General features: G+C 61.6%; 50 protein-coding genes and 2 pseudogenes (1 of these 52 cut by a window edge). 27 read left to right on the forward strand and 25 right to left on the reverse strand.

The window, feature by feature from the left end:
• The 3 genes and pseudogenes from U862_RS0123075 to U862_RS0123085 all read left to right on the forward strand — a co-directional run.
• Positions 1–483: pseudogene (locus tag U862_RS0123075) on the forward strand (urocanate hydratase); the annotation flags it as partial.
• Between the two features lie 2 nt (positions 484–485).
• Positions 486–2018 carry a histidine ammonia-lyase gene (gene hutH / locus U862_RS0123080; protein ID WP_025112578.1) on the forward strand — a complete coding sequence of 511 codons (1533 nt, stop codon included), beginning with the start codon at positions 486–488 and terminating at the stop codon, positions 2016–2018.
• Positions 2019–2128: 110 nt separating this feature from the next.
• Positions 2129–3535 (forward strand): amino acid permease, encoded by a 1407-nt coding sequence (locus tag U862_RS0123085; RefSeq protein ID WP_025112579.1) that lies wholly within the window; start codon positions 2129–2131, stop codon positions 3533–3535.
• A gap of 45 nt (positions 3536–3580) precedes the next feature.
• Here U862_RS0123085 and U862_RS0123090 read toward each other — a convergent pair whose 3' ends face one another.
• From U862_RS0123090 to U862_RS0123115, 6 genes are all read right to left on the reverse strand, one after another.
• Positions 3581–4489, reverse strand: a complete 909-nt coding sequence (locus U862_RS0123090) for a MurR/RpiR family transcriptional regulator (RefSeq protein ID WP_025112580.1) — start codon at positions 4487–4489, stop codon at positions 3581–3583.
• A 109-nt stretch (positions 4490–4598) separates the two neighbouring features.
• Positions 4599–5363 (reverse strand): ABC transporter ATP-binding protein, encoded by a 765-nt coding sequence (locus tag U862_RS0123095; RefSeq protein WP_025112581.1) that lies wholly within the window; start codon positions 5361–5363, stop codon positions 4599–4601.
• A gap of 18 nt (positions 5364–5381) precedes the next feature.
• Positions 5382–6494 carry a succinylglutamate desuccinylase/aspartoacylase family protein gene (locus U862_RS0123100; protein ID WP_025112582.1) on the reverse strand — a complete coding sequence of 371 codons (1113 nt, stop codon included), beginning with the start codon at positions 6492–6494 and terminating at the stop codon, positions 5382–5384.
• A gap of 9 nt (positions 6495–6503) precedes the next feature.
• Positions 6504–7202 carry an ABC transporter permease gene (locus tag U862_RS0123105; RefSeq protein WP_025112583.1) on the reverse strand — a complete coding sequence of 233 codons (699 nt, stop codon included), beginning with the start codon at positions 7200–7202 and terminating at the stop codon, positions 6504–6506.
• 13 nt (positions 7203–7215) lie between these two features.
• Entirely contained in the window at positions 7216–7905 is a 690-nt protein-coding gene (locus tag U862_RS0123110; RefSeq protein ID WP_025112584.1) for an ABC transporter permease, read from the reverse strand.
• 88 nt (positions 7906–7993) lie between these two features.
• The gene (locus tag U862_RS0123115; protein ID WP_025112585.1) at positions 7994–8770 is read right to left on the reverse strand and encodes an ABC transporter substrate-binding protein; all 777 of its coding nucleotides are present in this window, start codon (positions 8768–8770) and stop codon (positions 7994–7996) included.
• Positions 8771–9244: 474 nt separating this feature from the next.
• On the opposite strand from U862_RS0123115, the gene U862_RS0123120 reads away from it, so the two are divergent.
• The 3 genes from U862_RS0123120 (at position 9245) to U862_RS0123130 (ending at position 12991) form a co-directional block, all read left to right on the forward strand.
• Positions 9245–10171: a LysR family transcriptional regulator gene (locus tag U862_RS0123120; RefSeq protein WP_025112586.1), complete on the forward strand. Its 927-nt coding sequence runs from the start codon at positions 9245–9247 to the stop codon at positions 10169–10171.
• A 103-nt stretch (positions 10172–10274) separates the two neighbouring features.
• On the forward strand, positions 10275–10901 hold the full coding sequence (locus tag U862_RS0123125) for a glutathione S-transferase family protein (RefSeq protein ID WP_025112587.1): 627 nt from the start codon (positions 10275–10277) through the stop codon (positions 10899–10901).
• A gap of 59 nt (positions 10902–10960) precedes the next feature.
• Positions 10961–12991, forward strand: a complete 2031-nt coding sequence (locus U862_RS0123130; protein WP_025112588.1) for a pyridoxamine 5'-phosphate oxidase family protein — start codon at positions 10961–10963, stop codon at positions 12989–12991.
• Positions 12992–13065: 74 nt separating this feature from the next.
• Here the strand turns inward: U862_RS0123130 and U862_RS0123135 are convergent, their stop codons facing one another.
• The 8 genes from U862_RS0123135 to U862_RS0123170 are packed head-to-tail and all read right to left on the reverse strand — an operon-like array spanning position 13066 to position 22071.
• Positions 13066–14196, reverse strand: a complete 1131-nt coding sequence (locus tag U862_RS0123135) for a glycosyltransferase family 4 protein (protein WP_025112589.1) — start codon at positions 14194–14196, stop codon at positions 13066–13068.
• Complete coding sequence (locus U862_RS0123140) at positions 14197–15327, reverse strand: glycosyltransferase family 1 protein (RefSeq protein WP_025112590.1); 1131 nt, start codon at positions 15325–15327, stop codon at positions 14197–14199.
• The gene (locus tag U862_RS0123145; protein ID WP_025112591.1) at positions 15311–16687 is read right to left on the reverse strand and encodes a glycosyltransferase family 1 protein; all 1377 of its coding nucleotides are present in this window, start codon (positions 16685–16687) and stop codon (positions 15311–15313) included. The genes U862_RS0123140 and U862_RS0123145 overlap by 17 nt, the downstream gene beginning before the upstream one ends.
• Positions 16684–17949, reverse strand: coding sequence for an ABC transporter ATP-binding protein (locus U862_RS0123150; RefSeq protein WP_025112592.1), 1266 nt, complete (start codon positions 17947–17949; stop codon positions 16684–16686). The genes U862_RS0123145 and U862_RS0123150 overlap by 4 nt, the downstream gene beginning before the upstream one ends.
• Entirely contained in the window at positions 17949–18746 is a 798-nt protein-coding gene (locus U862_RS0123155; protein ID WP_025112593.1) for an ABC transporter permease, read from the reverse strand. The genes U862_RS0123150 and U862_RS0123155 overlap by 1 nt, the downstream gene beginning before the upstream one ends.
• A complete protein-coding gene (locus tag U862_RS0123160) occupies positions 18746–20188 on the reverse strand; it encodes a mannose-1-phosphate guanylyltransferase/mannose-6-phosphate isomerase (protein WP_025112594.1) in 1443 nt (480 codons plus the stop codon). Before U862_RS0123160 ends, U862_RS0123155 begins: the two co-directional genes overlap by 1 nt.
• Before the next feature lie 3 nt (positions 20189–20191).
• The gene (gene gmd, locus U862_RS0123165) at positions 20192–21160 is read right to left on the reverse strand and encodes a GDP-mannose 4,6-dehydratase (protein ID WP_025112595.1); all 969 of its coding nucleotides are present in this window, start codon (positions 21158–21160) and stop codon (positions 20192–20194) included.
• Positions 21157–22071 (reverse strand): GDP-mannose 4,6-dehydratase, encoded by a 915-nt coding sequence (locus tag U862_RS0123170; RefSeq protein ID WP_025112596.1) that lies wholly within the window; start codon positions 22069–22071, stop codon positions 21157–21159. The genes gmd and U862_RS0123170 overlap by 4 nt, the downstream gene beginning before the upstream one ends.
• Before the next feature lie 429 nt (positions 22072–22500).
• Between U862_RS0123170 and U862_RS0123175 the strand changes: the two genes are divergently transcribed.
• The 7 genes from U862_RS0123175 to U862_RS0123205 all read left to right on the forward strand — a co-directional run bounded on the left by U862_RS0123175 (position 22501) and on the right by U862_RS0123205 (position 31775).
• Positions 22501–24135 carry a glycosyltransferase gene (locus U862_RS0123175; RefSeq protein WP_025112597.1) on the forward strand — a complete coding sequence of 545 codons (1635 nt, stop codon included), beginning with the start codon at positions 22501–22503 and terminating at the stop codon, positions 24133–24135.
• Positions 24129–25433, forward strand: a complete 1305-nt coding sequence (locus U862_RS0123180; protein ID WP_025112598.1) for a glycosyltransferase — start codon at positions 24129–24131, stop codon at positions 25431–25433. Before U862_RS0123175 ends, U862_RS0123180 begins: the two co-directional genes overlap by 7 nt.
• A complete protein-coding gene (locus tag U862_RS0123185; RefSeq protein WP_025112599.1) occupies positions 25430–26344 on the forward strand; it encodes a class I SAM-dependent methyltransferase in 915 nt (304 codons plus the stop codon). Before U862_RS0123180 ends, U862_RS0123185 begins: the two co-directional genes overlap by 4 nt.
• Positions 26341–27495, forward strand: coding sequence for an acyltransferase (locus U862_RS0123190; RefSeq protein WP_025112600.1), 1155 nt, complete (start codon positions 26341–26343; stop codon positions 27493–27495). Before U862_RS0123185 ends, U862_RS0123190 begins: the two co-directional genes overlap by 4 nt.
• A complete protein-coding gene (locus U862_RS0123195; protein ID WP_025112601.1) occupies positions 27489–28316 on the forward strand; it encodes a class I SAM-dependent methyltransferase in 828 nt (275 codons plus the stop codon). Before U862_RS0123190 ends, U862_RS0123195 begins: the two co-directional genes overlap by 7 nt.
• A gap of 149 nt (positions 28317–28465) precedes the next feature.
• On the forward strand, positions 28466–29656 hold the full coding sequence (locus U862_RS0123200) for a DUF3142 domain-containing protein (protein ID WP_025112602.1): 1191 nt from the start codon (positions 28466–28468) through the stop codon (positions 29654–29656).
• Positions 29643–31775 (forward strand): hypothetical protein, encoded by a 2133-nt coding sequence (locus U862_RS0123205; RefSeq protein WP_025112603.1) that lies wholly within the window; start codon positions 29643–29645, stop codon positions 31773–31775. The genes U862_RS0123200 and U862_RS0123205 overlap by 14 nt, the downstream gene beginning before the upstream one ends.
• Here the strand turns inward: U862_RS0123205 and U862_RS0123210 are convergent.
• A complete protein-coding gene (locus U862_RS0123210; protein WP_025112604.1) occupies positions 31772–32401 on the reverse strand; it encodes a LysE family translocator in 630 nt (209 codons plus the stop codon). The two genes, U862_RS0123205 and U862_RS0123210, sit on opposite strands and share 4 nt — an antisense overlap.
• A 144-nt stretch (positions 32402–32545) precedes the next feature.
• Between U862_RS0123210 and U862_RS0123215 the strand changes: the two genes are divergently transcribed.
• Entirely contained in the window at positions 32546–33019 is a 474-nt protein-coding gene (locus U862_RS0123215; RefSeq protein WP_025112605.1) for an Lrp/AsnC family transcriptional regulator, read from the forward strand.
• 103 nt (positions 33020–33122) lie between these two features.
• Here the strand turns inward: U862_RS0123215 and lpdA are convergent, their stop codons facing one another.
• Positions 33123–34523, reverse strand: a complete 1401-nt coding sequence (gene lpdA, locus U862_RS0123220) for a dihydrolipoyl dehydrogenase (protein ID WP_025112606.1) — start codon at positions 34521–34523, stop codon at positions 33123–33125.
• A 211-nt stretch (positions 34524–34734) separates the two neighbouring features.
• On the opposite strand from lpdA, the gene hflK (U862_RS0123225) reads away from it, so the two are divergent.
• The 8 genes and pseudogenes from hflK (U862_RS0123225) (at position 34735) to cfaB (ending at position 44037) form a co-directional block, all read left to right on the forward strand.
• Positions 34735–36708 (forward strand): protease modulator HflK, encoded by a 1974-nt coding sequence (gene hflK / locus U862_RS0123225; RefSeq protein ID WP_025112607.1) that lies wholly within the window; start codon positions 34735–34737, stop codon positions 36706–36708.
• Positions 36705–37751 carry a protease modulator HflC gene (gene hflC / locus U862_RS0123230; protein ID WP_025112608.1) on the forward strand — a complete coding sequence of 349 codons (1047 nt, stop codon included), beginning with the start codon at positions 36705–36707 and terminating at the stop codon, positions 37749–37751. Before hflK (U862_RS0123225) ends, hflC begins: the two co-directional genes overlap by 4 nt.
• Positions 37748–38809 (forward strand): protease modulator HflK, encoded by a 1062-nt coding sequence (hflK, locus tag U862_RS0123235; protein ID WP_025112609.1) that lies wholly within the window; start codon positions 37748–37750, stop codon positions 38807–38809. The genes hflC and hflK (U862_RS0123235) overlap by 4 nt, the downstream gene beginning before the upstream one ends.
• Positions 38806–40713, forward strand: a complete 1908-nt coding sequence (locus tag U862_RS0123240; protein ID WP_025112610.1) for a heavy metal translocating P-type ATPase — start codon at positions 38806–38808, stop codon at positions 40711–40713. The genes hflK (U862_RS0123235) and U862_RS0123240 overlap by 4 nt, the downstream gene beginning before the upstream one ends.
• Positions 40714–40823: 110 nt before the next feature.
• Positions 40824–41075, forward strand: coding sequence for a membrane protein (locus U862_RS0123245; RefSeq protein ID WP_025112611.1), 252 nt, complete (start codon positions 40824–40826; stop codon positions 41073–41075).
• 64 nt (positions 41076–41139) lie between these two features.
• Positions 41140–41985 (forward strand): DUF692 domain-containing protein, encoded by an 846-nt coding sequence (locus tag U862_RS0123250; protein ID WP_025112612.1) that lies wholly within the window; start codon positions 41140–41142, stop codon positions 41983–41985.
• Positions 41976–42764 (forward strand): DNA-binding domain-containing protein, encoded by a 789-nt coding sequence (locus U862_RS0123255; RefSeq protein WP_025112613.1) that lies wholly within the window; start codon positions 41976–41978, stop codon positions 42762–42764. The genes U862_RS0123250 and U862_RS0123255 overlap by 10 nt, the downstream gene beginning before the upstream one ends.
• A gap of 84 nt (positions 42765–42848) precedes the next feature.
• Positions 42849–44037, forward strand: a pseudogene (cfaB, locus tag U862_RS0123260) (C17 cyclopropane fatty acid synthase CfaB).
• A gap of 43 nt (positions 44038–44080) precedes the next feature.
• On the opposite strand, the gene cls reads toward cfaB, so the two are convergent.
• The gene (gene cls, locus U862_RS0123265) at positions 44081–45520 is read right to left on the reverse strand and encodes a cardiolipin synthase (RefSeq protein WP_025112614.1); all 1440 of its coding nucleotides are present in this window, start codon (positions 45518–45520) and stop codon (positions 44081–44083) included.
• 131 nt (positions 45521–45651) lie between these two features.
• Here cls and U862_RS0123270 point away from each other — a divergent pair, with 131 nt between their 5' ends.
• A complete protein-coding gene (locus U862_RS0123270) occupies positions 45652–46170 on the forward strand; it encodes a DUF3617 domain-containing protein (protein WP_025112615.1) in 519 nt (172 codons plus the stop codon).
• 81 nt (positions 46171–46251) lie between these two features.
• On the opposite strand, the gene U862_RS0123275 is transcribed toward U862_RS0123270, so the two are convergent.
• The 6 genes from U862_RS0123275 to folE2 are packed head-to-tail and all read right to left on the reverse strand — an operon-like array spanning position 46252 to position 51458.
• A complete protein-coding gene (locus U862_RS0123275) occupies positions 46252–47583 on the reverse strand; it encodes a dihydroorotase (RefSeq protein WP_025112616.1) in 1332 nt (443 codons plus the stop codon).
• A gap of 3 nt (positions 47584–47586) precedes the next feature.
• Positions 47587–48147 carry a DapH/DapD/GlmU-related protein gene (locus U862_RS0123280; protein WP_025112617.1) on the reverse strand — a complete coding sequence of 187 codons (561 nt, stop codon included), beginning with the start codon at positions 48145–48147 and terminating at the stop codon, positions 47587–47589.
• Positions 48144–49019, reverse strand: coding sequence for a metal ABC transporter substrate-binding protein (locus U862_RS0123285; RefSeq protein WP_025112618.1), 876 nt, complete (start codon positions 49017–49019; stop codon positions 48144–48146). The genes U862_RS0123280 and U862_RS0123285 overlap by 4 nt, the downstream gene beginning before the upstream one ends.
• 11 nt (positions 49020–49030) lie before the next feature.
• Positions 49031–49897, reverse strand: coding sequence for a metal ABC transporter permease (locus tag U862_RS0123290; RefSeq protein ID WP_025112619.1), 867 nt, complete (start codon positions 49895–49897; stop codon positions 49031–49033).
• A complete protein-coding gene (locus tag U862_RS0123295; RefSeq protein WP_025112620.1) occupies positions 49897–50565 on the reverse strand; it encodes a metal ABC transporter ATP-binding protein in 669 nt (222 codons plus the stop codon). Before U862_RS0123295 ends, U862_RS0123290 begins: the two co-directional genes overlap by 1 nt.
• Positions 50562–51458: a GTP cyclohydrolase FolE2 gene (folE2, locus tag U862_RS0123300; RefSeq protein ID WP_025112621.1), complete on the reverse strand. Its 897-nt coding sequence runs from the start codon at positions 51456–51458 to the stop codon at positions 50562–50564. Before folE2 ends, U862_RS0123295 begins: the two co-directional genes overlap by 4 nt.
• An 84-nt stretch (positions 51459–51542) precedes the next feature.
• Between folE2 and U862_RS0123305 the strand changes: the two genes are divergently transcribed.
• Positions 51543–52745: an N-acetylmuramoyl-L-alanine amidase gene (locus U862_RS0123305; protein WP_025112622.1), complete on the forward strand. Its 1203-nt coding sequence runs from the start codon at positions 51543–51545 to the stop codon at positions 52743–52745.
• Here U862_RS0123305 and U862_RS0123310 read toward each other — a convergent pair.
• Positions 52742–53119, reverse strand: coding sequence for a hypothetical protein (locus U862_RS0123310; protein ID WP_025112623.1), 378 nt, complete (start codon positions 53117–53119; stop codon positions 52742–52744). The two genes, U862_RS0123305 and U862_RS0123310, sit on opposite strands and share 4 nt — an antisense overlap.
• A 236-nt stretch (positions 53120–53355) precedes the next feature.
• Between U862_RS0123310 and zigA the strand changes: the two genes are divergently transcribed.
• Positions 53356–54561, forward strand: coding sequence for a zinc metallochaperone GTPase ZigA (gene zigA, locus U862_RS0123315; protein ID WP_025112624.1), 1206 nt, complete (start codon positions 53356–53358; stop codon positions 54559–54561).
• The gene (locus U862_RS0123320; RefSeq protein WP_025112625.1) at positions 54561–55211 is read left to right on the forward strand and encodes a DUF1826 domain-containing protein; all 651 of its coding nucleotides are present in this window, start codon (positions 54561–54563) and stop codon (positions 55209–55211) included. The genes zigA and U862_RS0123320 overlap by 1 nt, the downstream gene beginning before the upstream one ends.
• Positions 55212–55215: 4 nt before the next feature.
• On the opposite strand, the gene U862_RS0123325 is transcribed toward U862_RS0123320, so the two are convergent.
• A complete protein-coding gene (locus U862_RS0123325; protein WP_025112626.1) occupies positions 55216–55572 on the reverse strand; it encodes a hypothetical protein in 357 nt (118 codons plus the stop codon).
• Positions 55573–55600: 28 nt separating this feature from the next.
• On the opposite strand from U862_RS0123325, the gene U862_RS0123330 reads away from it, so the two are divergent.
• On the forward strand, positions 55601–56317 hold the 5' portion of the coding sequence (locus U862_RS0123330; protein WP_025112627.1) for a GTP-binding protein. The gene runs 255 nt beyond the window's last position; only the first 717 of its 972 coding nucleotides appear in the window; it begins with the start codon at positions 55601–55603; its stop codon lies beyond the right edge, outside the window.

Consider the following 56317-nt stretch of genomic DNA (forward strand, 5'->3'; position numbering starts at 1 on the left):
AGCTTCCAGGGTCTGCCGGCACGTATCTGCTGGGTCGGCCTGGGCCTGCGCGCCAAGCTCGGTCTGGCGTTCAACGAAATGGTCCGCAGCGGCGAGCTGTCGGCACCGATCGTGATCGGTCGTGACCACCTCGACTCCGGCTCGGTCTCCAGCCCGAACCGCGAAACCGAATCGATGCAGGACGGCTCCGATGCCGTCTCCGACTGGCCACTGCTCAACGCCCTGCTGAACACCGCGAGCGGCGCGACCTGGGTCTCGCTGCACCACGGCGGTGGCGTGGGCATGGGTTTCTCCCAGCACTCGGGCATGGTGATTGTCTGCGACGGTACTGACGAAGCGGCCGAGCGCATTGCGCGCGTGCTGCACAACGACCCGGCCACCGGCGTCATGCGCCACGCCGATGCCGGTTACCAGATCGCCATCGACTGTGCCAAGGAGCAGGGCCTGAACCTGCCAATGATTACTTCGGTTAAAGGAGCCTGAACATGACTGCATTGAACCTGATTCCCGGCCAACTGAGCCTGGCGCAACTGCGTGACGTCTACCAGCACCCGGTCAAGTTGACCCTCGACAACAGCGCCGCCGCGCAGATCGAAGCCAGCGTCGCCTGCGTCGAGCAGATCCTCGCCGAGAACCGCACCGCCTACGGCATCAACACCGGTTTCGGCCTGCTGGCCTCGACCCGCATCGCCAGCGAAGACCTGGAAAACCTCCAGCGTTCGCTGGTGCTGTCCCATGCTGCCGGCGTCGGCCAGCCGATCAGCGATGAGCTGGTGCGTTTGATCATGGTGCTCAAGGTCAACAGCCTGAGCCGTGGTTTTTCCGGCATCCGTCGTGTGGTGATCGACGCGCTGATCGCCTTGATCAATGCCGAGGTTTACCCGCACATTCCGTTGAAAGGTTCGGTCGGCGCATCCGGTGACCTGGCACCGCTGGCGCACATGTCGCTGGTGCTGCTGGGCGAAGGCAAGGCGCGTTACAAGGGCGAGTGGATGGAAGCCACCGAAGCGCTGAAAGTCGCCGGTCTGACCCCGCTGACACTGGCTGCGAAGGAAGGTCTGGCGCTGCTCAACGGTACTCAGGTGTCCACCGCATTTGCCCTGCGCGGTCTGTTTGAAGGTGAAGACCTGTTTGCCGGCGCGCTGGCGCTGGGCGGCCTGACTGTTGAAGCCGTTTTGGGCTCGCGCTCGCCGTTCGATGCGCGCATCCACGCTGCCCGTGGTCAGAAAGGCCAGATCGACACCGCTGCTGCCTATCGCGATCTGCTGGGTGAGCGCAGCGAAGTCTCCGATTCGCACCAGAACTGCGAAAAGGTCCAGGACCCGTACTCGCTGCGCTGCCAGCCGCAAGTCATGGGCGCCTGCCTGACCCAGTTCCGTCAGGCCGCTGAAGTGCTGGTGGTCGAAGCCAACGCCGTGTCCGATAACCCGCTGGTGTTCGCCGCTGAAGGCGATGTGATTTCCGGCGGCAACTTCCACGCCGAACCGGTGGCCATGGCCGCTGACAACATGGCGCTGGCCATCGCCGAAATCGGCTCGCTGAGCGAACGTCGCATCTCGCTGATGATGGACAAGCACATGTCGCAACTGCCGCCGTTCCTGGTGGCCAATGGCGGCGTGAACTCCGGTTTCATGATCGCCCAGGTGACGGCGGCGGCCCTCGCCAGCGAGAACAAGGCACTGTCCCATCCGCATTCGGTGGACAGCCTGCCGACCTCGGCCAACCAGGAAGACCACGTGTCGATGGCCCCGGCGGCCGGCAAGCGGCTGTGGGAAATGGCCGAAAACACCCGCGGGATTCTCGCGGTGGAATGGCTGGCGGCGGTGCAGGGCCTGGACCTGCGCAACGGTCTGAAGACATCGACCAAACTGGAACAGGCCCGGGCGATTTTGCGTCGCGAAGTGCCGTTCTACGAGAAGGATCGCTTCTTTGCCCCGGACATCAATGCAGCGACTGAGTTGTTGGCTTCGCGGTGTCTGAACGAGCTGGTTCCAGGCAAGCTTTTGCCTAGCCTGTAAGGGCCTCTTCGCGGGCAAGCCCGCTCCCACAGTAGGAATGTGTACCTCTGTGGGAGCGGGCTTGCCCGCGAATCGATTTTGCGTCGAATAAAAATAAATAAGGACGAAAAATGCAGCAGCCAGCAAAAGGTTTGAAACGCGGGCTTTCGGCCCGACATATTCGCTTCATGGCCCTGGGGTCGGCGATCGGTACCGGGCTGTTCTATGGTTCTGCCTCGGCCATCCAGATGGCCGGCCCTGCCGTTCTGCTCGCCTACCTGATCGGTGGCGCGGCGGTGTTCATGGTCATGCGCGCCCTTGGCGAGATGGCGGTGCACAACCCGGTCGCCGGTTCGTTCGGGCATTACGCAAGCACCTATCTCGGCCCCATGGCGGGCTTCATTCTCGGTTGGACCTACGCGTTCGAAATGGTCATCGTCGGCATGGCCGATGTGACGGCGTTCGGCATCTACATGGGCTTCTGGTTTCCGGAAGTCTCGCGCTGGATCTGGGTGCTGGGCATTGTTTCGGTGGTCGGCGGCCTGAACCTGTGCAACGTCAAAGTCTTCGGTGAAATGGAGTTCTGGCTGTCGTTGCTCAAGGTCGCGGCCATCGTCGCGATGATCCTCGGCGGCTTCGGCATCATGTTGTTCGGTATCAGCACCGCTCCCGGTCAGGCTACCGATATCAGCAACCTGTGGACCCAGGGCGGTTTCATGCCCAACGGCGTGGGCGGCCTGATCGCCTCGTTTGCGGTGGTGATGTTTGCCTTCGGCGGCATTGAAATCATCGGTGTGACTGCCGGTGAAGCCAAGGACCCGCACCGTGTGCTGCCCAAGGCGATCAACGCCGTGCCGCTGCGCATCCTGCTGTTCTATGTGCTGACGATGCTGGTGCTGATGTCGATCTTCCCGTGGCAGCAGATCGGCAGCCAGGGCAGCCCGTTCGTGCAGATTTTTGACCACTTGGGCATCAGTTCGGCGGCCACCATTCTGAACATTGTGGTGATCTCGGCGGCGGTCTCGGCGATCAACAGCGACATCTTCGGTGCGGGGCGCATGATGTACGGCCTGGCTCAACAAGGGCATGCGCCCAAAGGCTTTGCTCAGCTGTCGCGCAATGGCGTGCCGTGGCTGACGGTGATTGTGATGAGCTGCGCGCTGCTGCTGGGTGTGTTGCTGAACTATCTGATCCCGGAAAACGTATTCCTGCTGATCGCTTCCATCGCGACCTTCGCCACGGTGTGGGTCTGGCTGATGATTCTGTTCACCCAGGTGGCCATGCGGCGTTCGATGACGGCCGAGCAGGTGGCGCAATTGAAATTCCCGGTACCGTTCTGGCCGTATGCACCGATGGCGGCGATTGCCTTCATGCTGTTCGTGTTCGGCGTGCTGGGTTATTTCCCGGACACCCAGGCCGCGTTGATTGTCGGCGTGGTCTGGATCGTGTTGCTGGTGCTGGCTTATCTGACGTGGGTCAAACCGGCGGCCGCACAGGCTGCGCGGGTGACCAGTGATCAGCCGGTTTCTCAGCCTTGATCTGATCGGGGGACGCCCGCTTTCTGCGAGCGTCCTCCACACGCATCACTTCTTCGGCGTCTTGCTGCCGTTGGGGATGTGCAGGTAAGACATCACGCTTTCAGTCAGCTCGGTCGCCAGTTTGACCGCTTCCTTGTTACGCGCCATCACCCCTGCGACCAGTCCTTCGATCAACGCCAGCATGGCCACGTTGGAGCTGGTCAGCACCGGATGATCGCAAGGCGCAAACAGCACATGCTCGGCAATGCTGGTGAGCGGCGAGGCCGGTGAGTCGGTGATCGCCAGCACCGACGCGCCGCGTTCGTTGGCGAATCGGGCGAGTTGCAGGGTGTCGAGGGAATAGCGCGGCAGGGAAATCGCCAGCAACACATCCTGATCGGTGATCGCGGCCAGTCGATACGCAGCGTTTTCGTTGCCGCCCTCCATGCTGATGGCGGTGGCATCGGCGCAGAACGGCATCAGGGTCGAAGCGGCGAGGCCGGCGAAGTAGACACTGTTGCCGAAGCCGAGGATGTAGATCTTGCGCGCAGTGGTCAGCCGGGTGACGAACGCTTCGAACGCGGCAGCGTCGTTACTGGTCGCCGCGGTGGACAGGTTGCTGCTGGCGCTTTCGATCTGCTCATGCAAGCCGAAGGCTCCGCCCGGACGGTGCGCCAGTTCATTGCGCAGCTTGTCGACCGGCGACACCATCTGCTGCAGCGTTGCCATCAACTCAGCCTTCATGCCCATGTAGCCACCGAGGTCCATCGCCTTTGCCAGACGGTTGACGGCGGCCGGCGAGGTCGATGTTTCGTGGGCCATTTCTTCGATCGTCAGCGTCGCGGCCTTGAGCGGATGACGCAGGATGAAGTCAGCCACCTTGCGCAGCGACGGCGGCAGCTCGGCAACGATTTCCGCCAGTTTGCGCATGACCGGCGCGGCATAGACCGTGGTGTCTTTCGATGGGCTGGGCATATCCGGATCAACAGTTCCTGAAAGTGAGAGAAGGGCTGCGCCTGACAAGGTTGGCTGGAGTGTATCCGAAGCCAACCGTTGCAGGACAACGCCGAGCGAGCCACCGGACTTACTTCAGGCTCCCGGCCAGAAACTGCTGCAGGCGTTCGGACTGCGGATTGACCAGCACTTCACGCGGGTCGCCGCGCTCCTCGACCTGCCCTTTATGCAAGAACACCAATTGGTTGGACACCTCGCGGGCAAAGCCCATTTCGTGGGTCACGACCACCATGGTGCGGCCTTCTTGAGCGAGGTCCTGCATGACCTTGAGCACTTCGCCCACCAGTTCGGGGTCGAGTGCCGAGGTCGGCTCGTCGAACAGCATCACCTCCGGTTCCATCGCCAGTGCGCGGGCAATTGCCACCCGCTGCTGCTCGCCCCCTGACATGTGCGCCGGCCAGGCATCCTTGCGATGTGCCACGCCGACTTTGTTCAAATAGTGCTCGGCCTTTTCCCGGGCCTCTTTCTTGCCAACGCCCAGCACATGCACCGGGGCTTCCATGACGTTTTCCAGGGCGCTCATGTGCGACCACAGATTGAAGTGCTGAAACACCATCGACAACCGTGAGCGCATGCGTTGCAACTGTCGCGGTTCGGCTGCCTTGAGGCCGCCCAGTTTGTTGGTCACCAGTTTCAGCGGCTCGCCATTGAGCACAATGTTGCCGGCGTTGGGCTGCTCCAGCAGGTTGATGCAACGCAGGAAGGTGCTTTTGCCCGAGCCACTGGAGCCAATGATGCTGATCACGTCGCCGGCCCGGGCCTGCAGGGACACGCCCTTGAGTACCTGGTGGGCGCCGTAGCTTTTGTGCAGGTCCTGAATTTCAAGTTTGTACATGGTGTGAACTCTCTGGCATCAGTCGCTGAGCAAGCGGCCTTGGCGAATAGGGGTGAAGCCGGCGACCTTGGCCAGCCACAGACCGGGCTGGGCAAAGCGCAGGCGTTCGCGGGCATAGAGCACGCCGTCGGTGCTGGCGCGCACGATGCTGTGGCGGTCGTTCAGCGGATCGAGGACTTCGAACAGCGGGTCGCCGACCTTGACCCGTGCGCCCAGCGGTTGCAGGAAACTGACCACACCCGGATGCGGCGCGTAAGCATATTGCGCACCCGCAAACGGCATCGCCTCACAGTGACTGGGCGGCGCTGGCGGCCATTCACCGCGGATCAATCCCTGCTCCGCGAGGTAGCCAAGAATCGCCTGCGCGCTGTTAGCGCAGGGTTCGCGTTCGGTGTCGGCCATGCCGCGCAATTCGATGGTGGTGGCTGCACACGCCAGCGGAATGTTGGCCTCCGGGAACAGCTCGGTCAGGCGCAGCCACGGAATCGCGCAAGCCTCGTCGAACGCACTGCCGCCGGCATCTTCGGCCAGCAGCGTGACCTCGGCACCGAGGCGTGCGGCCAATGAATGCAGGCGCGGCCAGTGCTGCGGCATGGTGTAGAGCAACATCACCGACTCGAAATCGCAGTGCAGATCGAGCACCACTTCGGCGTCGCAGGCATGTTGCAGCAACAGGCGACGCAGGCCATCGAGTTCCGAGGTCGGTGGCGGCATGTCGGCGAGGGTGTCAATCAACGCACGGCGGATCAGCGCGACGTTGGTGTCGGCGTCATCGCCCAACCGCCCCTTGAGCAACGGCGCCACGGCTTCAGCCAGCTCCGGAAAGTCGCGATTGAAATTCTTGCCGCTGGCGAATTCGAAGCGACCTTGATGCGTGGCCTGGAACATCTGGGCGATGCCAATCGGGTTGGCCATCGGCACCAGTTCGATCACACCGTTCAGGCGGCCTTGTGCTTCCAGTTCCAGCAGGCGGCGCTTGAGCTCGACGGCCACGCGCATGCCCGGCAGCTCGTCGGCATGCAACGACGCCTGGATATAAGCCTTGCGTGGGCCGGCGCCAAAACGGAACACCGAAAGTGTCCGTTCAGTGCCCGAAGCGCTCCACGGCAACGGGTATTGAATTTTTTCCATGTCAGCTCCTTAGTGCTTGCGCGGTGCCAGGTAGGCCAGCCAGTGGCGCTCGGCCAGCTTGAACAGGCGCACCAGAATGAAAGTCAGGGCGAGGTAGACAAGGCCCGCGGTGATGAACGCTTCGAACGGCATATAGAACCGCGAGCTGACGGTGCGCGCCGCGCCGGTGATATCCACCAGCGTGACGATCGAGGCCAGGCTGGTGGTTTGCAGCATCATCAATACTTCGTTGCTGTACTGCGGCAACGCCCGGCGCAACGCCGACGGCAGCAGAATGCGCCGGTACAGGGTCAGGCGGGACATGCCCATCGCCCTGGCGGCTTCGATCTCGCCGTGGGCCGTGGACTTCAGGCTGCCCGCCAGCAGTTCTGCACTGTAGGCGCTGGTATTGATGGCAAACGCCAGGCAAGCACAGAACGTGGCGCTGGAGAGATAAGGCCAGAACATGCTTTGGCGCACCGCTTCGAACTGGGCCAGGCCGTAATAGATCAGGAACAGTTGCACCAGCATCGGTGTGCCGCGAATCACGTAGGTGTAGAGCCACGCCGGGAAGTTGATCAGCGGCGAGCGTGACACCCGCATCAGCGCCAGAGGCACCGCCAGGACCAGCCCCAGGCTCAGGGAAATGCACAGGACTTTGAGGGTCAACAAGGCGCCGTTCAAATACAGCGGCAGGTTTTCCCAGATCAGGTTGTAGTCGAGAATCATCGGCAGGTTCTCCTCACAACTCGGCGGCTTTGATGCCGACCGAATAGTGTTTTTCCAGAGCGCGCAGCACCAGCAGCGACAGGCTGGTGAGCATCAGGTACAGCGCCGCCACTGCAATGAAAAAGGTGAACGGCTCGTGGGTCGCGTCGGCGGCGTTCTTGGCCTTGAACATCATGTCTTGCAGGCCGATGACCGAAATCAGCGCGGTGGACTTGGTCAGCACCAGCCAGTTGTTGGTGAACCCCGGGATGGCGAAGCGAATCATCTGCGGCACCAGAATCCGCCAGAACACTTGCGTGCCGCGCATGCCATAGGCTGCACCGGCTTCCGCCTGACCTTTGGGGATGGCCATGAAGGCACCGCGAAAGGTTTCCGAGAGATAGGCACCAAAAATGAAGCCCATGGTGCAGACGCCAGCGATGAAGGGATTGATGTCGATGTAGCGGGTGTAACCGCACGCCAGTGCGATGCGGTTCACCAGATCCTGGCCGCCATAGAAGATCAGCAGGATCAGTACCAGATCGGGAATGCCGCGAATCAGGGTGGTGTAGCCTTCCCCGAGCATGGCCAGCCATTTGAGCGGTGACAGGCGAAACGCCGCACCCATCAGGCCCAGGGCAATGGCCAGGGACATGGAAGTCAGGGCCAGGTTAATGGTCAGCCAGGCACCATCGAGAATGCTCGATCCGTAGCCATGGAGCATGATGAAGTTCCTCAAGCGTGCGCCGCAAGGCGCGCAAGACAAGGCCGAAAGCGCCTGCAGCAGGCCGGCGCCGAGCGGAGGCGAAGGTTTATTCACCGTAGATATCGAACGCGAAATACCGGGCCATCACTTGCTGGTACTTGCCGTTGGCGCGGATCGCATCGATCGCCGCATTCAGGCGCGCAACGTTGGCGACATCACCCTTGCGCACGGCAATCCCGGCACCGCGCCCGAAGTATTTCGGGTCGTTGATGTCCGGCCCGGTCAGCGCAAAACCCTGTCCGGCCGGTGTCTTGATGAAGCTTTCGTCGGTGTTGACGATGTCGGCGAGGGTGGCGTCCAGGCGACCCGAAGCGAGGTCGAGGAAGGCTTCGTTCTGTGAGCCGTAGCGCACCACGACGACACCGGCCTGTTCCAGTTGCTCGGTGGCAAACCGGTCATAGGTCGATGAGCGTTGCACGCCGAGTTTCTTGCCCTTGAGGTCTACCAACGGGTCGTTGATGACGCTGCCGGCCTTCATCGCGAACTTGCCCGGCGTGTGGTAGTACTTTTTGCTGAAATCGACCGACTTCATCCGGTCTTCAGTGATCGACATTGACGACAGCACGGCGTCGATCTTGCGCACCTTGAGCGACGGGATCATGCCGTCGAACTCCTGAATGACCCACTCGCACTTGACCTTCATTTCTTCGCACAAGGCGTTGCCGATGTCGTAGTCGAACCCGCTGACATTGCCCTCAGGTGTCTTGAAAGAGAAGGGTGGGTAGGCGGCTTCGATACCGATACGCAGGCTGTCTTCTTCGGCATGTGCCAAGAAGCTGAGCGCGCACAGCGCCAGAGCACCTAGAAGTTCTGTCTTGTTCATTTTGTTGACTCCTGGGAGGGCGTTAGGGAAACAGTTGCCCGCCATCCGCAGTGGCGCGCTGGATCATTCCTGTGATCGGCGAGGCTATAAATGACACGAAATAAATCATTCATCAATACAACTGAAAATAAAAATATCAATTCTGGATCGACGGTCGTTCACCCATACCCGACGCGGGATGGGTGCTGCCTATAATGGGCAGCGGTGTTGCAGTGGTTGTGGCACCGCGATGCTGGATGGCATCACGCAAGAAATCGCAGTCATTGCCGCTAATGCCGATCAGTAGCGCAGATCCTGGTGGGAGCGGGCTTGCTCGCGAAAGCGGTGGGGCAGTCAACATCAATGTTTGCTGGGCCGACGTCTTCGCGAGCAAGCCCGCTCCCACCATTGATCTACGTGGCTTTGAGCATTGAGTTCGCTTGACTGATCGGCAGTAGCCATTGCCGCGATGTTTTTATCCACTTCGGGGACACCATGGATCGCTTCCAGGAAATGCAGGTCTTCGCTGTCGTTGCTCAAGAGCAGGGCTTTGCCGTTGCGGCGCGGCGCCTTGGGTTGTCGGCCGCCAGCGTCACCCGCGCGGTCGCGGCGCTGGAGCAGCGCATTGGTACGCAATTGCTGATCCGTACCACGCGCAGCGTGCACCTGAGCGAGGCGGGCCAGCGTTACCTGGAAGACTGTCGGAGAATTCTCGCCGAGGTGCAGGAAGCGGAAGACTCCGCCGCGGGCAGTCACACCCAGCCCCGTGGGCAATTGACGGTGACGGCGCCGGTGTTGTTCGGCGAGCTGTTTGTCACGCCGGTGATGGCCGGTTATCTGACGCAATACCCGGACGTCTCGATCAATGCGCTGTTGGTCGATCGGGTGGTCAGCATGGTGGAGGAGGGCATCGATGTCGCAGTGCGCATCGGTGAGTTGCCGGACAGCAACCAGCACGCGATCCGCGTTGGCGAGGTGCGGCGGGTGATCTGTGGTTCACCCGACTATCTGGCAGAGCATGGTCGTCCCGCGCATCCACAGGCTCTGGCGGGTGCACCGGTGGTGGCGACCTCATCCATCGGCCAGTTACGGAGCTGGCCGTTTCTCGATCAAGGCGAAGTGATCAGCGTGCGGCCCGAGCCCAGGCTGGTGGTTACCGCCAATCAGGCGGCGATTGCCGCGGCCTGTCTGGGCTTGGGACTGACTCGGGTGTTGTCTTATCAGGTTGCTGGCAAGGTCGCGTCAGGCGAACTGGAAATCGTCCTCGCCGAATTCGAATTGCCGCCGCTGCCGATCCACGTGGTGTATCAGGGCGGGCGCAAGGCGCCGGCGCGGGTGCGCAGTTTTGTCGACTACGCGGTGAAGGTGTTGCGCGAGCACCCAGCGCTGCAGAACGCAGCGTTATTTCATCAGGTGAAATAATCGATTGCGATTGCTGGTGATTCTGTTGCTTTGAGGATAGGTGGAAGATGGCGTCCAGCGGCGCTGCCATCCCGAAGCGGCGCCACCTCCAGCGGAGTCGACCATGCAAGCGATCAAACTCTACAACTTCCCGCGTTCCGGCCACGCCCATCGGGTGGAGCTGATGTTGTCCCTGCTGCAACTGCCGACCGAACTGATCCTGGTCGACCTGGCCAAGGGCGAACACAAGCAAGCGCCGTTTCTGGCGATCAACAGTTTTGGTCAGGTGCCGGCGATCGATGATGGCGGCGTGGTGCTGGCCGATTCCAACGCGATCCTGGTTTATCTGGCGCTCAAATACGGCAATGGCCGTTGGTTGCCGACCGATCCGCTGGGTGCTGCGCGGGTGCAACGCTGGTTGTCGGTGGCGGCGGGACCGATTGCCTTTGGGCCAGCTGCTGCACGCCTGGTCACCGTGTTCGGTGCGCAACTGAACGCTGACGAACTCATCACCCGTGCCCACAACCTGCTCAAGGTGATGGAACTGGAACTGGGCAAGACCCCGTATCTGGCTGGCAGCGAGCCGACCATCGCCGACGTTTCCGCCTACAGCTACATCGCCCATGCGCCGGAAGGCAACGTGTCGCTGGACGACTACGCCAACGTGCGGGCCTGGCTGGCGCGGGTTGAAGCCTTGCCCGGTTTTGTCGGCATGCCACGTACCGTTGCTGGTCTGCAAAAGACTGCTTGAAGGCTCGGCCCGGTCTGACCGGGCCACCCTATTGCGCCAGCGGCGCGGGGAGAGGCGTGATGGAACGTTCACCGTGGCACGCCGGCGAGCAGCAATTGCAGGCCCATGTCGGCGTTGCCGAACGCATGGAGGCTTTTGGTCGCAAGGTCATTCGCGACTGGATGCCGGATCAGCACCGCGCGTTTTATGCGCAATTGCCGTTCATGCTGTACGGCGCGGTCGATGCCGACGGTCGTCCGTGGGCCAGTGTGCTCGAAGGGGCGCCGGGGTTCGTCGGTTCGCCTGACCCGCAGCGCCTGCAATTGTCCAGTCTGCCGGCCACCGATGACCCGGCGCAGTTGCACAACGGCGCGGCCATCGGTTTGCTGGGCATCGAACTGCACACCCGGCGACGCAACCGCCTCAACGGCCATGTGGACAATCTTGATGCCGGTGGCTTTGCGGTGACAGTGGATCAGTCGTTCGGCAACTGCCCGCAGTACATTCAGTTGCGCCAGTTCCAGCGCGTACCGCTGACCGATCCGCAGACACGCCCAGCGCTGCATCGCGACACGCTCGATGACGCAGCCAGGGCCATGATCGAAAGCGCCGATACCTTCTTTGTCGCCAGTTACGTCGATGTCGACGGGCAACGTGCGGTGGACGTTTCCCATCGCGGCGGCCAGGCCGGTTTCGTCCGGGTCGAGGGCAATCGCCTGACCATTCCGGATTTTGCCGGCAACCTGCACTTCAATACCCTCGGCAACCTGCTGCTCAACCCGCGTGCGGGCCTGCTGTTCATCGACTTTTCCACAGGCGATGTGCTGCAACTGAGCGGGCGTACCGAAATCATCCTTGAAGGGCCGCAGATCGAAGCGTTTCAAGGAGCCGAGCGCTTGTGGACGTTCGAGGTGGAGAAACTGGTGCGGCGGCCGGCGGCGCTGGCCTTGCGCTGGCGCTTCGAGGGCATGTCGCCGACCAGCCTGCTGACCGGCACCTGGGCCCAGACCGATGCACGTTTGCAGGCCAGGGCACTGGGCAACAGCTGGCGGCCATTGCGGGTGACCCGCATCGAACGGGAGAGCCAGCACATCCGCTCGATCTATCTGCAACCGGACGATGGCGCGGGGGTGCCGGTATTTCAGGCCGGGCAACATCTGCCGCTGCGCTTCACCGTGGACGGTGAAACGCATATCCGTACCTACAGCCTGTCGAGTGCGCCCTCGGATGATTTCTTGCGCATCAGCGTGAAGCGCGAGGGCCTGGTTTCAACGCACCTGCACCGGCAGATTCGCGTCGGCGATGTGCTGGAGGCACGGGCGCCACAAGGGCACTTCACGGTGGCGCCGCTGGAGCAACGCCCGCTGGTGCTGCTGGCGGCGGGTGTCGGCATCACGCCGTTGCTGTCGATGCTGCGCGAGGTGGTGTATCAAGGCCTGCGCACCCGGCGGATTCGGCCGACGTGGTTGCTGCAGAGTTCGCGCAGCCTCGCCGATCAACCGTTTCGCCAGGAACTCGATCGTCTGCTGGACAACGCGGGTGATGCGGTACGGGTAATGCGCCTGCTCAGCCAGCCGGAGGCCGACCTGGTTGAGGGCGAAGACTTCGACCTGCACGGGCGCATCGATGGGGCACTGCTGCGCGATCTGCTGGATATCGAGGATTACGACCAGATCGATTTTGTTGTCTGCGGCCCCGGCGGCTTCACCCAAGGCCTGTACGACAGCCTGCGCGATCTGGACATTCGCGATGCACGGATCCATGCCGAAACCTTCGGACCCTCGACGCTCAAGCGCCAGCCGGATCCGGATGCCGTTGTCATTGCGCAGCCACCGGCCGCCACGGAATCGGTACCGGTGATGTTCGAACGCTCTGCCAAAGAGGCCCGCTGGCAGCCGGACGGCGGCAGCCTGCTGGAGCTGGCGGAAAGCCGTGGGCTACGCCCCGAGTTCAGTTGTCGGGGTGGTTCGTGCGGCACCTGCAAGACACGCCTGATCAGCGGCGCGGTGAATTATCCACAGGCTCCGGCAGAGACGCCGGAAGAGGGGCAGGTGCTGATTTGTTGCGCAGTGCCGGCGCAGAGCGAGCAACTGCTGGTGCTGGATCTGTAACGCCGCTCACTTGAGATCTCCACAACCCCCTGTGGGAGCAAGCCCGCTCCCACAGGGTTAATCGCCAACTGAAGTCAGGCGTAGGACAGGTCTTTTTCCTCCAGCAACTCCTGATACAGCTCGGTCCACTTGCGGCCCATTTCATCGGCGGTGAACAACTGCCGGTAACGCGCCTCGGCCTTGACCCCCATGGCCGCCGCCCGCTCCGGGTTTTCCCACAACGTGCGCATCGCCTCGCGAAACGCCAATGGATTGCTCGGTGGCACCACCAGCCCGGTCTCGTTGTGGATATTGATGTAACTGGTGCCGGTACCGATTTCGCTGGAGATCATCGGCTTGCCGTACATCGCACCTTCGAGCAGCGAAATACCGAACGCTTCGGAACGCAGGTGCGAGGGGAACACAATGGCGTAGCTCAGTTGCAGCAGGGCGACCTTGTCTTCATCGCCCAGGCGTCCGAGGAAGTGGATATTGCGCAGACCCAGCGCAGCGGCCTGGGCGTGCAGTTCCAGTTCAAGTGGCCCGGCCCCGACGATCACCACCGGATAGTCCACGTCCTTCAAGGCGTCGAGCAGAATGTGCAGGCCCTTGTAGTAACGCATGACCCCGACGAACAGGAAAAACTTATCCCCAAGCTGCTGGCGCCAGCGGTTCATGCGCTCGTTATCGGCCTGTGGATAACCGGCCTTGTTCAAGCCGTACGGAATCACCCGGGTCTTGTCCTGGAACTGCTGCAACACGTCACTGGTGTGCAGGTAGTTCGGCGACGCCGCGACAATCCGGTCGGCGCTGGTGAGGAAGCGGTTCATCAATGGCCGATAGAGTTTGAGCAGATGCTTCTGGCGAATGATGTCCGAGTGGTAGGTGACCACACTCGGTTTGTTCATGGCGCTGGCGAAATGCACTAGGTCCATGAACGGCCACGGGAAGTGGTAGTTGATCACATCCGCTTCGGCGGCCAACTCGCGAAACTGTTTGAACACACTCCAGGAGAACCCGGTGGAGGCGAACTGAATGTCGAGCCTGGCGCGGTGCACTTCGTGCTGGCCCAGTTGCACCACGGGCGGTGTCGGGTCGGCGCTGAGGGTCAGGACCTGGCCCTCGATACCGTGATGCGCGCCGCTCTCGCACAGCTGGAAGATCACCTGCTCGATACCGCCGACCGAGTCAGGCAAGTAGGTTTTGAAAAAATGAAGAACTCGCATTCAGCCTCCCATGGCCTGGCGGTAGGCACCGGCTGTGGCCTGTGCGCAACGTTCCCAGGAAAAAAGCCGCGTCCGGTGCAATCCGGCTTCTCGGCAGGCCTGCCAATGCGCTTGATCGTCGATCAGACGATTGAGCGCATCGCGCAAGCCGTGTGCATCATCAGATTCAATGTAGTTGCCCGCCGGGCCGGCGACTTCCGGCATGGCTGAAGAACCGGTCAGGATCACCGGCGTGCCGCTGGCCATGGCTTCCAGTACCGGCAGGCCGAAACCTTCGTACAGCGACGGAAACACCAGCGCGCGGGCGCCGGCCAGCAGTTGCGCCACCTGTTCATCGGGCAGGTAGCCGAGCAGGCACACGTGCCCCGACGCCAGGGCCTGGCGCAGTTCGTCGCTGAACTGCGTCTGTTGCCAGCCGGCCATCCCGACGATCAACAGTGGAAAACGCTGGCGCACGGCCTCCGGCAGCAGGGCATGGGCACGCAGGGCCAGGCTCAGGTTCTTGCGCGGCTCCAGGGTGCCGACACACAGGAAATACTCGCGCGGGGTCACGGCATGCGCCTTGAGCACGGCCTCGATGGTGTGCGGTTCCCGTGGGTGAAAACGCTCGGCCACACCCAGTGGCGCCACCACAAAGCGCTCGGCGGGCAGGCCGAAATAGGCCTGGGCCTCGTCGGCAATCGCCTGTGAGTCGGTCAAAATCCGCTGCGCCTGTTGCACGCCAGCGGCCAGGCGTCGCTCGATTTCCTTGAGGCGCGCCGCCGGTTGGGTGTCAGGGAAATGCAGATGTGTGAGGTCGTGCAGGGTGATCACGGTCGGGCCATCGAAGGCCAGCGGCCACAGGCTCGGTTCGTGATACAGGTCGAGGTCTTGCGTGTGGCCCTGATCGAAGCGTTTCTGTTCCAGCCAGCGCCGCGCCTGATAGGCGCCGGGGATCTGCCGCAGCAGCGGCGTCAGCCGTGAGTAGCCGGGCATGGCCGCCTCTGGCAGGGTCGAGCTCCAGCCCCAGCCGTGGAACAGCGCCACTTCGACATCGGTGCTGCTGCGCAAGGCGCGGACCAGTTCGGCGACGTAATGGCCGATGCCAGTGCGCGGCGCCTGAAGAATCCGCGCGTTAAGAGCAATGCGCATGCTGACTCTCGGGCGCGGGCAGTGAGCGGTTCAGGTTGCGCTCGATGCGCTGGACCAATTGCGCACTGGCTTCGCGCCAGCTCAGCCAGCGCCATTGGTCCAGGCTCTTGGCTGCCGGAAACACCCCGGACTGCTCCATGGCGATCACAAGGTCAGTGAGGCTTTGCGGGTTGTCCAGCGCGAAATAAGCCATGTAATCGCCGCCGATCTCGCGGAACACCGGAATGTCGCTGGCCATCGCCGGCAGCCCGCGTTGCATGGCTTCCACCAGGGGCAGGCCGAAGCCCTCGACATGCGACGGGAACACCAGTGCGGTGGCGTGGGAATAGGCGTGTTCGAGGCTTTTGTCCGAGAGCGTGTTGAACATGAACAGACGACGGTTCAATTGCGGGTGCTGGCGGATCCGCTCGATCAGCGCCTCGCACTTCCAGCCGATTTTCCCGGCAATGCACAACCGCGCCTTGGAACCAGCAGCCCAGGCCCGCTCGAAGGCATCGAGCAGATAGGCGTGGTTCTTTCGCGGCTCGATGGTGCTGACCATCAGGAACACCGGCTCCGGGCTCTTGAACATGTGCAGAAGGTTACGATCGATTTCCGATGCGGTGTCAGTCAGGTCCAGCTCGGAACCGAGGTGGAAATAGTCGAACCAGCGCTGCTGAACCTGTTGCGTGCCGATCCGGCGCAACATTTCCTGACGCACCTGATCGCGGATGGTGGTCGAGATCGCGACATAGCCGTCGGCCGTGCGTGCGATCCAGTCGAACCAGTCGTTGAATACTTTGACCAGGCCCGCGTCGCAAAACTGTGGATGGGTCAGCGGGATCAGGTCGTAGATCACCGAAACGATGCCCACGCCATCGCGTTTGAGTTGTTCGGCCAAGGGGAAAAAGTTGGCGTGCCAGGACGAATCGAGCAGCACCAGTTGATCGCCGGCCCGATGTTGCAACGGCACGCAGCGTTCGGGCACGGGTTTGCCCTTGAGCAGGCGTGCGAGCACGCGCATCGGCAGGCTGAAACAGGCGAACGCCGTCAGCCGGCAAAGCACGTACAGCACTCGCCGGGCGAAATGCGACTGGCTGAAAGGGCGGCGTCGTTCGAGGGCGCGATGCCGCAACCAGAAGTTGTTGGCCCATTGCTCCAGCTTCACTCGCAGGCTGGTCAGATTGATTTTCGGCGTTTTGATCGGCGCCAGGCTTTTCACCTGATACAGGGCCCCGTCGAGCATCACCACCGGGATGCATTCGCGCTGAGCATCGGCGTCGGGCAACTGTTGAATGACGTTGCGCACAACCCGTTGGATGCCGGAATTGGCGGACGGGTGTTCGAAGACGTAAGTGCACTCCACCAACAGTCGTGTCATTGCGAGATTTCCCTATCAGGCAGTTGCTCGGTGTTTTCACTGGAGCGGCTGATTTCGGTCCGGGCTTGCAGCCACGAGCAGCCGACGAAGTCTTCCTGGCGATTGTTGATGACATGGAAGACCAGGCCGTAATCGCGCCATTCGAAGTTGCGGTCCAGGTGCGAATCCAGGCGCGACAGGCTCAGCGCTACCGAATAGCTGCCCTTGCCCAGGCGCATGTCGAAGGCGAAGCGGAAGGTCACCTGTTCACCGGCACTCAGGTCGGTGATCGCCATGTCCTGACGATGGGTATTGATGCCGTAGATCGCCTGGCCGAGGCGATCCTTGATCAGAAAGCCCAACACCAGGCGCTCGATGTCCTCGCGCACCTCGGCCTGTACTTCCAGCACCACTGGCTGGCCGACTTCCGCCACCTCCAGACTGCGGCCCTGAGCGTCGAGCAAGCGCACGCTGACAATCCCCGCCTCACCGGTGCCGGAAATGGTTTGCACCTGGCCGTTGGCGAGCATTTCCTGGCGCACGATCTGGCCTTCACGCTGAGCGAGCATGGCGTTGTAGTAGTCCATGACTTCTTCGGGTTTGCCGCGCATGGCCAGACGCCCGTTCTCCAGCAGGATCGCGGTGTCGCAGATCGACTGAATCGCCGAACGGTCATGGGACACAATCAGCAGGGTGGTGCCGGCCTTGCGGAAGTTGCGGATGCGCTCGAAGCTTTTGTGCTGGAAGTAGGCGTCACCCACCGACAGCGCTTCATCGACGATCAGGATGTCCGGACGGCGCGCGGTGGCGACGCTGAAGGCCAGGCGCATCTGCATGCCGCTGGAATAGGTGCGAACCGGGTGGTCGATGGCTTCGCCGATTTCGGCAAAGCTCTCGATTTGCGGCATCAGCGCTTCGATCTCTTCGACTTGCATGCCCAGCAACTGACCGGCCATGAAGGCGTTCTGGCGACCGGTGAAATCCGGGTGGAAACCCATGCCCAGTTCCAGCAGGGCGGCAACGCGGCCTTGCAGTTGTATGTGCCCGCAGCTGGGTTGCGTGGTGCCGGTAATCATCTTCAGCAGCGTGCTTTTGCCCGCGCCGTTGACTCCGACGATGCCGACGGCTTCACCGGGTTGAATCTCGAAATCGATGCCCTGCAGGACCCAGTGCAACTGATGACGGGTGCCCGAGAACGGCACCAGCCACTCGAACAACCGGCTCCAGCGATTGGGGTATTGCTTGTAGGCCTTGCCCAGGCCGCTGACGCGTATATGTCCCATCAGAGTTCATCCACCATTTCGCCGACACGTTGCCGGAACAGGCGCAGGGCCATGGCGCAGAACAGCAGGCCGATGATCAGCAGTGGCATCAGCGACGGCCAGTTCGGCCACTGGTTATAGAGGAACACGTTCTGGTAGCTGGTCATCAGCGGCGTCATCGGGTTGAGGCTGATCAGGTGCTGGATACCCGGCGGCAGGATCGACAGCGGGTAAACGATTGGCGTCAGCCAGAACCAGAACTGCAGGCAGATGCCGAACATCTGCCCGACATCGCGGAAGAACACGTTGAGGATGCCGAGGATCATCCCCAGCCCGGCGGCGAAGATCACCTGTACGATCAATAGCGGGATCAGCGCCAGCAAGGCCATGCCGGGCAGGCGTCCACTGATCAGCAGAAAACCGAAGAACAGCGCCAGGATAATCGCGAAGTTGATCCCGGCGTTGAACAGCGCAATCACTGGCAGGCAGATGCGCGGGAAGCTGATTTTCTTCAGCAGGTTGGCGTTTTCCAGAAACATGCTCTGGCTGCGCGAGGTGATTTCCGCAAACAGCCCCCAGGTCAGCAGGCCCGCGCACAGGTACACGCTGTAGGCCAGGCCATCCTCCACACCCGGCAGGCGCGCTCGCATGATCTGGGAAAAGATCACCGTGTACACGACGATCATCGACAGCGGATTGAGCACGGTCCACAGCGCGCCGAACAGCGAATTGCGATAACGCGCCTGAAACTCCCGCTTGACGCTGCCGAGGACGAATCCGCGATAGCTGCGCAGCGAGCGGTACAGGGAAAGCAGCATCAAACCGTCCTGCCGTATTGGTCTTCGAAGCGCACGATGTCGTCTTCACCCAGGTATTCGCCGCTTTGGACCTCGATGATCACCAGGTCGATCACGCCGGGGTTTTCCAGGCGATGGCGGTGTCCGGCGGCAATGAACGTCGATTCGTTCTTGGCCACCAGATGAGTGCCGGTGCCGTTGTTGGTGACCTTGGCCATGCCTTCGACCACCACCCAGTGTTCGTTGCGGTGATGGTGCATTTGCAGCGACAGCTTGCCGCCGGGCTTGACCACGATGCGCTTGATCTTGAAGCGCGGGCCTTCCTCGAGCACGGTGTAGGTGCCCCACGGGCGACTGACCGTACGGTGCAGGCGATAAGCTTCGTGGGATTTGTCCTTGAGCTGCTTGGCGACCCGCCGCACATCCTGGGCGCGGTCGGCGTGGGCTACCAGCACCGCGTCGGCGGTGTCGACGATGATCAGGTTATCCACACCCACAGTGGCCACCAGTCGGCCTTCGCTCTGCACGAAGTTGTTGTGGCTGTCGATGAAGATCGCTTCGCCGCTGGCGCGATTGTTGTCGGCATCGGCCGGCACGAGCGCCGCCACGGCACCCCATGAACCGATGTCGCTCCAGTCGAAACCGGCGGGCACCACCACGACTTTTTCCGAGCGTTCCATCAACGCGTAATCGATGGAGATATCGGTGATTTCCGCAAAAAGTGCCGGTGACAGTTCCTGTTGCAGGCAGCCGACGGTTTCCACCGGGGCGCTGGCCTCCATGCAGGCACGGGTCTGTTCCAGCAACTGCGGGGCATGCAGTTGCAACTCGTTGATCAGGGTGGCAGTGGTGAAGCAGAACATGCCCGAGTTCCACAGGAAGTCGCCACTTTCCAGGTAATGGGTGGCGGTCTGCAGGTCGGGTTTCTCGACAAAGCGCTGCACTTTCGCCGCGCCTCTGGCGTCCAGCGGTGCGCCGGTCTCGATGTAGCCGAAGCCGGTTTCCGGAGTGCTCGGCACCACGCCGAAGGTCACCAGGTAACCGTCCTTCGCCAGATTGGCGGCGTGTTCGACAGCGCTCTTGAGTGCTTCCTGGTTGACGATCAAATGGTCGGCGGGCATCACCACCATGATCGCATCGTCACCGTGCAACGCCTGCAGTGACAGGGCGGCGGCGGCGATTGCCGGGGCGGTGTTGCGCCCGGTCGGCTCCAGCAGGAAGTGCCCACGGTGGCGCGACACGTGAGCCGCGCAATAGTGATCCTTGCTCTGGAAGTAGTACTCGCGGTTGGTCACCGTGACGATGTCGCCCCAGCCATCGAGCAATGCGGCGGCACGCTGATAGGTCTTGCCGAGCAACGACTGGCCGTCGGGCAGGGTCATGAACGGCTTGGGATGGCCCTCGCGGGACACCGGCCACAAACGAGTGCCGGCACCGCCGGACAGAATCACGGGGATCAGCATGGCCTACTCCTTGGCGACGCGTTTCATGTCCGCATCCATCATCATGCGGATCAGGGTGTCGAGGTCGGTTTTTGGTTTCCAGCCCAGTACGCGCTGCGCCTTCGCCGGATTGCCGAGCAGCACTTCGACTTCGGCCGGGCGGAAGAACGCCGGGTCGATCTTCACGTAGTCGCGGTAGTTCAGACCGACGTGATCGAAGGCGATGCGGCACATCTCGCGCACGGTGGTAGTGACGCCGGTGGCGACCACGAAATCGTCAGGCTTGTCCTGTTGCAGCATCAGCCACATGGCTTCGACGTAGTCACCGGCAAAACCCCAGTCGCGCTTGGCGTCGATGTTGCCCAAGGCCAGTTCCTGCTGCTTGCCCTGCTTGATGCGGGCGGCGGCGTCGGTGACCTTGCGGGTGACGAACTCGATGCCGCGCAGCGGTGATTCGTGGTTGAAGAGGATGCCGCTGCTGGCATGCAGGTCGAAACTTTCGCGGTAGTTGACGGTGATCCAGTGACCATAGAGTTTGGCCACGCCGTAGGGGCTGCGTGGATAGAACGGGGTGTTCTCGTCTTGCTGTTCAGCCTGGATCAGGCCGAACATTTCGCTAGTGGACGCCTGATAGAAACGGGTGTGCGGACTGAACTGGCGGATCGCTTCGAGCAGGTGGGTCACGCCCAGGCCATCGACGATGCCCGTGGTCACCGGTTGATTCCAGGACGCGGCGACAAAGCTTTGCGCGGCCAGGTTATAGACCTCGTCCGGCGCCGACTGGATGACCGCACGCTGCACCGAGCAGGCGTCGGCCATGTCCCCGTCCAGATAGACGATGTCGGCTTCGACGCCCATCTCGCGCAGGCGCCAGCGCGAATCGCTGCTGCGCCGTGCGACCAGACCGTGAACCTTGTAACCCTTGTCGAGCAGCAGTCGGGCCAGATAGGCGCCGTCCTGGCCGGTGATCCCTGTGATCAGTGCACTTTTCATTCTTGTCGTACTCGCTGCTCCCAGTCGGACAGGATCGCCCGCAGGGATTGTTGTGTTGTGATTTCAGGCGTCCATCCCGTGGTCTGGGCCAGCCTTGCGTGACTGCCGTAAACGCGACGCTGATCTGCACGGCGCATGCGCGCCGGATCCTGGACCAGTTGCAGGTCGACCTCGGCGAGGTCGCCCATCTGCTCGATCAAACTACGGATACTGTGCTCGTGGCCCGAGCAGATGTTGTAGACCTGCCCCGGCGTGCCTTTCTCCAGCAGAGCGAAATACGCCGAGATCACATCGCCGACATCGAGGAAGTCCCGCGTGACGTCAATGTCGCCGACCTCCAGTTGCGGGGCTTGCAGGCCTTGTTTGATGCGGTTGATCTGGCGCGCAGCACTGGCGATGACAAAGTTGTCTTTCTGCCCGCTGCCGATGTGATTGAACGGTCGCGCCACCAGCACCGGCAAGCCTTCGCTCAGGCCCCATTGCAGGCTGAGAAACTCCGCGGAAAGCTTGCTCACCGCGTACGGATTGCGCGGGCAGGGCGGTTGGAGTTCGGTGATGGGCAGGGCGCGCTCGTCGACTTGTCCATAGACATCGCCGGAGCTGACATACAGGAAGGTCCCCTGAAAACCGCGTGCCTTGAGGGCTTGCAGCAGATTGAGGGTACCGAGCAGATTGATTTCGAGCGTGCGGGCCGGATCGCGGAAGGCTTCGGGAACGAAGGTCTGGCCGGCCAGGTGAATCACCGCGTCGGGCAATTGCGGCCACAGGTCGACGAGGCTTTGCGATGCCGTGAGATCGTAGGGTGCGGCGGCAGGCAGCAGTTCCCACGTCGAATCAGGCTGCGCCAGACGCGACTGGAGATGTTGTCCCACGAATCCACTCAGTCCCGTGACGAACAAGCGCTTTTTCAAACAGCGACCCCTTGGTCTTTAACTTTCGCCACTTTCCCACAGGCTTTAAGGAGAAGTCTGTCAGGCCGGATGAAAAAGACCGACAAGACGACAGGCGAAGTCATTGTTGTAGTTGTTTGTTACCAATCTGTGCCAAATGCGCAGCAATTTCAACAGGGCAAACCGTGACCGGTCAGTTCTCGTCAGCGTAGCCTGATTTATTCTCGTCCGGCGGTTCCCGGATTTGCGAAGGATGTGTTTAGAATGGCCCTCGTCGCCATCTCCTCAGGTTAGCCGGGGGACATTGCGCAACAAGGTGAAACCAGCCACTAAAACAAGAACGAAGACGAGCTCCATGACGAAGGACGAGCAGCGGTGATCCCGACTCGATCCAGCGCTTGGCCGTCATAGCGTGAAGCTGCCGGGATGGTGGTTTCACCGTGGGATGCCATGAATTTCATTCTTTACTCGGACGTCAACGACCGCTCCATCAGCCAGAGTCTGGGCCGTCCGGAATATAGCTATTACTTCGTGCTCAAGGCCTACCGTCCTGTGCTGGAAAGCCTTGGGCAGGTGCACGTGGTGTCGTCGGCCGCCGAAGTCGACCCGTTGTATCGGCAGTTGCAACTGACCGGTCAGGACAGCCTCTTTCTTTCGTTTGCCCCTCCGCACAAAACCCCGACCGACCTGCAATGTCCGGTGGTCTGCGTGATCGCGTGGGAGTACGACTCGATCCCGGTCGACCCTCGCGAAGAACACGTCCACCATGACTGGAGCCGGATCCTCGCGCGCCATGGTCGGGCGATCACGTTGTCCAGCCACACGGCACAAGCCATTCGCCGGACCATGGGCGAGGACTTTCCTGTGCTGGTGTTGCCGACGCCGTTGTGGGAAGGCTTCGCCGCTGTGCGCCAGCAATACCCGGCTGTGCCGGTGAACCCGGGCGCCCTGTTGCAGATCAAGGGCTGCATCATAGACAGCCGCACTCTCGGCCTGTCTGCCGACGGGCTGATTGCACCGACGCCCAATGAGCCGGCATCGGAACCCGGCGAGCCGGGCGACGTCGCTGCGCCGTCCGAGCCTGCGCCGCCACCGGAACTGACCCTGCGCCGTCGTGCGTTCATCACCAAGCACTACTTGCGCGAAGGCTGGCGGGCAACGGCGACTTCCAACGAACACCAACCGTTATTTCTGCTCAAGCACAATCTGCTGCTGTGGTATCGCGAAGCCGTTCGCGATCTGCTGCCGATCGCCCTGCGCCGTCAGTTGTTCCGCTTGCGTGCACCTGCCGCCGAACCCTTGCCGCCGGATCCTGGCGGCAGTGAAGTGCCTGTGCCAGCGGTGGCCGAGCATCCGCAGGCCAGCCTGCCGGATACCAGCGCCACGGTGCAGACCGAGGTCAGCGGCGTGGTGTTTGTGAGCGTCTTCAACCCCGAAGACGGGCGCAAGAACTGGCATCACCTGATCACTGCTTTCTGCTGGGCCATGCGCGACGTCGAAGATGCCACGCTGGTGCTGAAGATGACGCAGAACGATCTGGCGACCTATTACGTGCACCTGATCACCCTGTTGTCGCAGCTTTCACCGTTCGCCTGCCGGGTGGTGGTCATGCATGGTTACTTGCAGGACGAGGAGTTCGCCAGGCTTTACGGTGCCGCCAGTTTCTATGTCAACGCGTCCCGCTGTGAGGGCTTGTGCCTGCCGCTGATGGAGTTCATGTCCTGCGGCCGCCCGGTGATTGCGCCAGACCATACGGCGATGCACGACTACATCGACGAGCGTGTCGGCTTCATCGTCAAGTCCAGTCGTGAGCCGACGATCTGGCCGGATGACGTGAAGATCCTCTATCGCACCCTGCGCCATCGTCCGGATTGGGGGTCGTTGAAAACGGCCTACGAGGACAGCTACGCCATGGCCAGGCATGATCCGGCGGCCTATCAGGCGATGGCCCAGGCCGCGAACGAGCGCATGCGCGAATACTGCAGTTTTGCCCCGGTGCAGCAGCGTCTGGCGCAATTTTTTCAGCTGACGCCGAGTGCAACAACCCCACAGCTGATCGCCGAGGCGGGGACTGCATCATGCTGATCATCATTCATTCGGAAACCAACAAGAGCAATATCCAGCAGAACCTCGGGCGTCCCGAATACAGCTACTACTTTGTGCTCAAGGAATTCCGCCCGGTGCTCGAGCGTCTGGGGCAAGTGATTGAAGTGAGCAACCCGGACGAACTGGTCGATCGGCTGTACTTCGATTGCCTGAGTCGCGGTGAGGCGTGCGTGTTCCTGTCGTTCTCGCCGCCGCATCGCACGCCGACTCATTACGCCTGCCCGACCATTCCGGTGTTTGCCTGGGAGTTCAGCACTATTCCCACCGAGAGTTGGCACGGCGAGCCCCGGCATGACTGGCGCGTGGTGTTGAACGCCTGCGGCATGGCGATTACCCATTCGAGTTTCACGGTGAACGCTGTATGCGACGTGATGGGCGCGGACTACCCGATCTGTGCGATTGCTGCACCGGTGTGGGACCGCTTCGCCGCGCGCGGTGCGCAGTTACGCAAGCAGCCGGTGGTCGAGGCGGTGCAGTTGAAGCTGCGCGGCCTGTTGCTCGACAGCCGCACGGTAGACCTGCGCGCGTACGGTCCGCCGGGATTGTGCGAAGGCACGCCGCTGTCGTTCGCCGAGCCGCCGCAGGACTGCCAGTTGCAACTGGACGGCGTGGTCTACACCTCGGTGTTCAACCCTTACGACGGGCGCAAGAACTGGCAGGACATGATCAGCGCGTTCTGCACCACGTTCCGTGACGTCGCCGATGCCACCCTGGTGCTGAAACTCACGCACCATGACATCGCCAATGCCCTGAGTGACATGCTGCATCACCTGTACAAGAACCAGTCCTACCAGTGCCGGATCGTACTGATCCATGGGTATCTGGCGGACGCCGATTATGAAGCACTGGTGCAGGCCACCAGTTACGTGGTCAACAGTTCCTATGGCGAAGGGCAGTGCTTGCCGCTGATGGAGTTCATGTCCTGTGGCAAACCGGCGATTGCGCCGCTGAACACGGCGATGGCTGACTACGTCGACAGCGACAACGCGTTCATTGTCGACTCCACCGACGAGCTCACGGCCTGGCCCCATGACCCGCGTGCGGCCTACCGCACCTTGCGCTACATGACTGATTGGGACTCGTTGTGCGCGGCGTATCGCGCCAGTTATGAGGTGGCCAAAAACGATGTCGAGCGTTATGCGCGGATGTCCGAGCATGCCGTACACAACCTGCAGCGCTTCTGCAGCCAGGCAAGTGCAGAGGACCGCCTGCGCACATTTTTTGCCCAGCACGCAGAGGCCATCAAGCCGTTGTCCGTGGAAGCCTTGGGCGCATGATCCGGCGCCTGCTTGCACGCTTGCGCCCGGCACCGTTGCCTGTCGCACCTGCACCTGCACCTGCACCTGCACCTGAGCCTCAGCCGATCGGCCAGGCCTCGCCACGGGACGTGGGGTTGCATGACGCGATTCTCGATGGCTGGTTCTCGAACGACAGTGGCGAGTTGCTCAAGGGCTTCGCCATCACGGCTGACGATACCTTGCTCGACGTCGGTTGCGGCGAGGGCGTGGCGACGCTGTTCGCCGTGCGACAGGGCGCCTCGGTGATTTTCACCGACAGTGAACATGACAAGGTCCGCGATCTGGCCCGGCAGGTTGAGGCGCAGAGCAACAAGACGAATCTGGGCCTGGTCAGCAACAGCCTGCCGTTGCCGCTGGCCGCCGGTTGTGCGAGCAAGGTGGTGTGCATGGAAGTGCTCGAGCACATCGATCAACCGGAACCGTTCATGGCCGAACTGGTGCGCATGGGGCGTCCCGGCGCGCAGTATCTGCTGAGTGTCCCGGCGCCGGTCGGCGAGCACCTGCAACAAGGCATTGCCCCCGCCGGTTATTACCAGACGCCGAACCACGTGCAGATTTTCACCGAGCAGCGCTTTGCCGAACTGGTGGAGAACGCCGGGCTGGTGATCGAGCATCGGCAGGCCAGCGGGTTCTTCTGGGTGATTGGCATGATCTTCTTCTGGGCCAGTGAGCGCGCCGCCGGCCGTGACCTCGGTGGCGCCGTGCGCGACCGGATTCAGGCCCCGTACCCGCCGTTGATGGAGAGCTGGTCGCGTACCTGGCAAGACCTGCTGGCGCAGCCGGATGGCCTGGCCATCAAGCAAATGCTCGACCGCTTCATGCCCAAGAGCCAGGTGATCATCGCCCGCAAACCGCTGGCGGGCGAAACCCGCGCCGGGAGCCAGCCATGAGCGCCAAGCGGATCATGGACATCGAGGTGCTGCGCGCCATTGCCGTCCTCGGCGTGTTGTTCCATCACCTGCAGGGCAGCCTGTTCACCGACACGGTGCCATTGCTGGAAAACATCCACGCCTGGGCGCAACCGTGGTGGGGCGTCGATCTGTTCTTCGCCATCTCCGGATTTGTTATCGCCCGCAGCCTGATCCCCGCGCTGCGCGCCTGCACGACGCGTCAGGAATATTGGCAACAGACGCGTAATTTCTGGCTGCGTCGGGTGTTTCGCCTGTTGCCCTCGGCCTGGCTATGGCTGGCGCTGATCCTGCTGGCGTGCGTGTTTCTCAACCGCTCCGGTGCCTTTGGCAGCCTGCACGCCAACCTGCAGGCGACGCTGGCGGGAGTGTTGCAGTACGCCAATTTGCGCTTTGCCGACAGCTTCTTTCAATACGAATACGGCAGCAGTTTCGTCTACTGGAGCCTGGCCCTGGAGGAGCAGTTTTACCTGCTGTTCCCGCTGGTGATTGTGCTGTGCCGCAAGCATTTGGTCTGGGCCTTGCTGGCGCTGGTCGCGGTGCAACTGTTGACCCTGCGCACGCCGTTGCTGATGGTGGTGCGCACTGACGCGCTGGCGCTGGGCGTGCTGCTGGCGATGTGGAGCGCGCAACCTTCTTACCGGCGCTGGCAACCGACGTTTCTGCGGCGTCCGTGGGCCGGCCTGTCAGTGTTGATTGGCGTGGCGCTGCTGATGAGCTACATGGCCACCGACCGTTTCACTTTCGCGCCTTACCGCATCGGCTCGATTGCCGTGCTCGGCGCGCTGCTGGTGTGGATTGCCTCGTACAACCGCGATTACCTGCTGCCGGCCGGCCCTGTGCAACGGCTGATGGCGTGGATTGGCAGTCGTTCTTACGGCATTTACCTGATCCACATCCCGACCTATCTGCTGGTGCGTGAATTGATATTCCGCTTGCAGACTGCGGGTTTGCCGAGCCCTGCCGGGCACCCGATTCTGACTGTGCTGATTGCCTTGGGTCTGATCGTGCTGCTCAGCGAGCTGAACTACCGATTCATCGAAATGCCGATGCGCAATCGCGGTGCCGCTTTGGTGCGGCGCCTTGATACGTCCCGACCTGCCGTTTCAACCTCCGGAGCCACCTCATGCTGAGCCTATTGAAAAAACTCACGGCGGCGACGCCTGCACCGGCCCCCGCGCAACCTGTCGCGCCGGTGGCGGACAAGGTCGATCCGTACATGCTCGGCCTCTACGATGCCAAGCTCAGCGGCTGGTTCAACCAAGAGACCAACGAGCTGTTCAAGGGCTTCCCGGTGACCGCCGATGACACCTTGCTCGACGTCGGCTGTGGCGACGGTGGCAACGTGCATTTCTGCGGCATGCGTGGAGCGAAAATCATCATTGCCGACATCGACGCGACCAAGGTCGAGGCCACCCGTCAACGCCTGAGCGATACCCCGGCGCGCAGCGTCGAATGCCACGTCACTGACTGCAACCCGTTGCCGATTGCCGACGGTACCGCCACCCGCGTGGTGTCCACCGAAGTCATCGAGCACGTCGACGACCCGGCGCAGTTCCTTGCCGAACTGGTGCGGGTCGGCCAGTCGGGTGCGCTGTACCTGCTGAGCGTGCCGCACCCCAGTTCCGAAGACTTGCAGAAAGACATCGCGGCGCCGGAGTATTTCCAGAAGCCCAACCACATTCGCATCATCAGCGAAGAACAGTTCAAGGCGATGGTCAGCGAAGCCGGCCTTGAGATCATCAGCCACAGCCAGTACGGCTTTTACTGGTCGATGTGGATGCTGCTGTTCTGGGAAGCCAAGGTCGATTTCAGCAACCCGGATCACCCGTTGCTCAATCACTGGGCCGACACCTGGCAAGCGGTACTCGACTCGCCCCGTGGCGCGCAGATCAAGCAGGCGCTGGATGCGGTGGTGGCAAAAAGTCAGGTGATCATTGCCCGCAAGCCATAAGTCGCTTTCCCTGTAGGAGTGAGCCTGCTCGCGATAGCGGCGTATCAGGCAACATCGATGTCGAACGTTACTGCGCTATCGCGAGCAGGCTCACTCCTACAGGGATTTGTGTACCCTGACTGTTTGTATCAGTAGGGAATAGGCCTTTCATGCGGTTCGGCTTTTCGATTTTGATCGCGGCAATGGGGTTGCTCGCTGCTTGCGAGCGGCATGACGCCCCCGCCCTCGATCAGCAACTCTATGTCTGGCAACGTCAATGGACGTCGGCGCATGACGCCGCGCTGCGCGACAGCCGCGAGAGCTTTTCGACATTGCGCGTGCTGGCCTTGCAGGCGTTTCCCAATGACGGCTGGCACCGCGCGCGAATCGATGCGCCGTTGCTCAAGCACGATGGCCGGCCTCTGATTGTGGTGATTCGTCTCGACGGCCAGCTCAAGGCGCTCGATCAGCAGCAGGTCACCGCACAGACTCTTCAGGTTGTCGCCGACTGGCAAGCGCAAGGGCTGACCGTGAGTGGCGTCGAGATTGACCATGATGCGGGCAACGCGCGCCTGACCGAATACATCGAGTTCCTGACGCATTTGCGTTCGGCATTGCCCGCGTCGTTGCCGCTGAGCATCACCGCGCTGCCGGCGTGGCTCGGCAGTTCACAGCTGCCTGCCTTGCTGGTCACGGTCGACAGCAGCGTGCTGCAGGTGCATGCCGTCAGTGATCCGCGACGCGGATTGTTCGACCCCGAGCAGGCGCGACGCTGGGCCAGTGACTGGGGGAAGATCACCGACAAGCCTTTCTATCTGGCGCTGCCAGCCTATGGCGTGGCGCTGCTGCCGGATGCTGGCGGTGCCCCGGTGGTGGAGAGCGAAGTACCGCTCGAGCGCGATGGGCAACGCCGGGAACTGCTCGCCGATCCGTTGCAACTGAGCACGCTCGCCAAGTCCCTGCGCGAGGATCCGCCAGCGCATCTGGCCGGGCTGATCTGGTTTCGCCTGCCATTGCCCAATGACCGCCGGGCCTGGAGCCTGACCACGTTGCGCGCCGTGGCCAGCGGCGATGCGTTGAGCAGCCGGCTCGGCCTGACATTCAGTGAGCACGACGGCCTCTATGACATCCACCTCGCCAACCCTGGCAATCTCGACGCGGCCTGGCCTGCGCAGTTGCGTGTCAAGGCACGTGGCTGTGAAGGCGCCGACGCGCTCGCCGGTTACTCGTTGCAACAAAGCGCGGATCTGCTTACCTTCACCCGCCTGCGTGACGGCCGATTGCCGGCGGGCGGACAACGTGCCATCGGTTGGGCTCGCTGTGCATTTATTGATCAAGGAGGTTCGCATGTTGACCCGTAACTGGCCCCGCCATCTGCTCTGCCTGAGCCTCAGCCTGCCGCTGGGTTCGGCGCTGGCCTGCGGCCCGGACTTCCCGATGCGCCTGCTCGACAATCGCGGGCAAACCCTGGCCGAGCTGCCGGAGGGCAACTTCAACTTCGAGATCAGCCGCCTCGGTAAAACCATTGCCGGGCTGAAGAACGTCACCGCAGCGACGCACAATCCCAACGATATGTACGGTGACGAGAACGAACCGGCTGCCGTTCGTGAAAAAGCCGAGCAGGTCGGTCTGAGTGCCGAGCAACAAGCCTTGGTCAAGCAATTGCGCGGTCTGACCGATGCACGTCAGGTCGAGGCACAGGGCGCCAGTCTGCCGCCGGAAATCCGCCTGTACGTGGCCGGCGCGGTTGCGTTTGCCACGGGCGATCATCCATTGGCCGTCGAGTACTTCAACAAGGTGCTGGCACTGCCGGCCGATCAGCGTCCGCTGCGCAGCACCTGGGCGGCGTATTCGCTGGGCCGAACCTGGTTTGCCATGAGCGCCGAGGCCGGCGATGCCGTCGAGGCGCTGGAGGACGCGCGCGATGCCTTCCGCCAGACCCGACAGATGAGCATCGACGGCTTCAGCGATCCGCTGGAGCTCGGGGTGGCCAGCCTCGGTGAAGAGGCACGGGTGCTGCGAACCGCCGGCGACTGGGATGGCGCCATCGAACTGTATGAAGCGCAGAACCTGCACGGCTCGGCGGTGGGCAATACCTCGCTGAAACAACTGATGAATGAGCTGGCCGAACTGCCTGAGCCGGAACTGGCCAAGCTGCTGGAGCGCAAGGCCGTGCAGCAACTGGTCACTGCCTCGTTGATCAGCCGCATGGGCTGGTCATTCGACGAGCAACCGCCGAACGAAAAGAAACTCATCAAACTGTTGCAGAACAGCACCCGTGGCAGCCTGGAAAACGCTGATCGACTGGCGGCGATGAATTACCAACAGGGCGATTACGCCAGTGCCAAGGCCTTCCTCGAGAACGCCGGTGACGGCGGGCTGGCGTGGTGGCTGCGGGCCAAACTGGCGGTGCGTGACGGCGACAAGAATGCGGCCGCTGCTGCCTATGCCAAAGCCGCGCAGGCCTTCCCGCAGAACGAGGACTGGGGCTACCGACGCACCCCGGACTGGGACTTCGAAACCCTGCAGCCCAAATGCCGGGTCGAGGGCGAGAGCGCGATCCTCGCGTTGCAGCGCGGCGAATACCTGCAAGCGTTCGTGCAGTTGTATCGCAGCAACAGCATCTACTGGTTCGACGCCGCGACGGTAGCCGAGCGCGTACTGACGGTCGACGAGCTCAAACAATATGTCGATGACAACGTGCCGGCGCCTGCGGTGCTGACCCAGCAGCAGCGCGACAACTACGTGCCGCTGCCGGTCGCTGCCAGCCTGCGTAACCTGCTGGGACGGCGCTTGCTGCGCGAGGGGCATTACGAGGAGGCGGTCGGTTATTTCGACAATCCCGATCTGCAGCACAAGGCCCGCCTGTACGGTGAGCAACGCCTGAAGGCCGATGCCGCCTGGTGGCCGACCAAACGCGCCAGCGCCTTGTACAACGCGGCATGGACCGCGCGCGAATGGGGTATGGACATCCTCGGCTACGAGATGGCGCCGGACTACGCCACGTTTGGCGGCAACTACAGCCTGGAAAACACCGAGCTGAAAGTCGGGCCATTGGTGGCGGAAGCCGAAGTGCAGCGCCAGAAGGCCAGTCAGGCGCAGCCGGATGAGCGTTATCACTACCGCTTTGTCGCCACCGCACTGGCCGGCCGAGCTGCCGACAACTTACCGCACACCAGCCAGGCGTTTGCGGCGGTGTTGTGCAATGCCGCCGGTTTCAACAGCAGTCTGCAAGAGCAGAGCGCGCTGTATCGACGCTACGTCAATGAAGGCCCGTACGTTCCTTGGGCGGTGGACTTCGGCAATCAATGCCCGTATCCGGATTTCGACAACGCCGACAAGCGTTACGTGACTCAGGTTACCGATGCCGTGCGCAATACGTTGCGCCCGTACAAGTGGCCGGTGGTCGGTGTCCTGGTGCTGTTCAGTGCTGGCGCGTTGGCGTTGTTCAGCCGCCGCCGCAAGGCGCGCAAGCCCTAGGCCTGCTGGATAAACGTCAGGCGCACGGCGAAGCCGATCAACAGGCTGCCGAATAACCATTGCTGGACGCGCTGGGCGGTTGGACTGTGTTGCAGCCAACGGCCCAGCGCGGCGCCGGTCAGGGCGTAGGCGCTGTCAAACAGCAGCCCGACGCCCACCAGCAGCACGCCGAGGGTGGCAAATTGGCTCAGCACCGGTGCGCCATCATTGACGATAAACTGCGGCAACAGCACCGAGCAGAACAGCAAGGCCTTGGGGTTGAGCAGGTTGGTCAGCAAGCCGCGACGAATCGCTTCGCGCCATTGTCCGTGAACACCGGTCTGAGGGGCAGCATTGAGGTTGGGCAGCAACGTGCTGCGCAGGCACTGAATGCCGATCCACAACAGATAGGCCGCACCGGCCAGGCGCACCATATCGAACGTCCACGGCGCTGCCTTGAACAGCGCTGCCAGGCCCAGCGCCGCCAACGCCACGTGACAGCCCCGGGCAATCCCCAGGCCAACAGCGGTCGCCAGTGCCGCACCGCGACCCTGCCGCGCGCCGGTTTGCAGCAACAGGATCATGTCCGGGCCGGGCAACAGATAGACCACCGCCAATGCCAGAAAAAACAGCCAGAAACTCGCCATGTCGCAGCCCTTTCGTGGTCGATTCGGTGACCACAGTCTATGGCTGAAGGGTGGGGCAGGTGCTTGCGTAGTCAGCTTCAAAAACTCATTGGATTGGCATAACCTGCTTTCTTTTTGTGCCTTGACCATCAGGATCTGCCAACCATGAAACTTGACGCCTTTGATCGCAAGATTCTCGCCGCGCTGCAACGCAACGGACGGCTGAGCAACGTCGAGCTGGCGGACGAGATCGGGTTGTCGGCGTCACCGTGCCTGCGCCGGGTGCGGATGCTGGAAGAGGCCGGGGTGATTCGCGGCTATCAGGCCAATCTGGATCGCGATGAGGTGGGGCTGGGGCTGACGGTGTTTGTCGGGGTCAAGGTCGAGCGCCACAACGACGAACAGGCCGAAGCCTTTTATGCGGCGGTTACGGCGCTGCCAGAAGTGATCTCGGCGTTTCTGGTGTCGGGCGAATCGGACTTTCTGTTGCAGGTGGTGGTGCCGGACCTGCGCGCGTACGACCGCTTTCTCAGCGGTTGCCTGCTGAAGCTGCCGGGGGTCAGTGACATTCGCAGCAATTTTGCGATTCACACGGTGAAGACCCCGGGGGCATTGCCGTTGGGGCATCTACCGGATTGAGATCGAGCTGCTCCTTTCGCGAGCAGGCTCGCTCCCACATTCGAATGTGATCAAAGGTGGGAGTAAGCCTGCTCGCGATAGCGGTCACCCGTAGCTTTGCTGACTACATCTGCGTCGCCATCCCCTCGACATTCATCGCCGCCTGGCGCAACGCTTCAGAGCGTGTCGGGTGCGGGTGGCAGGTCAGCGCGATGTCTTCGGCCGATGCGCTGAATTCCATGGCCACGCAGTATTCGCCGATCATTTCGCTGACGCTCGGGCCGACCAGGTGCACGCCGAGGATTTCGTCCGTGCGTTCGTCGGCGAGGACTTTGGCGAAGCCTTCGGTTTCGTGGTTGATCTTCGCCCGGCTGTTGGCGGTGAACGGGAACTTGCCGACTTTATAGGCGCGGCCCTCGGCCTTGAGCTGCTCTTCGGTCTTGCCGACGCTGGCCAGTTCCGGCCGGGTATAGATGACGTTGGGAATCAACTCGTAATTGACCTCGCCGGCCTTGCCGACGATCTGTTCCACGCAGGCCATCGCCTCATCTTCGGCCTTGTGCGCGAGCATCGGCCCGGACGTCACGTCGCCGATCACCCAGACGCCAGGCGCTTCGGTGCGGTGCTGGCGGTTGGCGAGCATGCCGCGCTTGTCGGTGGTCAGGCCCACGTTCTCCAGACCCAGGCCCTGGGTGTATGGACGCCGGCCGATCGCGACCAGCACGTAGTCGGCTTCCAGCAGCTCGGCACTGCCACCGGCGGCGGGTTCGACGCTGAGCTGCACACCGGTGGCCGAGGTCGTAGCGCTGGTGACCTTCGAACTCAACTTGAAGCTGATGCCTTGCTTGCTCAACGAACGCTGCAGGGTCTTGCCGGCCTCGCCATCGACGCCGGGGCAGATGCGGTCGAGGTATTCGACCACGGTCACCTGGGCACCGAGACGGCGCCATACCGAGCCGAGTTCGAGGCCGATCACCCCGGCGCCAATCACCACCAGATGCTTGGGTACTTCACTCAGGGACAGTGCGCCTGTGGAGTCGAGGATGCGTTGGTTGTCGATCTCGACGCCGGGCAGAGGCGTGGGTTCGGAGCCGGTGGCGATGATGATGTCCTTGGCGTTCAGCCCGGTCTTGTTGCCTTGCCCATCGGTCACGCTGACTTTGCCCGGGCCATCGATGTGGCCCCAGCCCTTGATCCAGTCGACCTTGTTTTTGCGAAACAGAAACTCGATGCCTTTGGTCAGGCCGCTCACGCTCTCGTCCTTCTGTTTCATCATCTGCGCGAGGTTGAGCGTGGGTTTGACCTCGATGCCGAGGTTGGCGAATTCCGCACCCATGGCCGCGTCGTATAGCTCCGAGGCGTGGAGCAAGGCCTTGGACGGCATGCAGCCGACGTTCAGGCAGGTGCCGCCCAAGGTGGCGCGGCCTTCCACGCACGCGGCTTTCAGGCCCAGTTGGCCGGCGCGGATCGCCGCGTTATAACCACCGGGGCCGCCGCCCAGAATTACCACGTCGTAGTGACTCATGCTCTTGCTCCTCGTTGACGGATGCGGATGGCTAAAAGTAGTGGGTCGATAAAATTACGTACGTAATATGTGCGTTTCCGGACATTTCGGTCAAGGCTTCAGGCAAGCGACAGGTTGCGCATCTTTAGATAAGCGTATTTGTGTACGAATATTTCACGCTTTTCGTTATATCGTAACGATAAGACGGGTGAATCAATGGCTTTGGGGTGATATGCAAGTCGATCTGGATCTCGATGGCACGCAAGTGACCGGGTTGCCGCGCTTTCAACAAGCAGCCGTGCAGGGGCGACGTTTGCGCCGCTTGGCCATCGGCCTTGGCGGGTTGGCCGGGGCAGGGTGGGTGCTGGCGTTTTTTGTCGGGCTGTTTGCCGCACAATCATTATGGCCAGCATTGCTGGTGAATCTGAGTGCGGCAGTGCTGGTGTTGGTTGCCGGGCTGCAGTCGGCGTGGTGGGTAACGCAGTGGCGCGCACGGGTGATGAACCCGCCGGCGCTGGTGGCGCCGACCGAGGAGGCTGAGCCCGCGACGCCTGACGGCTGGTATGAACGGCTGCTGGAGCGCCTGAGTCAACGCGGATTGCATCTGCTGGGTCAAATCGGCGCGGCCACGTTGTGGCTCGGCGGTTGGTCGGCGTTGGTGGTGCTGAGCATCGAGCAAGTGTGGAACCTTGCCTTGCCGGCCGGCGCGGTCGGCGTGTCTGCCACCGTCGGCGCGGTGCTGATGTTGCTGCTGGGCTTCGGCTTGCTGGTGCTGGAACGCCAACTGGCTCAGGAGCCTCCGGCGCAATGGCCGGAGGCCGGATCCCTTGCGCAATTGGCGCGGGTGGCGATCATCAGTCTGGTGCTTGGCGCCTTGTGTCTGTTGTTTGCCAACGACGCTTCGGTGTGGCCCGTCAGGCTCGCGGTGTTGATCGGGATCTTGCCGGGAATGGTCGCGATCGAGTTGCTACTGCGCGCGATTCTGTCGATATTCAGCCCGTATCGCGAACAACTGGAACCGACCCTGCTGGCGCGTAGTTTTGTCGCTGACATGCTGCGTTGGCCGCCTCAGCCGCTGCTCGCCTTGCAGCACGAATTGCACAACCGTTTCGGCATCGATCTGCGACAGATCTGGGCTTTCAGCTACATGCGTCGCGCCTTTATCCCGGTGCTGGCGCTGGTCGCTGCAGTCGGCTGGTTGCTGACCGGGATCCACGAAATTCCGCTGCAAGGGCGCGGCATCTACGAGCGTTTCGGCAAACCGGTGCAAGTGTTCGGCCCCGGCTTGCACGTCGGTTTGCCGTGGCCGCTGGGCCGTGTGCTGAGTGTCGAGAATGGCGTGGTGCACGAGTTGGCGACCAGCGTCGGTGATAGCGCCGCACCGGCGCAAGCAACGACCCAGGCCGAGCCCGCCGAAGGGCCGGCGCCGATGACCGCCAACCGCCTGTGGGATGCCAGTCACGTCAACGATAAATCCCAAGTGATTGCCAGCAGCCGAGGCGATCAGCAGAGCTTTCAGATCGTCAACATGGACGTGCGCTTCGTCTATCGCATCGGCCTGCGGGATCAGGATGCCTTGGCCGCCACCTACAACAATGCCGATGTGCCGACGCTGATTCGCAGCACCGCCAGCCGGATTCTGGTTCACGATTTTGCCTCGCGCACCCTCGACGGTCTGCTCGGTTCCGACCGGGTAGGGCTGGGAGAAGAAATCGGCCGCGCAGTGCAGGGCGATCTGCAGAAGCTCGACAGCGGTGTGGAGATTCTCGCCACCGTGGTCGAAGCCATTCATCCACCGGCCGGTGCCGCCAATGCCTATCACAGCGTGCAGGCAGCGCAGATCGGCGCGCAGGCGTTGATCTCCCGTGAGCGCGGGGCTGCAGCTGAAGCCAGTAACCAGGCGCAGTTGCAGGCCAGCCTTGTGCGGGATCAGGCCAGTGCCGGTGCGCGTGAAGTCAGCGCCACCGCGCAGGCGGCGGATCTGAAGTTCAAGGCTGAACAACAAGCCTATGCCAGCGCCGGCCAGGCGTTCGTGCTGGAGCAATATTTCAGTCAGCTCAGCCAAGGCCTGAGCAAGGCCAGGCTGCTGGTGCTCGACCACCGTTTAGGCAGCAGCAATGCGCCGACCATCGACCTGCGTACGTTCACGCTGCCGGCTGACCCGACGCCCGCGCGCACCACCGCTCAACCAGGAGTTGCCCATTGAGCCAGTCGCACACTCACGATTCGCATGACCACAGCGGCCATGATCACGGCCACGCCGGGCATCACCATCATCATGGGCATCATCACCATCATCACGGTGCGCCGGAAGAGGCGGGACCGTTCCCGTGGCGGCGCATGGGCTGGGCGGTGTTATTGGTGGCGTTTGCCATCGCTGCGGCGAGCCTGGTGCAAGTGCGCTCGGGCGAGGCCACGGTCATCACCCGTTTCGGCAATCCGTCGCGGGTGTTGCTCGAGCCCGGTTTGAGCTGGCGCTGGCCGGCGCCGTTCGAAGCCGCGATCCCGGTGGATCTGCGCCTGCGCACCACCTCCAGCGGTTTGCAAGATGTCGGCACCCGCGATGGTTTGCGCATCATCGTTCAGGCTTACGTGGCGTGGCAGGTGCAGGGCGACCCGGATAACGTGCAGCGTTTCATGCGGGCGGTGCAAAACCAGCCGGATGAGGCGGCGCGGCAGATTCGCACGTTCGTCGGCTCGGCACTGGAAACCACCGCGAGCAGTTTCGACCTGGCGAACCTGGTCAACACCGATGCCAGTCAGGTGCGCATCGCCGACTTCGAAGCTCAATTGCGCAAGCAGATCGATCAACAACTGCTCGCGACTTATGGTGTGCGCGTGGTGCAGGTTGGCATCGAACGGCTGACCTTGCCTTCGGTAACGCTCACGGCCACGGTCGATAGAATGCGCGCCGAGCGTGAAACCATTGCCACCGAACGCACGGCCGTTGGCAAGCGTGAAGCTGCGCAAATTCGCTCGGCTGCCGAGCGCGATGCGCGAATTTCGCAGGCGGATGCCACGGTGAAAGCCGCAGAAATCGAAGCGCAATCCCGGGTCGAAGCGGCTCAGATCTATGGCCGCGCCTACGCCGGGTCGCCGCAGCTGTACAACCTGCTGCGCTCACTGGACACACTCGGCACCATCGTTACACCGGACACCAAGCTGATCCTGCGCACCGACGCCGCGCCATTCCGCGTGTTGGTTGACGGTCCGCCGACTGTTGATAACAAATCCGGATCGCAGCCATGAGTGATGAAGTTCCACGTGGAACACATTCGTTGAGCAGTCCGTGGATTCAGGCCGGACGCCTGGCGTTCTTCGCTTTGTATGCGGTCACTGTTCTGGCCGCGTTGGCGTGGGCGTTTTCCAATGTACGGCAGATCGATCCGCAGAATCGCGCCGTGGTTTTGCACTTTGGTGCACTGGATCGCATCCAGAATGCCGGCCTGTTGCTGGCCTGGCCACAGCCCTTCGAACAGGTGGTGTTGCTGCCTGCAGCGGATCGGGTGATTGAGCGCCGAGTCGAAAACCTGCTGCGCAGCAGTGAGGCGATCAAGGCTGATCGCGTTTCGACCTTTGCCACTCCGCTGAGCGATGCGCTGGCCGGTTCCGGTTATTTGCTGACCGGCGACGCTGGTGTCGTTCAACTGGATGTGCGGGTGTTTTACAAGGTCACCGATCCGTATGACTTCGTATTGCAAGGTGATCATGTGCTGCCGGCATTGGATCGGCTGGTCACGCGCAGTGCGGTGGCTTTGACCGCCGCTCGTGATCTGGACACGATTCTGGTAGCCCGGCCAGAGTTGATCGGCGCCGACAATCAGGCGGCTGAGCGCCGCGAACGTTTGCGCGGTGATCTGGTGCAAGGCATCAACAAGCGCCTGGCAGAACTCAAGGCGAGCGGGCAGGGTATCGGTATCGAAGTGGCGCGAGTCGACGTTCAGTCGAGTCTCCCAGACCCGGCTGTCAGCGCTTTCAATGCTGTGTTGACTGCTAGCCAGCAAGCCGACAAAGCGGTCGCCAACGCACGCACCGAGGCGGAAAAACTTACCCAGACCGCCAACGAACAAGCCGACCGCACCCTGCAAGTGGCTCATGCGCAGGCCGGCGAACGGTTGGCGAAAGCCTCCGCCGACACCGCCACGGTAATGAGCCTGGCCAAGGCGCAACAGCAGGGCACCGATCCGCAGATGCTCCTGCGGTTGTACCGCGAACGTATGCCAAAAATTCTCGGCCAGGCCGGTTCCGTGACTACGGTCGATCCGAAAGACGATTCCCGCCTGATCATTCAGGGAGCCAGTAAATGACTGCGACCACTGCCGCACCGAGCCTGTTGTCCTCGGCCGAACAGCGCCGCGCCGCACGGCAATTGACCCTGGCCATGCTCGCCCTGGGCTTGCTTGGCCTCGGTCTGATCTGGCGCTGGCTGGTGCCGGAGCAAACCGGTGTCAGTCAGTTGCTGCTGGGTTTTGCTTCTTTATTGGTGGCGGTGCCGGTGATGCGTTCGGCGTGGTACAGCCTGCGTTATCCGAGCCTGCACGGCATCACTGATCAACTGATTGCACTGGCCATGCTCGGTGCGTGGGCGACCGGCGACCTCCTGACCGCCGCGTTGCTGCCGATCATCATGATCTTCGGCCACGTGCTGGAGGAGCGCAGCGTGATCGGTTCGCAGGAAGCGATTCACGCCCTCGGTCAGTTGACCCGCAGCCACGCACGCAAGATTCAAGCGGACGGCTCGATCATCGAAGTGGATAACGGCACGCTCAAACCCGGCGACACCGTAGAGGTGCGCGCCGGTGATCGGGTGCCGGCGGATGGGCGGGTGCTGTTCGGCCAGGCCAGCCTCGACACGGCGTCGATCACCGGCGAGTCGGTCCCGGTTGAAACGGCAGTGGGCATGACGGTATTCGGTGGGGCGATCAACCTCGACGGCTTGCTGCGCATTGAAGTGACCCGCACCGGCGACCAATCGACGCTGGGCAAGGTCATTGCGCTGATGCAAAACGCCGAGCGCTCGAAGCCTCCGATCACCCGTCTGCTCGAGCGGTATGCCGGCAGCTACATGGTGCTGGTGTTGCTGCTGGCGGCGGTGACCTGGTTCGTGACCAACGATGCGCAAGCGATGCTCGCGGTATTGGTCGCCGCCTGTCCTTGCGCGCTGGTGTTGTCGGCACCGGCCACGGCGATTGCCGGCGTCGCGGTGGCGGCGCGCCACGGCATTCTGATCCGCAGTTCGGCCTTCCTCGAAGAGCTGGCGGACCTGACCTCGCTGGTGGTCGACAAGACCGGCACCCTGACTTACGGCACCTTGCGTTTGCAATCGATCAGCAGCCCGCGACTGGATCAGGCCTCGGTGATGGCACTGGCCGCCAGTCTCGGCGCGGCCAGCAGCCACCCGGTCAGTCGTGCGCTGGCCGGGCTGGTCAGTCAGGAGCAGAGCCTGCCATTGACCGATATTCATGAGCGTCAGGGCCTCGGCGTGGTTGCCATGACTGCCCAAGGCGAGGCGGCGTTGGGGCGGCCCGAGTTGTTCGCACAACTGGGCATTGTCACCACGCCTGTTCCCGAGCATGACGGGCCGATTGCCGGCTTGGCCTTGAACGGTGAGTTTGTCGCCTGGTTATTGCTAGCGGACAGCGTCAAACCGGAAGCGCGCTTTGCCCTCGGCGAATTGCGCGAGCTGGGTCTGGGGCGCCAGTTGCTGCTGACCGGCGACCGCCAGAGTGTTGCGCAGAACCTGGCTCGCGAAGTGGGCCTGCAAGAGGTACAAGCGCAGGCGCTGCCCGAGGACAAACTCAACCGCGTGCTCAAGGAAATCGACAACGGTTTCCGGCCGATGGTGGTGGGCGACGGTATCAATGATTCGCTGGCACTCAAGGCCGGGGTGGTGGGTGTCGCGATGGGCGCCGGCGGTGCCGACATCGCCTTGGCTTCGGCGGACATCGTGCTGATCGGCAGCGACCTGCGCCGCCTCGGCACTTGTGTGCGGCTCAGTCGCCAGTGCCGCCGGACCTTGCAGGTCAACGTCATCATCGGTCTGGGCTGGACCTTGGCGATCGTGGTGTTCGCAGCCTTCGGCTGGCTCGGCGCGGCGGGGGCGATGATCGCTGCGTTGCTGCATAACCTCAGCACGCTGCTGGTGCTGGGCAATGCCGGGCGTTTGCTGCGGTTTCAGGAGCCGCTGCTCAAGCTCAAGGACGATCGTTGAAATTATTTTTTATACCTCTGTAACGCCGTCGGGGCAGCCCTCTCTAGTGCTATGTCGGGACTGAACAACCTTCCAGCCGACACCCCTGACGCTTACCGAGGATTAAAAAAATGACTATCAAGACCGCTGCTGCTGGTGCCGCCCTCGCTTTGGCCGCTGCCACAATGTTTGCCGGTGTTGCTACCAATGCGATGGCAGCCGATGCCCAGGTTCACTGCTACGGTGTGAACGCCTGCAAAGGCCAGAATGACTGCAAGACCAAGGACCATGCGTGCAAAGGCATGGGTTCCTGCAAGGGTCAGGGCTTCAAGGCGATGACTCAGTCGGCTTGCGAAAAAGCCGGTGGCAAGGTCGGCGAATAAGCCACCTGTGAGTGCTGCCGCAGCGGGTGATGCCGCTGCGGCCACTTTGCAAAGGAGTCCTGGCATGTCAGCTTCCGTTCCTTTCCTGGGCTATGGCCTGGGTTTGCGCAGCGCCTATTACCAGCAGATCCTCGAACAGTCGCCGGCCGTGGACTGGTTTGAAGTGGTCTCGGAAAACTTCATGGTGCAGGGCGGCAAAGCCTTGTACTTTCTCGACGCCATTGCCGAACGCTATCGCGTGGTGATGCATGGTGTGTCCCTGTCCATCGGCGGGCCGCATGCCCTCGATCCGGACTATCTCAAACAGCTCAAGCACTTGGCCGACCGGGTCAAACCGGCGTGGATCTCCGATCACCTGTGCTGGAGCCGCGGCAATGCCCATCAGTTGCATGACTTGCTGCCGCTGCCGTACACCGAAGAAAGCCTTGAGTACATCGCCGCGCGCGTGACGCAGGTGCAGGACGTGTTGCAGCGGCCGTTGGTGCTGGAGAACGTTTCCAGTTACGTGCGCGCAGCCTCCGATGACTTCAGCGAATGGGAATTTCTGCAGGCACTGAGTCGCGTCAGCGGCTGCGAGTTGCTGCTGGACGTCAACAACGTCTACGTCAGCTCTCGCAATCACGGCTTTGATCCGTGGACGTTCATTCAGAGTTTGCCCAAGGACAAGGTGCGCCAGCTGCATCTGGCCGGGCATAGCGATTACGGTGACTATGTGATCGACACTCACGATCATCCGGTCAGCGATCCGGTCTGGGCGTTGTATCAACGCACCCTGGAGCACTTCGGCCCGGTGGCGACGCTGCTGGAGCGCGATGATCATTTCCCGCCGTTTGAAGAACTGCTCGACGAACTGCACAAGGCCCGTGAACTGGGTGATCGGGTTTTGGCCGGGAGACAGCCATGCGCCTGAACGAATGGCAATTGGCATTTGAGGCCTTTCTGCTGGAGGACGCGACGACGTCGCCCCCGGCCTTGAGTACCAGCCTGATCGGCGGCCCGACGCTGGATGTCGACACCGGGCTGGCGATCTATCACAACGCCTACAAGGCGCGTTTGCTGGAAGTGCTGCGTAACGACTTCCCGGCTATCCATCACTGGATGGGGGATGAGGAGTTCGATGGGCTCGCCAGTGCGTACATCCGCCGATACCCGTCGACGCACTACAGCCTGCGTTGGCTCGGTCGTGGTTTTGAAGCGTTTATCCGCGAGTATCTGATGCCGGAGCAGAGCGCGCCGTTGAGTGAACTGGCAGCGCTGGAGTGGGCGTTCACGCTGGCTTTTGATGCGCTGCCCGGCGTGCCGTTGACGATTGAGGCGATGGCGGCGCTGTCTGCCCAGGAATGGCCTGCACTTCAGCTCAAGCCGACGCCCTCGGTGCAATGGCTTGAGCAGCGATTCAACAGTCTGGCTGTGTGGCGTTCGGTCAAGGAAGCGACGGATTTCCCCGACAGCTCGGCACTTCAAGACCCGCAGGTATGCCTGGTCTGGCGCAATGATCTGCTGTGCAATTACCGCAGTCTGGAACCGGCCGAGGCCAATGCCCTGAACGGCCTGTTCAACGAGGGTTGGAATTTCGCCGAACTGTGCGCCGAGTTAGCAGTCATCTATGGTGAGGGCGCACCACTTCAGGCCGTGACCTGGTTAAAGCAGTGGGTGCATGACGGCCTGCTGGAGCGTCTGGAACGATAGGCTCGGCTTATCAAATCGATAGCCTGCTATTTTTCAAGGATGGTCTACCCTCAGATCTGACGTCTGAAACAAGGGGGATTTTCCATGCTCGCGCAACTTCCACCGGCCTTACAGAAACTGCAGCTTCCGCTTCGCCTGCGGCTCTGGGACGGCCATGAGTTCAATCTGGGGCCGGCGCCCAGCGTCACCATCGTGGTCAAGGACCCGCAGATGGTCACCCAGTTCACGCATCCAAGCCTCGACGCGCTGGGGGCGGCGTTTGTCGAAGGCAAGCTCGAACTGGAGGGCTCGATCAGCGAGGTCATCCGGGTCTGCGACGAATTGAGCAGCGCCTTGCTCGATGAAGACGACGGTGCCCAGCCAGTGCGTGCAGTGCACGACAAGGAAACCGACGCCAAAGCCATTTCCTATCACTACGACTTGTCCAACGCGTTCTACCAGCTGTGGCTGGACAGTGACATGGCGTATTCCTGCGCCTATTTCGAAACCGGCAGTGAAACCCTGGAGCAGGCGCAACAGGCCAAATTCCGCCACCTGTGTCGCAAGCTGCGTTTGCAGCCGGGCGACTATCTGCTGGATGTCGGTTGTGGCTGGGGAGGCCTGGCGCGTTATGCCGCGCGGGAATTCGGGGCCAAGGTGTTCGGCATCACCCTGAGCAAGGAACAGCTGGAACTGGCCCGGGCGCGGGTCAAGGCCGAGGGCCTGGAAGACCAGGTCGAACTGCAACTGCTCGACTACCGCGACCTGCCTCAGGACGGTCGCTTCGACAAGGTGGTCAGCGTCGGTATGTTCGAACATGTCGGCCATGCCAACCTCGCCGAATACTGCAAGGTCCTGTTCGGCGCGGTGAAGGAGGGTGGTCTGGTGATGAACCACGGCATCACCGCCAAGCACACTGATGGCCGTCCGGTGGGACGCGGTGCGGGTGACTTCATCGAAAAATACGTATTCCCCAACGGTGAGCTGCCGCACCTGGCGATGATTTCGGCCGAGATCAGCGAAGCCGGGTTGGAGATTGTCGACGTCGAAAGCCTGCGCCTGCATTACGCGCGCACGCTTGATCACTGGAGCGAGCGTCTGGAGGACAACCCTCGAAGCCGCCGGGAAACTGGTGCCGGATCAGGCATTGCGCATCTGGCGCCTGTATCTGGCCGGTTGCGCCTACGCTTTCGCACGTGGCTGGATCAATCTGCACCAGATTCTCGCGGTGAAGGCGCATCCGGACGGCAGCCATGAACTGCCCTGGACCCGCGACGACATCTATCACCCTTGAGGCCTGAACCATCCCCCTCTCTCGTCGAGAGGGGATGAGCCTCTCAGAGAATCGGTGAAATAAGCCGGGCGATCCGCATGCCGAGCTGTTGCAGGCGGTGGACCTCCCGGCTTTCTTCTTTGGCGACTTCGTAAGCCTGGTCGAAGTCCTCGTTGAGCATGTGTTCCACGTTGGCGGCGAATTCGCTGTCGACGGTCAGTAGCATCACTTCGAAATTCAGCCGGAATGAACGGTTATCCAGATTGGCGCTGCCGATGGCGCTGATTTCGCTGTCGATCAACACCACTTTCTGATGCAGGAATCCGGGTTCGTAGCGGAATACCCGCACGCCGGCGCGCACCGCTTCGAACGCGTAGAGGCTGGACGCGGCGTAGACGATGCGGTGATCCGGGCGCGAGGGCAGCAGCAGGCGCACGTCGACGCCGCGCAGTACTGCCAGGCGCAATGCGGCGAATACCGCCTCATCGGGAATGAAATACGGGCTGGTGATCCACACCCGTTCCGTCGCAGCATGGATCGCTTCGACGAAGAACAGCGAACAGGTTTCGTAGGCGTCGGCCGGACCGCTCGCGAGCAATTGGCAGAGCACGCCGTCCTCCGGGTAGACATCCGGCAGGATCAGTGGCGGCAACGTGCGCGCGGCCCAGAACCAGTCCTCGGCAAACGACTCCTGCATGCAGGCCACCACCGGGCCACGGACCTGGACGTGGGTATCGCGCCATGGCGCCAGTGGCGGCTTCTCGCCCAGGTATTCATCGCCGACGTTATGCCCGCCGACAAAGCCGAGCACGCCATCGACCACGACGATTTTGCGGTGGTTGCGGAAATTCACCTGAAAGCGATTGAGCCAGCCGCTGCGCGTGGCAAAGGCTTTGACCTCGACACCACCATCGCGCAACGCCTGCACGTAACTGTGGGGCAAGGCGTGACTGCCGATCCGGTCGTAGAGCAGATGAATCGCCACGCCTTCGGCGGCTTTTTTCAGCAACAGGTCGCGCAGGCTTTGACCAAGACGGTCGTCATGGATGATGAAGAACTGAATCAGTACGGCTTCACGCGCTTGATCAATTGCCTGGAAAATCGCCGAAAAGGTCGCGTGGCCATTCACCAACAGTTGCACTTCGTTGTTCGCCAGACATGGCATGCGCCCCAACTTGGGCATGGCGCGCAGGGAGGCGTAGGCATTCGAGGCGCGGGCGGTAAGGGCTTCTTCCACCCAAGGTCGCCAGTTCAACTCGGAAATTGCCTGACGCATCTGTTCGTTGGCCTGGCGCCGCGCCTTGATGTAACCGTCGAAGGTGCTACGGCCGAACACCAGATAGGGGATGAGCGTCAGGTAGGGAATGAAAATAAGCGACAATGCCCAGGCGATCGAGCCTTGGGCGGTGCGAACGGTCAGCACCGCGTGGATCGCGGCGATCAAGCCGAGGCTGTGTATCAGGGCGATCAGATAACCGAAAATGTGCGGTCCAAAATAATCCATGGGGCAGCCTTGCTCCTGAAGATTCAATGCGTAACAGACCATGTTCCAGCGCGATTGTCGCTATTTAATTGGCCCATGAACCGAAGCCATCGGCCGACGTCTAACGGCCACTACTGATCAGGAGTTTTTCGATGAACGTTCGTCTGCTGGGTTTGGCGCTGGGCCTGGGTTTGGCAATGCCGTTGGTGGCGCAGGCGCAGATGCTGCAGCCGGGGCTGTGGGAGATGACCTCGAGCAACGTCAAGGTCGATGACCAGCCAATGGATGTGCAATCGATCCTCGGCCAGCTTCAAGGTCAGATGACCCCGCAACAACGGGCAGCGCTGGAGAAGAACGGGATCAATATTGGCGGCAAGGGCATCCGTGCGTGCCTCACGCCGCAGCAGGTCGCGACCAACGATATCCCGCTGGCCGATCCGCAGTCGGGCTGTAAACAGCAGATCACGGAGCGCACCGGCAACCAATGGAAATTCCGTTTCAGTTGCCCGAAAGCGCAAGGGACTGGCGTCGCCACGTTCCTCAGTGATCGGGAGTTCACCACCGTGGCCAACGGCACGTTCAATGCCATCGGCATTAACCAGAAGGGCAGCCTGGAAACCCGCGCGGTGTGGTTGGGTCAGGATTGCGGCACTGTTAAGCCAAGAACGTAAAAGCTTCGCGAGCAAGCCCGCTCCAACAGTTGGAATGCATTTCCCTGTGGGGGCGAGCCTGCTCGCGAAAGCGTTTGATGATCAGCGCATAAACCGCAACGGTAGGCCCTGACACCCTTCATTGATCCGTCCGCCATCCCACGCAATTTGCCCCGACACCAACGTAGTATTCACCCGGTGCCGGAAGGTTCTGTTGGCAAACGGCGTCCAACCGCACTGCGACAGAATCGGTTGCCGAGCCACTTCCAGAGCCGTCGGTTCAACCAGCACCAGATCTGCCCAATAGCCCTCACGCAAATAACCCCGATCGGGAATCGCAAACAGATCTGCCACCCGGTGACTGGTCTTCGCCACCAGCGTGGTGATCGGCAACACGCCGTCGGCCACCAGTTCCAGCAGCGCCGGCAAAGCCTGTTGCACCAGCGGCAAACCGCAAGGTGCCTCGGCGTACGGGCGCTGCTTTTCCTCCCAAGTGTGCGGTGCGTGATCGCTGCCGATCACATCCAGTCGATTAGTCAGTAACGCCGCGCGCAAGGCATCTCGGTCGGCCCGGGTCTTGATCGCCGGGTTGCATTTGATCAGGTTGCCCAGGGCCGGGTAGTCGCGGTCATCGAACAGCAGATGATGCAGGCAGACTTCAGCCGTGATGTGTTTCTGCGCGAGCGGCTTGTCCGTGAACAACTCGAGTTCGCGAGCGGTGGTCAGGTGCAAGACGTGCAGACGGGTGCCGTGCCGTTTCGCCAGTTCCACCGCCAGTGAGGATGAGCGGTAGCAAGCTTCGGCATCGCGTACCCGCGCATGGATATTGGCCGGCAAGTGTTCGCCCAGGCGCTCGCGCAGTCGGGCTGCGTTGGCTTCGATGCTCGGCGTGTGTTCGCAATGGGCCAACAGAATCGTTGGCACTTCGGCGAACAGGCGCTCGAGAATCTTCGGGTCATCCACCAGCATGTTGCCGGTGGAGGCACCCATGAACACTTTGACCCCGGCGACTTCGCAGGGATTCAGCGCGGCGACCGTGTCGAGGTTGTTCTGGCTCACGCCGAAGTGGAAGCCGTAATTGGCCACAGAGTTGATCGCCGCCCGACGCTTTTTGTCGGCCAGCGCTTCGAGGGTGAGGGTGGCCGGCTGGGTATTGGGCATGTCCATGAAGCTGGTGATGCCACCGGCTACCGCCGCTCGGGACTCGGTGTGAATGCAGCCCTTTGCCGGTGCTCCCGGTTCGCGAAAATGCACTTGGTCATCGATCATGCCCGGTATCAGCCACTGGCCACGAGCGTCGATCTCAACCCGTGCATTTTCGCCGTCGATAGTGCGCGCGATCTTGACGATGCGGCCATGGCTGACCAACAGATCCCCATCGAATTCGCGTCCTTCGTTGACCAGTCTTGCGTTGCGAATCAGCACGCTGCTCATGGTTCAGAACTCGTTCTGCAAGGCTTTGTACCCGCGCACCAGATCGACGTTGGTGCGCGCCACGTCTTCGGAAAACTCCGAGGCGCTGACACTTACCGGCGGGAACTGCGAGAGGTCGGTGTTGGGGCCGATGCGGGTGGTGGAGGGCACGTAAAACGCGTCCGGTAAATCGCGGCCATCGACCACCGAGTTGTGCCGCACCACGCAGCCGTCACCGACCACGCAATTGAACAGCACACTGTTGAAACCGATGAATACCCGGTCGCCGACCACGCAGGGGCCATGCACGATCGAGCGGTGAGCGATCGAGGTGAATTCACCGATGGTCACGGCGGCGCCGGATTTGGAGTGGATTACCACGCCGTCCTGGATGTTCGAATTGGCACCGATGGTAATCGGCTCCATCGCGCCTGAGGCGTCAACCTCATCCGCGCGAATCACGGCGTAGGGGCCGACGAACACGTTTTCGCCGATGACCACCTTGCCGCAGATGATCGCGGTTTTGTCGACGTAGGCCGACTCGGCAATCTGCGGCAGATCACCTGAAGGATTCTTGCGGATCATGGTTGGCTCAGTGCGTCGTAAAGGGTGTTGAGGTTGTATTCGAAAAGCCCGGCAAAGGTGCTGGCCGGACCGCTGGCGGCGAGAGCATCGGAGTACAACGTGCCGCCGATGTGCGCGCCGCTTTCGTCAGCGATCTGCTTGAGCAGGCGCGCGTCCTTGATGTTTTCCATGAACACCGCTTTGACTTTGGCCTGGCGGATCTGTGTGATCAGTGCGGCCACTTCGGCAGCCGAAGGTTCACGCTCAGTGGAGAGACCCTGCGGGGCCATGAAGTCGATACCGTACGCCTGACCGAGATAACCGAACGCATCGTGGCTGGTGACGATCTTGCGATTGCCCGGCGGTAGCGAACCGAGCTTGGCCTTGGTTTCGGCAAGCAGGGCATAGATCTGTTTCAGGTAGGTCTGGCTGTTGCGTTGGTAGTCGGCCTTGTTCGCCGGGTCGGCAGCGATCAGCGCCTTGGTGATGTTGGCGATGTACAACTCGGTGTTGGCCAGGTTGTGCCAGGCATGCGGGTCGGGAATGGTCTCGCCGTCTTCATCGAGCGAACGCGGAATCACGCCGTGGCTGGCGCTGATGAGCGGAGCCTGGGTGCCGGTGCTGGTTACCAGGCGATCGAGCCATGGTTCGAAGCCGAGCCCGTTTTTGATGATCAACTTGGCCTTGAGCAGCGCTTTGGCGTCGTCCGGTGTCGGCTCATAGGTGTGTGCATCGGCGTCCGGGCCGACCATGTTGGTGATCTGAATATGCTCGCCACCGACCTGATGCACCATGTCGGCAAGGATGCTGAAGCTGGTGACCACCGGCAATTTTTCCGCCGCCGACAACGACATCGACAGCAGCAAGCTGAACAGCACGAGTAGAACGCGCATCGGAAAACACCTCATTGGGATGTGAGCGAAGGTGGGCGGCGCAGCAGACCGTGGACCGGCCCGAACACCACGGACAGCAGATAAGCGCCACCGGCGACCAGGACGATGGCCGGCCCGCTGGGCAGCGAGTAGTCGAATGACAGCAGCAATCCGAGCCACACCGACAGGCAACCGATCAGCGCCGCAATGGCGATCAGCACTGGCAGGCGTCGGCTCCAGAAACGGGCCGCGGCGGCTGGCAACATCATCAGGCCGACCACCATCAAGGCACCAATGGCCTGGAAACCGATCACCAGATTGAGCACGACGAGGGTCAGGAACACGCCGTGGGCGAGGGGGCCGAGACGGCTGACGGTTTGCAGGAATAAGGGGTCGAGGGTGTCGAGCAGCAGCGGTTTGTAGATGACTGCCATGGCGATCAGGCTGAGTGCCGAGACCCATAACATGCCGTGAAGTGTAGGGCCGTCGACCGCGAGTGCCGAGCCGAACAACAGGTGCAGCAAGTCGAGGCGTTTGCCGGCGATGCCGAGAATCAACACACCGCTGGCGAGTGAGATCGGGTAGATGGCGGCGAGACTGGCGTCTTCGCGCAGGCCAGTGCGTCGGGTGATCCAGGCGGCAAGCCCAGCCATGCTCAGACCGGCACCCAGACCACCCAGGGTCAACGCGGGCAGACTCAGGCCGGCGAACCAGAAGCCCAATGCTGCGCCGGGCAGAATGCCGTGGGCGACCGCGTCGCCGATCAGACTCATACGCCGCAGGATCAGGAACACGCCAAGTGGCGCTGTGCTGCAAGCCAGCAGCAATCCACCCAATAGCGCTCGGCGCATGAATACGAACTCGCTGAACGGTTGCCAGAAATGGCTGACGGCGAGCATCAGGCCACCTGCGTGCTGGGTGTTTGCTGGATCAGTTCGGCGCTGGCGCCGAACGCGCATTCCCGGTTTTTGATTAACAGCGTCTGCGGGATATGTTGGCGAACGGCCGCAAGGTCGTGGCAGACCACCAGCAATGTTCGACCTTCGGCGTGCCAGGCGTGGATGTGTTGCCAAAGCAATTGCTGACCCAGTTCATCGAGTGCGGCATGGGGTTCGTCGAGAAGCAGTAACGGCGCGTCAGCCAGGCTTAAACGGGCGAGCAACGCGCGTTGCAGTTCGCCGCCAGAGAGAGCGATCAGTGGGCGCTTTTCGAGCCCGTTCAAGTGCCAGTGTTCGAGTGCGTTGGTCAGGCGTTGTGCGCGCAGTTGTGTCGATAGTCGTCGGCCCCAGAAACCAGCGGCCACCAGTTCCTCAAGACTGATGGGGAACTGTCGGTCTAGGTGTTGCTGTTGCGGCAGGAACGACAGTCCACCTTGGCGTGGAACGCCTAGCGCGACTTTTCCGGATAACGGTTTCTGCAATCCCGCGATGACTTTCAGCAGGCTGCTTTTGCCGCAGCCGTTAGCGCCGACGATAGCGCTCAGGCTGCCGCTTTCCAGCGCGATGGTGAGTGGGGAGGTCAGCGGTTGGCCCGGGGCGCCCCAGCTCAGGGTATGGCAGCGGATCATGCAAGCTCCCGGTGCCAATGACTTTCGGCGACGGCATCGTGGGCGTGCAGGCTTTCAGCATGAATCACTCGCAGGTGGAATCCGCTGACGCCGGGCGAGCGGCGCAGGGCCAGATTGAGTCGCCGCGCGGCGTCTTCGCAGAACATCAGGTTTTGCCCATTGGCCAGAGCGAAAGCTTGTTCGTCGGCGCGTTTAACAGCGGTTTGCACGGCGGTACCGAGCGCGGCTTCGGCGTCGTTGATGATTACGCTCAAAGGCAGTTCGTCGATGAACTCCTCCAGGTCCATGTGCAATTGCGCGGTGCTGCGTTGGCTATGCGGCGTGGCAACGACTCCTTGGCTTGATCCAAGCCACGCCAGAACCTCTGCGTGCTGAAGTGGCTTGTTGGCAAAATCATCGATGAATTGCTGCTGGATCAACTGCCGCGCTAGTGCTGCCGAGCACGGGCAAGTTGAGGAGTAGGGCACCTCGATTTTCAGTTCCACGTGGAACACTTTGTTTTTCAAGCTGGCACAAATGCTCACTGGATAGCTTTTCCAGCCGGCCAATGGGCTGACCAGCGCCGGCCTTTTCAACAGAACTTCGCTATGGATACTCAGGTAGGCGTTACTGGATAAACCATGGTGGCTATCCAGGAAATCCTCGAGTACCTGACGCAAAACCCGTGGAGAAAGGTTCTGCTGCTCAAGCGTCGCCAAGGCCAGATACAACCGTGACATGTGAATGCCGCGTGCCTCGCCATCATCGAGACTAACGCCCGCATCAGCCTTCGCGCTCAGGCGTTGGCCCTCGAATAAAACGGGCAAGGCAATGCCGCGCATTCCCACCCACTCAAGCGGTAGTGCTTGGCGAGCGGCTTGAGTGGCGATATCCGGAAGTGTCAGCGAATTCATGTTCGGGACCATCGTGTTGATTGAATTGGATGTTACATTATAACAATTCAAATCACGATGCCTTTTTCATGAACGGGTTTTCATATGCACAGACGCCATTTGCTCAATTTGTTCCTGGCCAGCGCTGCCTTCGCCTTGCCGTTCAGTGTGTCAGCTGCTCAGGTACGCAACGCGCGGCTCTGGCGTTCTGATGAAAAGCTGCGATTGGTCTTCGATTTAAGCGGCCCCGTCCGCTACAAAACCTTCTCCCTGAGTGCCCCGGAACGCTTGATCATTGATCTGACCGGGGCAAGTTTGAGTGGTGATTTCAGTCAATTGGTGTTGGCGAACACGGCTATTCGCGCCATCCGCTCCGGGCACTTTGGTCAGGGAGATACCCGTATCGTTCTCGATCTGAACAATCCAGTGCTGTTGAACAGCTTTCTTTTGGCGCCGCAGGACGGCCAGGGTCACCGCTTGGTGCTGGATCTGGTGAACGCCAAGCAGGCCCCGAACACGGCAATGGTTCCACGTGAAACACCCACCAATAAGCCTCACGCCAAGCGCGACATTATTGTTGTGGTCGATCCTGGACACGGCGGAAAAGACCCTGGCGCGGTCGGTGCCAAGGGCGAGCGAGAAAAAGATGTCGTACTTTCCATCGCGCAATTGCTCGCCAAACGGCTGAAAAAAGAGAAAGGTTTCGACGTCAAACTGGTGCGTAATGACGATTTTTTTGTGCCACTTCGCAAGCGTGTGGATATCGCTCGTCAGCACAAGGCCGACATGTTTATCTCCGTGCATGCCGATGCAGCACCGCGTCTGACGGCCTCGGGAGCTTCGGTGTATTGCCTGTCGGAAGGCGGCGCGACGTCAGCGACAGCGCGCTTCATGGCGCAGCGCGAAAATGGCGTGGACCTGCTCGGCGCTACCAGTCTGCTCAATCTCAAAGACAAGGATCCGATGCTCGCCGGCGTGATCCTCGACATGTCGATGAACGCTACGATCGCCGCCAGCCTGCAACTCGGCAGCACTGTACTCGGCAGTCTGCAAGGCATCACCACGCTGCATCAGAAGCGCGTGGAACAGGCGGGATTTGCTGTCTTGAAGTCGCCGGATGTGCCGTCGATTCTGGTGGAAACCGGCTTCATTTCCAACGCGCGTGATAGCCAGCGGCTGGTGACGACCCGACACCAACAGGCTATCGCTGACGGTTTGTTCGAAGGATTGCAGCGTTATTTTCAGAAGAACCCGCCAATCGACAGCTACATCGCCTGGCAGTTGGATCAGCAAAAAGCGCAGGTCTAGCAGCCAGTGATCCGGCTGCAGGTGAATTTCGCACTGCTGCCTCCCGAGCTGGAAAAGCGATTGATCGTCGTCCAGCCGACTCGACGGGTGTAGCCGACCCAGGCTTCTCCGTCAGAGGCGATTCCGGTGAAAAACGTCAGTTGGCCAAAACGACTGTTGGTCTGCGCCCAGTAGCGTTTGCCGTCGTTTTCAAAGCCCCGCAGGTAAATCGTACTGCCCACCGTATTCACACTGTAAGCATTGCCTTGCGCATCGACACAGGCCAGCAGATTGGCGCTGCGTGTGCAGTTGGCGAGCATTGGGGTTTGTCCCCAGGCGTTGGCACCCGACAGCAATGCAAGGCTCAGCAGTGAGCATTTCAGGGCTTTTTTCATCACGGTTCCGGACGGGCAGATTGCGTGCAGCTTCCTGCTCTTTGTCGGTTTGAGCAAGAGCGGGTCTGGCTTATTCATATTGTTATACTATAACATTGAATTTGAATTGAGCCTGAGCTCGCCGATTTAAAGCGTCTGCTTCTGCCACAACGCTGTTTTGAAGCCTGAGAACGCGGTGCGTTACGCCATTTCCCGGCATAAGCGCCCATCGGCCACCACCTGATGAGGATTATCCAATGTCATCCCCGCTTCCCGTGACCGTTCTTTCAGGCTTTCTTGGCGCCGGAAAAAGTACACTTTTGAATTACGTACTACGTAATCGAGACGGCTTGCGTGTCGCTGTCATCGTTAACGATATGAGCGAAATCAATATTGATGGCAGCGAAGTCCAGCGCGATGTCAGCCTGAACCGCGCTGAAGAAAAACTTGTAGAGATGAGCAACGGCTGTATCTGCTGTACGTTACGCGAGGACCTGCTTGAAGAGGTCAGCAAACTCGCCCGCGAAGGACGTTTCGATTATCTGCTCATCGAATCCACCGGAATTTCCGAACCGCTGCCTGTCGCCGAGACGTTTACCTTCCGCGATGAGCAGGGTCAGAGCCTCGCCGACGTTGCGCGACTCGACACCATGGTTACGGTAGTCGACGGCATGAATTTCCTCATCGATTACCAGGCTGCAGAGAGTCTCGCTTCCCGTGGCGAAACATTGGGGGAGGAAGACGAACGCTCGATCACCGATCTGTTGATCGAGCAAATCGAGTTCGCCGACGTCCTGCTGATCAGCAAGATCGACCTTATCAGCCGCCAGGCGCGCGACGAGTTGACGGCAATCCTCAAGCGCCTCAACGCCCAGGCGCAAATCATCCCGATGGTGATGGGCGAGGTACCGCTGGAGCAGATCCTCAACACCGGGCGTTTCGACTTCGAAAAAGCCGCCCAGGCCCCCGGCTGGTTACAGGAGTTGCGCGGTGAACATGTGCCGGAAACCACCGAGTACGGCATTGCCTCCACCGCTTACCGGGCGCGTCGCCCGTTTCATCCGCAGCGTTTTTACAACTTCATCGACCGTCCGTGGACGAACGGCAAATTGCTGCGCTCCAAAGGCTTCTTCTGGCTCGCCAGCAAAGCCACCGATGCGGGCAGTTGGTCGCAGGCGGGCAGTCTGATGCGCCACGGTTTTGCCGGACGCTGGTGGCGTTTTGTACCCAAAAACCAATGGCCGCAGGATCAGGAAAGCACCGCCGCAATCATGAAAAACTGGACGCCGAGTGTCGGCGATTGCCGTCAGGAGTTGGTGTTCATTGGTCAGAACATCGATTTTCCACAGCTCTCTGCTGAACTCGACGCCTGCTTGCTGACGGATCAGGAAATGGCCGTTGGTGCCGAAGGTTGGCGCCTGCTGCCGGATCCGTTCGGCCCTTGGCACGACGAGGCTGCCTGATGCTTGCGCTCAAACTGCAACAGAACCGGGCGCGCTGCCAGCATCAGGGGGCGACGCCGAAAACCCTCACGCGAATCCTTGAAAATGACGTCAATCTCGCGATCTGGCAGCGCCAAATGCCGCTGCACATCGCCGATTTCGCAGCGTTGCTGCTGTCGCTCAACGAGCCTTTGGCGGAGTCGCTCTGCATCGAATTGCCGGACGAAGACGCTGACCCCGATCTCAGCGGACTGGCAGCCGGGTTCCGTGATCTGGAAGGCCACGAAGGTTTTATCGCTGATCTGCAATGGCTGGTCAGTGCCTTCGCCTGCTTGCTGGGTGCACGTCGTGTCGGCTTGCGCCTGCGGGTGCTGGACAAGGCCATGTGCCCGCGCTTTCATGTCGATCATGTGCCGGTGCGCCTGATCACCACGTACACGGGAATCGGCAGTCAGTGGCTCAAGGAAGGGGTGATGGATCGCGAGCAGTTGGGCCAGGCGAACGCCGAGCCGCAGGACATGGCGCAGATCCAGCAACTGCAGAGCGGGGACGTGGCGCTATTGAAAGGCGAGAAGTGGCATGGCAATGAAGGCTTCGGCCTGATTCATCGTTCCCCGCAACCGGCACTGGGTGAACGACGGCTGCTGTTGACCCTCGACTGGCTCGGCTGACGGCTCAAGGCTTGAGCCACTTGCCCTGACTCTGTCCTTCGCAGTACGGCTTTAAATACGCCGCATCGGAGGCAACACCGTAATAGTGGATATCCTGGCGATAGGGCATATTGGCGACTTGCGCGTTGCTGCACACGCCAAACGCGCCGCTCGGGCACTGGTCGACGTACTGCACCTCGACTTTTTGCCCGGCCAGGGTCGGTTGGCAGAAACCATCGCTGAACAATTTCTCGGGAATATTGCGGTTCTGCTGACAGACCTTGACGTCGAGCCGCTCACCCTGGCTGTGCACAACGCAGGCTTGAGCCAAGGCTTCCCTCGACACCAGCATCAACAGCAACGACCATCCCATCCAACGCATGTCCAGTCCTCTCAGAAAACGCCCAGCCATGTTGCAGAACATTCCCACCCATGTCATCGCCGGCCCGTTGGGCGCCGGCAAGACCAGCCTGATTCGCCAACTGATGGCGCAACGGCCGGACAACGAGCGCTGGGCTGTGCTGATCAATGAATTCGGCCAGATCGGTCTCGATGCCGCGCTGCTGACCCGCGACGCCGATGGTATCGCACTGGGTGAAGTCGCCGGGGGCTGTTTGTGTTGCGTCAACGGCGCGCCGTTTCAGATCGGCCTCGGCCGTTTACTGCGCAAGGCCAGGCCGGATCGGCTGTTCATCGAACCGTCCGGTCTGGGGCATCCGGCGCAATTGCTCAAGCAATTGAGCGAGGCGCCATGGCGGGGTGTGCTCGCAGTGCAGCCCTGTGTGTTGGTGCTGGATGCACAGGCGCTAGCTGCCGGGAAAACCTTGCCGTCCGCTCAGCAGGAGGCGCTGGCCTGCGCCGGTTTGCTGTTACTGAACAAAGCCGAAAGTCTGGATGAAGCCATGCGGCAGACCATCGCCGAGCGTTTGCCGCGGGTCAGGCTGATCTGGACACAGCAGGCGCAACTGCCTTTGCTTGAGCTACCGGGTGTGACTGCGCAAGCCGTAGCGGGTGTGGATAACTTCGCCGTACCCAAGGGGGCAGGGCCGATCCCGGCGCTCTGGAGCGATCCGGCAGTGCCGATTTGCCTTAGCCAGGCGCAGGAGGGCGGCTGGAGCATCGGCTGG

It is taken from the genome of Pseudomonas sp. H1h (assembly GCF_000633255.1).
GTDB lineage: Bacteria > Pseudomonadota > Gammaproteobacteria > Pseudomonadales > Pseudomonadaceae > Aquipseudomonas.

Bases quoted from the DNA above. Each gene is read 5' to 3' on its own strand.
- hutH (WP_025112578.1), top strand. From the start codon at position 486: ATGACTGCATTGAACCTGATTCCCGGCCAACTGAGCCTGGCGCAACTG.
- U862_RS0123085 (WP_025112579.1), top strand. From the start codon at position 2,129: ATGCAGCAGCCAGCAAAAGGTTTGAAACGCGGGCTTTCGGCCCGACAT.
- U862_RS0123090 (WP_025112580.1), bottom strand. From the start codon at position 4,489: ATGCCCAGCCCATCGAAAGACACCACGGTCTATGCCGCGCCGGTCATG.
- U862_RS0123095 (WP_025112581.1), bottom strand. From the start codon at position 5,363: ATGTACAAACTTGAAATTCAGGACCTGCACAAAAGCTACGGCGCCCAC.
- U862_RS0123100 (WP_025112582.1), bottom strand. From the start codon at position 6,494: ATGGAAAAAATTCAATACCCGTTGCCGTGGAGCGCTTCGGGCACTGAA.
- U862_RS0123105 (WP_025112583.1), bottom strand. From the start codon at position 7,202: ATGATTCTCGACTACAACCTGATCTGGGAAAACCTGCCGCTGTATTTG.
- U862_RS0123110 (WP_025112584.1), bottom strand. From the start codon at position 7,905: ATGCTCCATGGCTACGGATCGAGCATTCTCGATGGTGCCTGGCTGACC.
- U862_RS0123115 (WP_025112585.1), bottom strand. From the start codon at position 8,770: ATGAACAAGACAGAACTTCTAGGTGCTCTGGCGCTGTGCGCGCTCAGC.
- U862_RS0123120 (WP_025112586.1), top strand. From the start codon at position 9,245: ATGGATCGCTTCCAGGAAATGCAGGTCTTCGCTGTCGTTGCTCAAGAG.
- U862_RS0123125 (WP_025112587.1), top strand. From the start codon at position 10,275: ATGCAAGCGATCAAACTCTACAACTTCCCGCGTTCCGGCCACGCCCAT.
- U862_RS0123130 (WP_025112588.1), top strand. From the start codon at position 10,961: ATGGAACGTTCACCGTGGCACGCCGGCGAGCAGCAATTGCAGGCCCAT.
- U862_RS0123135 (WP_025112589.1), bottom strand. From the start codon at position 14,196: ATGCGAGTTCTTCATTTTTTCAAAACCTACTTGCCTGACTCGGTCGGC.
- U862_RS0123140 (WP_025112590.1), bottom strand. From the start codon at position 15,327: ATGCGCATTGCTCTTAACGCGCGGATTCTTCAGGCGCCGCGCACTGGC.
- U862_RS0123145 (WP_025112591.1), bottom strand. From the start codon at position 16,687: ATGACACGACTGTTGGTGGAGTGCACTTACGTCTTCGAACACCCGTCC.
- U862_RS0123150 (WP_025112592.1), bottom strand. From the start codon at position 17,949: ATGGGACATATACGCGTCAGCGGCCTGGGCAAGGCCTACAAGCAATAC.
- U862_RS0123155 (WP_025112593.1), bottom strand. From the start codon at position 18,746: ATGCTGCTTTCCCTGTACCGCTCGCTGCGCAGCTATCGCGGATTCGTC.
- U862_RS0123160 (WP_025112594.1), bottom strand. From the start codon at position 20,188: ATGCTGATCCCCGTGATTCTGTCCGGCGGTGCCGGCACTCGTTTGTGG.
- gmd (WP_025112595.1), bottom strand. From the start codon at position 21,160: ATGAAAAGTGCACTGATCACAGGGATCACCGGCCAGGACGGCGCCTAT.
- U862_RS0123175 (WP_025112597.1), top strand. From the start codon at position 22,501: ATGAATTTCATTCTTTACTCGGACGTCAACGACCGCTCCATCAGCCAG.
- U862_RS0123180 (WP_025112598.1), top strand. From the start codon at position 24,129: ATGCTGATCATCATTCATTCGGAAACCAACAAGAGCAATATCCAGCAG.
- U862_RS0123185 (WP_025112599.1), top strand. From the start codon at position 25,430: ATGATCCGGCGCCTGCTTGCACGCTTGCGCCCGGCACCGTTGCCTGTC.
- U862_RS0123190 (WP_025112600.1), top strand. From the start codon at position 26,341: ATGAGCGCCAAGCGGATCATGGACATCGAGGTGCTGCGCGCCATTGCC.
- U862_RS0123195 (WP_025112601.1), top strand. From the start codon at position 27,489: ATGCTGAGCCTATTGAAAAAACTCACGGCGGCGACGCCTGCACCGGCC.
- U862_RS0123200 (WP_025112602.1), top strand. From the start codon at position 28,466: ATGCGGTTCGGCTTTTCGATTTTGATCGCGGCAATGGGGTTGCTCGCT.
- U862_RS0123205 (WP_025112603.1), top strand. From the start codon at position 29,643: ATGTTGACCCGTAACTGGCCCCGCCATCTGCTCTGCCTGAGCCTCAGC.
- U862_RS0123210 (WP_025112604.1), bottom strand. From the start codon at position 32,401: ATGGCGAGTTTCTGGCTGTTTTTTCTGGCATTGGCGGTGGTCTATCTG.
- U862_RS0123215 (WP_025112605.1), top strand. From the start codon at position 32,546: ATGAAACTTGACGCCTTTGATCGCAAGATTCTCGCCGCGCTGCAACGC.
- lpdA (WP_025112606.1), bottom strand. From the start codon at position 34,523: ATGAGTCACTACGACGTGGTAATTCTGGGCGGCGGCCCCGGTGGTTAT.
- hflK (WP_025112607.1), top strand. From the start codon at position 34,735: ATGCAAGTCGATCTGGATCTCGATGGCACGCAAGTGACCGGGTTGCCG.
- hflK (WP_025112609.1), top strand. From the start codon at position 37,748: ATGAGTGATGAAGTTCCACGTGGAACACATTCGTTGAGCAGTCCGTGG.
- U862_RS0123240 (WP_025112610.1), top strand. From the start codon at position 38,806: ATGACTGCGACCACTGCCGCACCGAGCCTGTTGTCCTCGGCCGAACAG.
- U862_RS0123245 (WP_025112611.1), top strand. From the start codon at position 40,824: ATGACTATCAAGACCGCTGCTGCTGGTGCCGCCCTCGCTTTGGCCGCT.
- U862_RS0123250 (WP_025112612.1), top strand. From the start codon at position 41,140: ATGTCAGCTTCCGTTCCTTTCCTGGGCTATGGCCTGGGTTTGCGCAGC.
- U862_RS0123255 (WP_025112613.1), top strand. From the start codon at position 41,976: ATGCGCCTGAACGAATGGCAATTGGCATTTGAGGCCTTTCTGCTGGAG.
- cls (WP_025112614.1), bottom strand. From the start codon at position 45,520: ATGGATTATTTTGGACCGCACATTTTCGGTTATCTGATCGCCCTGATA.
- U862_RS0123270 (WP_025112615.1), top strand. From the start codon at position 45,652: ATGAACGTTCGTCTGCTGGGTTTGGCGCTGGGCCTGGGTTTGGCAATG.
- U862_RS0123275 (WP_025112616.1), bottom strand. From the start codon at position 47,583: ATGAGCAGCGTGCTGATTCGCAACGCAAGACTGGTCAACGAAGGACGC.
- U862_RS0123280 (WP_025112617.1), bottom strand. From the start codon at position 48,147: ATGATCCGCAAGAATCCTTCAGGTGATCTGCCGCAGATTGCCGAGTCG.
- U862_RS0123285 (WP_025112618.1), bottom strand. From the start codon at position 49,019: ATGCGCGTTCTACTCGTGCTGTTCAGCTTGCTGCTGTCGATGTCGTTG.
- U862_RS0123290 (WP_025112619.1), bottom strand. From the start codon at position 49,897: ATGCTCGCCGTCAGCCATTTCTGGCAACCGTTCAGCGAGTTCGTATTC.
- U862_RS0123295 (WP_025112620.1), bottom strand. From the start codon at position 50,565: ATGATCCGCTGCCATACCCTGAGCTGGGGCGCCCCGGGCCAACCGCTG.
- folE2 (WP_025112621.1), bottom strand. From the start codon at position 51,458: ATGAATTCGCTGACACTTCCGGATATCGCCACTCAAGCCGCTCGCCAA.
- U862_RS0123305 (WP_025112622.1), top strand. From the start codon at position 51,543: ATGCACAGACGCCATTTGCTCAATTTGTTCCTGGCCAGCGCTGCCTTC.
- U862_RS0123310 (WP_025112623.1), bottom strand. From the start codon at position 53,119: ATGAAAAAAGCCCTGAAATGCTCACTGCTGAGCCTTGCATTGCTGTCG.
- zigA (WP_025112624.1), top strand. From the start codon at position 53,356: ATGTCATCCCCGCTTCCCGTGACCGTTCTTTCAGGCTTTCTTGGCGCC.
- U862_RS0123320 (WP_025112625.1), top strand. From the start codon at position 54,561: ATGCTTGCGCTCAAACTGCAACAGAACCGGGCGCGCTGCCAGCATCAG.
- U862_RS0123325 (WP_025112626.1), bottom strand. From the start codon at position 55,572: ATGCGTTGGATGGGATGGTCGTTGCTGTTGATGCTGGTGTCGAGGGAA.